At 70.1% G+C, this 55,150-nt stretch carries 54 protein-coding genes (2 of these 54 only partly in view); 38 read left to right on the top strand and 16 right to left on the bottom strand.

All coding sequences use genetic code 11. The features are described from left to right. A protein-coding gene (locus ACP56T_RS03320; protein ID WP_430910685.1) for an RNA polymerase subunit sigma-70 crosses the window boundary here: on the bottom strand, window positions 1-40 show its 5' portion. 413 nt of this gene lie to the left of the window's left edge; only the first 40 of its 453 coding nucleotides appear in the window; the start codon lies at window positions 38-40; its stop codon lies beyond the left edge, outside the window. 303 nt (window positions 41-343) lie between these two features. On the opposite strand from ACP56T_RS03320, the gene ACP56T_RS03315 reads away from it, so the two are divergent. Continuing rightward, on the top strand, window positions 344-1,213 hold the full coding sequence (locus ACP56T_RS03315) for a Kdo hydroxylase family protein (RefSeq protein ID WP_430910684.1): 870 nt from the start codon (window positions 344-346) through the stop codon (window positions 1,211-1,213). Between the two features lie 14 nt (window positions 1,214-1,227). Continuing rightward, window positions 1,228-1,527 (top strand): antibiotic biosynthesis monooxygenase family protein, encoded by a 300-nt coding sequence (locus ACP56T_RS03310; RefSeq protein ID WP_430910683.1) that lies wholly within the window; start codon window positions 1,228-1,230, stop codon window positions 1,525-1,527. A 7-nt stretch (window positions 1,528-1,534) separates the two neighbouring features. Here the strand turns inward: ACP56T_RS03310 and ACP56T_RS03305 are convergent, their stop codons facing one another. Further along, window positions 1,535-3,349, bottom strand: a complete 1,815-nt coding sequence (locus ACP56T_RS03305) for an alkaline phosphatase family protein (protein WP_430910682.1) — start codon at window positions 3,347-3,349, stop codon at window positions 1,535-1,537. 130 nt (window positions 3,350-3,479) lie between these two features. On the opposite strand from ACP56T_RS03305, the gene hemC reads away from it, so the two are divergent. Beyond that, window positions 3,480-4,403 (top strand): hydroxymethylbilane synthase, encoded by a 924-nt coding sequence (gene hemC / locus ACP56T_RS03300; RefSeq protein ID WP_430910681.1) that lies wholly within the window; start codon window positions 3,480-3,482, stop codon window positions 4,401-4,403. 43 nt (window positions 4,404-4,446) lie between these two features. On the opposite strand, the gene ACP56T_RS03295 is transcribed toward hemC, so the two are convergent. After that, a complete protein-coding gene (locus ACP56T_RS03295) occupies window positions 4,447-5,514 on the bottom strand; it encodes a GSCFA domain-containing protein (RefSeq protein WP_430910680.1) in 1,068 nt (355 codons plus the stop codon). Between the two features lie 138 nt (window positions 5,515-5,652). On the opposite strand from ACP56T_RS03295, the gene ACP56T_RS03290 reads away from it, so the two are divergent. Then, window positions 5,653-6,684, top strand: a complete 1,032-nt coding sequence (locus tag ACP56T_RS03290) for a WcbI family polysaccharide biosynthesis putative acetyltransferase (protein ID WP_430910904.1) — start codon at window positions 5,653-5,655, stop codon at window positions 6,682-6,684. 12 nt (window positions 6,685-6,696) lie between these two features. Here ACP56T_RS03290 and ACP56T_RS03285 read toward each other — a convergent pair whose 3' ends face one another. Then, entirely contained in the window at window positions 6,697-7,089 is a 393-nt protein-coding gene (locus ACP56T_RS03285) for a response regulator (protein WP_430910679.1), read from the bottom strand. Between the two features lie 103 nt (window positions 7,090-7,192). On the opposite strand from ACP56T_RS03285, the gene ACP56T_RS03280 reads away from it, so the two are divergent. The 9 genes from ACP56T_RS03280 (at window position 7,193) to ACP56T_RS03240 (ending at window position 16,884) form a co-directional block, all read left to right on the top strand. Then, entirely contained in the window at window positions 7,193-7,567 is a 375-nt protein-coding gene (locus ACP56T_RS03280) for an Hpt domain-containing protein (RefSeq protein WP_430910678.1), read from the top strand. A gap of 290 nt (window positions 7,568-7,857) precedes the next feature. Next, complete coding sequence (pal, locus tag ACP56T_RS03275) at window positions 7,858-8,358, top strand: peptidoglycan-associated lipoprotein Pal (RefSeq protein WP_430910677.1); 501 nt, start codon at window positions 7,858-7,860, stop codon at window positions 8,356-8,358. Between the two features lie 140 nt (window positions 8,359-8,498). After that, window positions 8,499-9,482 carry a tol-pal system protein YbgF gene (gene ybgF, locus ACP56T_RS03270; protein ID WP_430910676.1) on the top strand — a complete coding sequence of 328 codons (984 nt, stop codon included), beginning with the start codon at window positions 8,499-8,501 and terminating at the stop codon, window positions 9,480-9,482. After that, on the top strand, window positions 9,479-10,606 hold the full coding sequence (gene tilS, locus ACP56T_RS03265) for a tRNA lysidine(34) synthetase TilS (RefSeq protein ID WP_430910903.1): 1,128 nt from the start codon (window positions 9,479-9,481) through the stop codon (window positions 10,604-10,606). Before ybgF ends, tilS begins: the two co-directional genes overlap by 4 nt. 3 nt (window positions 10,607-10,609) lie before the next feature. Beyond that, the gene (gene ftsH / locus ACP56T_RS03260; protein WP_430910675.1) at window positions 10,610-12,532 is read left to right on the top strand and encodes an ATP-dependent zinc metalloprotease FtsH; all 1,923 of its coding nucleotides are present in this window, start codon (window positions 10,610-10,612) and stop codon (window positions 12,530-12,532) included. Window positions 12,533-12,883: 351 nt separating this feature from the next. After that, on the top strand, window positions 12,884-14,224 hold the full coding sequence (gene glmM, locus ACP56T_RS03255) for a phosphoglucosamine mutase (RefSeq protein WP_430910674.1): 1,341 nt from the start codon (window positions 12,884-12,886) through the stop codon (window positions 14,222-14,224). Window positions 14,225-14,408: 184 nt separating this feature from the next. Further along, window positions 14,409-15,326: an outer membrane protein gene (locus tag ACP56T_RS03250; protein ID WP_430910673.1), complete on the top strand. Its 918-nt coding sequence runs from the start codon at window positions 14,409-14,411 to the stop codon at window positions 15,324-15,326. Between the two features lie 302 nt (window positions 15,327-15,628). Further along, window positions 15,629-16,561: an outer membrane protein gene (locus ACP56T_RS03245; RefSeq protein ID WP_430910672.1), complete on the top strand. Its 933-nt coding sequence runs from the start codon at window positions 15,629-15,631 to the stop codon at window positions 16,559-16,561. A gap of 29 nt (window positions 16,562-16,590) precedes the next feature. Further along, on the top strand, window positions 16,591-16,884 hold the full coding sequence (locus tag ACP56T_RS03240) for a hypothetical protein (protein ID WP_430910671.1): 294 nt from the start codon (window positions 16,591-16,593) through the stop codon (window positions 16,882-16,884). A 19-nt stretch (window positions 16,885-16,903) separates the two neighbouring features. On the opposite strand, the gene ACP56T_RS03235 is transcribed toward ACP56T_RS03240, so the two are convergent. Next, entirely contained in the window at window positions 16,904-17,452 is a 549-nt protein-coding gene (locus ACP56T_RS03235; RefSeq protein WP_430910670.1) for an HNH endonuclease, read from the bottom strand. 455 nt (window positions 17,453-17,907) lie between these two features. Between ACP56T_RS03235 and ACP56T_RS03230 the strand changes: the two genes are divergently transcribed. Both ACP56T_RS03230 and ACP56T_RS03225 read left to right on the top strand, forming a co-directional pair. After that, entirely contained in the window at window positions 17,908-20,604 is a 2,697-nt protein-coding gene (locus tag ACP56T_RS03230; RefSeq protein WP_430910669.1) for a DUF3772 domain-containing protein, read from the top strand. A 69-nt stretch (window positions 20,605-20,673) separates the two neighbouring features. Next, window positions 20,674-21,150: a CAP domain-containing protein gene (locus tag ACP56T_RS03225; protein ID WP_430910668.1), complete on the top strand. Its 477-nt coding sequence runs from the start codon at window positions 20,674-20,676 to the stop codon at window positions 21,148-21,150. A 13-nt stretch (window positions 21,151-21,163) separates the two neighbouring features. On the opposite strand, the gene ACP56T_RS03220 is transcribed toward ACP56T_RS03225, so the two are convergent. Beyond that, the gene (locus tag ACP56T_RS03220; protein ID WP_430910667.1) at window positions 21,164-21,937 is read right to left on the bottom strand and encodes a motility protein A; all 774 of its coding nucleotides are present in this window, start codon (window positions 21,935-21,937) and stop codon (window positions 21,164-21,166) included. A 264-nt stretch (window positions 21,938-22,201) separates the two neighbouring features. Here ACP56T_RS03220 and ACP56T_RS03215 point away from each other — a divergent pair, with 264 nt between their 5' ends. Continuing rightward, window positions 22,202-23,977 carry a glucan ABC transporter ATP-binding protein/ permease gene (locus ACP56T_RS03215; protein ID WP_430910666.1) on the top strand — a complete coding sequence of 592 codons (1,776 nt, stop codon included), beginning with the start codon at window positions 22,202-22,204 and terminating at the stop codon, window positions 23,975-23,977. Window positions 23,978-24,476: 499 nt separating this feature from the next. Here the strand turns inward: ACP56T_RS03215 and ACP56T_RS03210 are convergent, their stop codons facing one another. Further along, a complete protein-coding gene (locus ACP56T_RS03210; RefSeq protein ID WP_430910665.1) occupies window positions 24,477-25,367 on the bottom strand; it encodes a YihY/virulence factor BrkB family protein in 891 nt (296 codons plus the stop codon). Between the two features lie 248 nt (window positions 25,368-25,615). Here ACP56T_RS03210 and ACP56T_RS03205 point away from each other — a divergent pair, with 248 nt between their 5' ends. Beyond that, entirely contained in the window at window positions 25,616-26,521 is a 906-nt protein-coding gene (locus ACP56T_RS03205; RefSeq protein ID WP_430910664.1) for a DMT family transporter, read from the top strand. 124 nt (window positions 26,522-26,645) lie between these two features. Then, window positions 26,646-28,328 (top strand): acyl-CoA dehydrogenase family protein, encoded by a 1,683-nt coding sequence (locus tag ACP56T_RS03200; RefSeq protein ID WP_430910663.1) that lies wholly within the window; start codon window positions 26,646-26,648, stop codon window positions 28,326-28,328. A gap of 74 nt (window positions 28,329-28,402) precedes the next feature. Here the strand turns inward: ACP56T_RS03200 and ACP56T_RS03195 are convergent, their stop codons facing one another. Next, window positions 28,403-28,573, bottom strand: coding sequence for a hypothetical protein (locus ACP56T_RS03195; RefSeq protein ID WP_430910662.1), 171 nt, complete (start codon window positions 28,571-28,573; stop codon window positions 28,403-28,405). 85 nt (window positions 28,574-28,658) lie between these two features. After that, window positions 28,659-29,933, bottom strand: a complete 1,275-nt coding sequence (locus ACP56T_RS03190) for a glycosyltransferase family 4 protein (RefSeq protein WP_430910661.1) — start codon at window positions 29,931-29,933, stop codon at window positions 28,659-28,661. A 120-nt stretch (window positions 29,934-30,053) separates the two neighbouring features. On the opposite strand from ACP56T_RS03190, the gene ACP56T_RS03185 reads away from it, so the two are divergent. The 12 genes from ACP56T_RS03185 (at window position 30,054) to ACP56T_RS03130 (ending at window position 43,042) form a co-directional block, all read left to right on the top strand. Beyond that, on the top strand, window positions 30,054-31,328 hold the full coding sequence (locus tag ACP56T_RS03185) for a glycosyltransferase family 4 protein (protein ID WP_430910660.1): 1,275 nt from the start codon (window positions 30,054-30,056) through the stop codon (window positions 31,326-31,328). A 322-nt stretch (window positions 31,329-31,650) separates the two neighbouring features. Further along, window positions 31,651-32,001 (top strand): phasin, encoded by a 351-nt coding sequence (locus ACP56T_RS03180; protein ID WP_430910659.1) that lies wholly within the window; start codon window positions 31,651-31,653, stop codon window positions 31,999-32,001. A 193-nt stretch (window positions 32,002-32,194) separates the two neighbouring features. Then, window positions 32,195-33,097 (top strand): phasin family protein, encoded by a 903-nt coding sequence (locus ACP56T_RS03175; protein WP_430910658.1) that lies wholly within the window; start codon window positions 32,195-32,197, stop codon window positions 33,095-33,097. A 156-nt stretch (window positions 33,098-33,253) separates the two neighbouring features. Then, window positions 33,254-34,717 (top strand): Do family serine endopeptidase, encoded by a 1,464-nt coding sequence (locus tag ACP56T_RS03170; RefSeq protein ID WP_430910657.1) that lies wholly within the window; start codon window positions 33,254-33,256, stop codon window positions 34,715-34,717. A gap of 48 nt (window positions 34,718-34,765) precedes the next feature. Further along, window positions 34,766-36,079 carry a replication-associated recombination protein A gene (locus tag ACP56T_RS03165; protein WP_430910656.1) on the top strand — a complete coding sequence of 438 codons (1,314 nt, stop codon included), beginning with the start codon at window positions 34,766-34,768 and terminating at the stop codon, window positions 36,077-36,079. A 661-nt stretch (window positions 36,080-36,740) separates the two neighbouring features. Continuing rightward, window positions 36,741-37,076: a GlpM family protein gene (locus ACP56T_RS03160; protein ID WP_430910655.1), complete on the top strand. Its 336-nt coding sequence runs from the start codon at window positions 36,741-36,743 to the stop codon at window positions 37,074-37,076. A 142-nt stretch (window positions 37,077-37,218) separates the two neighbouring features. Further along, window positions 37,219-38,619 (top strand): RluA family pseudouridine synthase, encoded by a 1,401-nt coding sequence (locus ACP56T_RS03155; RefSeq protein ID WP_430910654.1) that lies wholly within the window; start codon window positions 37,219-37,221, stop codon window positions 38,617-38,619. A 125-nt stretch (window positions 38,620-38,744) separates the two neighbouring features. Continuing rightward, on the top strand, window positions 38,745-39,176 hold the full coding sequence (locus ACP56T_RS03150; protein ID WP_430910653.1) for a hypothetical protein: 432 nt from the start codon (window positions 38,745-38,747) through the stop codon (window positions 39,174-39,176). A gap of 22 nt (window positions 39,177-39,198) precedes the next feature. Next, window positions 39,199-39,885, top strand: coding sequence for an HAD-IA family hydrolase (locus tag ACP56T_RS03145; protein ID WP_430910652.1), 687 nt, complete (start codon window positions 39,199-39,201; stop codon window positions 39,883-39,885). 78 nt (window positions 39,886-39,963) lie between these two features. Beyond that, on the top strand, window positions 39,964-40,779 hold the full coding sequence (locus tag ACP56T_RS03140) for an ATP12 family chaperone protein (protein ID WP_430910651.1): 816 nt from the start codon (window positions 39,964-39,966) through the stop codon (window positions 40,777-40,779). A 48-nt stretch (window positions 40,780-40,827) separates the two neighbouring features. Then, the gene (locus ACP56T_RS03135) at window positions 40,828-41,379 is read left to right on the top strand and encodes a chlorite dismutase family protein (protein WP_430910650.1); all 552 of its coding nucleotides are present in this window, start codon (window positions 40,828-40,830) and stop codon (window positions 41,377-41,379) included. A 130-nt stretch (window positions 41,380-41,509) separates the two neighbouring features. Further along, on the top strand, window positions 41,510-43,042 hold the full coding sequence (locus tag ACP56T_RS03130) for an acyl-CoA carboxylase subunit beta (RefSeq protein ID WP_430910649.1): 1,533 nt from the start codon (window positions 41,510-41,512) through the stop codon (window positions 43,040-43,042). A gap of 25 nt (window positions 43,043-43,067) precedes the next feature. Here the strand turns inward: ACP56T_RS03130 and ACP56T_RS03125 are convergent, their stop codons facing one another. From ACP56T_RS03125 to ACP56T_RS03110, 4 genes are all read right to left on the bottom strand, one after another. Beyond that, window positions 43,068-43,517, bottom strand: coding sequence for an ABC transporter ATPase (locus ACP56T_RS03125; RefSeq protein ID WP_430910648.1), 450 nt, complete (start codon window positions 43,515-43,517; stop codon window positions 43,068-43,070). Between the two features lie 72 nt (window positions 43,518-43,589). Then, a complete protein-coding gene (locus ACP56T_RS03120) occupies window positions 43,590-44,495 on the bottom strand; it encodes a metallophosphoesterase (protein WP_430910902.1) in 906 nt (301 codons plus the stop codon). A 177-nt stretch (window positions 44,496-44,672) separates the two neighbouring features. After that, window positions 44,673-44,891, bottom strand: a complete 219-nt coding sequence (locus ACP56T_RS03115; RefSeq protein ID WP_430910647.1) for a hypothetical protein — start codon at window positions 44,889-44,891, stop codon at window positions 44,673-44,675. A gap of 299 nt (window positions 44,892-45,190) precedes the next feature. Then, window positions 45,191-46,582 (bottom strand): aminotransferase, encoded by a 1,392-nt coding sequence (locus tag ACP56T_RS03110; protein WP_430910646.1) that lies wholly within the window; start codon window positions 46,580-46,582, stop codon window positions 45,191-45,193. A 107-nt stretch (window positions 46,583-46,689) separates the two neighbouring features. Between ACP56T_RS03110 and ACP56T_RS03105 the strand changes: the two genes are divergently transcribed. Next, entirely contained in the window at window positions 46,690-47,226 is a 537-nt protein-coding gene (locus ACP56T_RS03105; protein ID WP_430910645.1) for a hypothetical protein, read from the top strand. A 7-nt stretch (window positions 47,227-47,233) separates the two neighbouring features. Here ACP56T_RS03105 and ACP56T_RS03100 read toward each other — a convergent pair whose 3' ends face one another. Both ACP56T_RS03100 and ACP56T_RS03095 read right to left on the bottom strand, forming a co-directional pair. Continuing rightward, on the bottom strand, window positions 47,234-47,779 hold the full coding sequence (locus ACP56T_RS03100) for a hypothetical protein (protein ID WP_430910644.1): 546 nt from the start codon (window positions 47,777-47,779) through the stop codon (window positions 47,234-47,236). Window positions 47,780-47,843: 64 nt separating this feature from the next. After that, window positions 47,844-48,281 (bottom strand): MerR family transcriptional regulator, encoded by a 438-nt coding sequence (locus ACP56T_RS03095; RefSeq protein ID WP_430910643.1) that lies wholly within the window; start codon window positions 48,279-48,281, stop codon window positions 47,844-47,846. Window positions 48,282-48,348: 67 nt separating this feature from the next. Between ACP56T_RS03095 and ACP56T_RS03090 the strand changes: the two genes are divergently transcribed. From ACP56T_RS03090 to ACP56T_RS03065, 6 genes are all read left to right on the top strand, one after another. Continuing rightward, complete coding sequence (locus tag ACP56T_RS03090; RefSeq protein ID WP_430910642.1) at window positions 48,349-49,071, top strand: cation efflux transmembrane domain-containing protein; 723 nt, start codon at window positions 48,349-48,351, stop codon at window positions 49,069-49,071. A 199-nt stretch (window positions 49,072-49,270) separates the two neighbouring features. Then, a complete protein-coding gene (locus ACP56T_RS03085) occupies window positions 49,271-50,416 on the top strand; it encodes a cell wall hydrolase (RefSeq protein ID WP_430910901.1) in 1,146 nt (381 codons plus the stop codon). Window positions 50,417-50,603: 187 nt separating this feature from the next. After that, window positions 50,604-51,170 carry a hypothetical protein gene (locus ACP56T_RS03080; RefSeq protein WP_430910641.1) on the top strand — a complete coding sequence of 189 codons (567 nt, stop codon included), beginning with the start codon at window positions 50,604-50,606 and terminating at the stop codon, window positions 51,168-51,170. Between the two features lie 110 nt (window positions 51,171-51,280). Further along, window positions 51,281-52,267 (top strand): acrylyl-CoA reductase (NADPH), encoded by a 987-nt coding sequence (gene acuI, locus ACP56T_RS03075; protein WP_430910640.1) that lies wholly within the window; start codon window positions 51,281-51,283, stop codon window positions 52,265-52,267. A gap of 37 nt (window positions 52,268-52,304) precedes the next feature. Beyond that, a complete protein-coding gene (greA, locus tag ACP56T_RS03070; RefSeq protein WP_430910639.1) occupies window positions 52,305-52,793 on the top strand; it encodes a transcription elongation factor GreA in 489 nt (162 codons plus the stop codon). A 95-nt stretch (window positions 52,794-52,888) separates the two neighbouring features. After that, window positions 52,889-53,884, top strand: a complete 996-nt coding sequence (locus ACP56T_RS03065) for a matrixin family metalloprotease (protein WP_430910638.1) — start codon at window positions 52,889-52,891, stop codon at window positions 53,882-53,884. Window positions 53,885-53,910: 26 nt separating this feature from the next. Here the strand turns inward: ACP56T_RS03065 and ACP56T_RS03060 are convergent, their stop codons facing one another. Further along, window positions 53,911-54,786 carry a LysR family transcriptional regulator gene (locus ACP56T_RS03060; protein ID WP_430910637.1) on the bottom strand — a complete coding sequence of 292 codons (876 nt, stop codon included), beginning with the start codon at window positions 54,784-54,786 and terminating at the stop codon, window positions 53,911-53,913. 147 nt (window positions 54,787-54,933) lie between these two features. Here ACP56T_RS03060 and wrbA point away from each other — a divergent pair, with 147 nt between their 5' ends. Further along, window positions 54,934-55,150 carry the 5' end (the start) of an NAD(P)H:quinone oxidoreductase gene (wrbA, locus tag ACP56T_RS03055; protein WP_430910636.1) on the top strand. The gene runs 383 nt beyond the window's last position, so only the first 217 of its 600 coding nucleotides appear in the window; it begins with the start codon at window positions 54,934-54,936; its stop codon lies off the right edge, out of view.

The raw sequence follows: 55,150 nt of genomic DNA, 5'->3' as shown, positions 1-55,150 counted from the left end.
GCTCGCGCAGCGAATCCTCGAATTCCTTCAGCGTCGCCATGTCGGCACTCTCTGTCGGCATCCCGGCCGGCGGGCGAGGACGCTCCCGGCACCACCGAGGAAACGGCCGCCGGGCGCAGGCGTTGCGCCGCCGCGCGCCATGGTTGGGCGCGCGAGCCGCGTCTGGCAACCCGCAGCGGCGGCGGTCCACCTGAAAAACGTTGCCGCGCCAGCATGATGCGGTGCGGCAGGCCTGCGACGCCTCCGGCCCCTGGCACGGCGTGAGCGGCTCGGCTAAACCGCCCCATCGGCCGCGACGGGCGAGGATCGCCCCGCCGCCCCGGCCAGAGAGGACGCCCGCCGCATGATCAGCCCGATCGTCACCGTCCCGGCCTCCGGCGCGCAGGACACGGCCTCCCTGGTCGAGGCCCTGGAAGGCGGCGCGGTGCTGCTCTTCCCCGATCTCGACTTCCCGTTCTCGCCCTTCGAGGAGCGCTTCGTCGAAAGGCCCTTCGCGGACGGCAAGGCCAAGAACGTCAACATCCGGGGCGAGGCGGCCGAGCTGAAGGGCGCCGCAGGCACCCCGGAGGAGCAGGAGGCGCTGCGCCAGCTCCTCATCCGCTACCGCCGCTTCGCGCAAGGTCTGATCGACCGCCACCTGCCGGCCTATACGGGCAAGGTCACGCTGGCGGGCACGTCCTACCGCCCCTTCGACGTGGACCAGCGCAAGCTGAGCTGGCGGCGCGACGACACCCGCCTGCATGTCGACGCCTTCCCCTCGAATCCCATCGGGCAGAAGCGCATCCTGCGCATCTTCCGCAATATCAACCCGAGCGGCCAGCCGCGCCTGTGGCGGGTCGGCGAGGATTTCGGCGCGATGGCGGAGAAGTTCCTGCCGCGCCTGCCGGGATACTCGCCGCTCTCGGCGAGCCTGCTCGCGGCGCTGAGGATCACCAAGGCCAAGCGCTCGGAATACGACCACCTGATGCTGCACCTGCACGACGCGCTCAAGCAGGACATGGGCTACCAGGGCAGCGCCCCCCAGGCGGACGTGCGCTTCGAGCCCGGCCAGACCTGGGTGACGTTCTCGGACCTCGTGATGCACGGGGCGATGGGCGGCCGCTACATGCTGGAGCAGACCGCCTATCTGCCGGTCGCCGCGCAGGTGCGTCCCGAAACCAGCCCGCACGCCATCCTGGCGCAAAAGCTCGGCCGGCCGCTGCGGCAGGCTTGAAGGAAGCTCCGACGATGATCCTCGAAATCGCTCAGATCGACATCAAGCCCGGCAGCGAGGCCGCCTTCGAGGCCGGCATCGCCAGGGCGACCGAACTCTTCCGGGCGGCCAAGGGCTGCCGCAGCTTCGCGATGCGCCGCTCGGTGGAGAAGCCGCAGCGCTACCGCCTGCTGATCGAGTGGGACACGCTGGAGGCCCACACCAAGGACTTCACCGGGTCCCAGCCCTGGAAGGACTACCGCGCGATGGTCTCGCCCTATTTCGAGGCCCCGCCGCAGGTCGAGCACACGGAACTGACGCTCCAGGCGTTCTGAGCGCCCCTCACTTCTCCTCGGACAGGCCGAGGGTCCGTCCGGGGATGCCGGCGGCGTCGAAATAGGCGGCGGCGCCGAGGCTCTGCACGTCGAGCACGGTGCGAAGGCCCGTGGCGGACGGCTCGGAGGCGCGCCGCTCCCGGCGCCATTCCGGCATGGCGCCGCCGGGCAGGGCTTCGCCCATCACGCGGCCGACGAGGGTGCCGTGGGAGGCGGGCTTCAGGTCCATCAGATGCGCGATGGTCATGCCGATATCGGCGTTGCTCGTCGGCGCCGCGTCCGTGAAGCCCTTGCGGAAGCTCGGGCCGGCGGCGGCCATGAAGTTGTGGGTGTCGGCCCGGCTGAAGGCGCCGTGCATGCCCTGGCCCTGCTGGAGGCGTGTGTCGGACACCTCGACGGCGCAGAGCACCGGCACCGCGCAACCCGTCGCGAAGCTGCGGAAGCTGACGGCGATGGCCGGCATCGGGGTGATCGCGGAGCCTTTCAGGTTGATCGCCGAGAGCGGCAGGGCGCCGGGGATGGGCCCGAGCGCGTCGTCGACGAAGAGGCCGCCGACATAGTCCTGCGCCAGCAGCGCCTCGACCACGCGGGCCGCGAGCGCCTTGTCCCCCTTCGGCAGGTAGACGAGATCGGAGCCGCCATTGGCCGCGACCACGAGGTCGGGCGCCTTCGCGTCGGCGCCGATCAGGCCGTTGCCGAATTTCGGATGCGCGCCCGCCGCCACCGGCTTGTCGCCGTCGTCCGGGTCGGAGAGGGGCAGGCCGAGCGCCTTGGCGAGGTCCAGGGCGACGAAGCCCGGCGGCAGCAGGCCGGCCGGCGTGTCGCCGTAGGATGCCTTGGCGGCGGGGCTGGTGTCGCTCTGCTTCGAGATGGTGGAGAAGCCGTGGTCGGCCGAGACCACGATGTCGGTGGTCTCCGAGAGCCCGAGGTCGCGCAGCGCGGCCCGGATCCGGGCGAGGCCGTCGTCGGCGTTGCGGATGGAGGCCAGCGAGGTCGGGCCGTTGATGCCGGGCTCCAGCGTCAGGAAACTGTCGCCCTGGTTGTGCTGCGTGCCGTCCGGGTCCCGCGACCAGAACACCAGCAGGAACGGCTTGTCGTCGGCCTTGAACTTCGGCAGCACCGCGCGGGCCGTCACATCGGCGAAGTAGGTCTGCTGGACGACATTCGCGGCGAGCGTGCCCGGCGTCTTGGCGTCGCCCGCCTTGCCGTTGTCGCCCCGCGTCGGCGCGGCCGTGGGAAGCCCGGCGCCCTTGAGCGCGTCGGCGAGCCAGCCTGCGAGCGGGATGCCCTTCGGCGTGCCGGTCTGGTCGTCCACCGCGACGGTCAACTGGCCGGTGCGCTCGGTGTGATCGAAGACGAGCGACGGCCCGAGCTTGCCGATGGTCGCGGTGTTGTAGCCCTTGGCGCGGGCGGCCTTCAGCAGCGTCTCGGCGTCCATGTAGTCGCCCGCGAAATGCGCGTCGATGTCGCCGAGCACCGGATCGCTCTCGATGAAGGGCGTCACCGAATCGCCGGCGCCGGGCACCGGGAAGCCGGTATAGATGGTGTTCGAGTAGGTGCCGGTATCGCCGAGATAATGGCCCGTCGCCATCGCGGAGGCGTTCGGCATGGTGAAGGTCGGGAACAGCGCATGGCTGTTCTCGAAGAACACCCCCTCCTTGCGCAGGGCGTCGAGGGCGGGCGCGTGCTCGGGCGTCACCGCGCGGCTGCGAAGGCCGTCCGGCACGAACAGCACCACGTTGTGTGGGCGGGCCGGCTCCGCGCGGGCGGACAGCGACAGCACCGGAACGAGCAGGACGAGGGCAGGGAGGAGACGCGGCATCGGAAGCGGCCCTTCGGACAGGATGTCCCCGGCTTTGGCGCCCTCTCACGACATTGCCGTGACAGCCGGTCGGTGACAGTCCGGGCTCGACTGGCTAGGAACGGAGGAACAGGGAAACGCCGCGCCAGCCATGATCCAGCGTCCTCTCCGCATCGGAACCCGCGGCAGCCCCATGGCGCTCGCGCAGACGGGCATGGTCCGCGACCGGATCGTGGCCGCCAATCCGGGGCTGGAGACCGAGCTCGTCGTCGTCACCACGGTGGCGGACAAGATCCTCGACCGGCCGCTCTCGGAGATCGGCGGCAAGGGGCTCTTCACGAAGGAGCTGGAGCAGGCGCTCTTCGCCGGCGAGATCGATGTCGCCGTCCATTCCATGAAGGACGTGGAGACCTGGCTGCCGGAAGGGCTCGTCATCGCCTGCATCCTGGAGCGGGACGATCCGCGCGACGCCTTCCTCTCGACCACCGCCTCCGGTTTCGCGGAATTGCCGGCCGGGGCGCGGGTCGGGACCTCCTCCCTGCGCCGCGCGGCTCAGGTGCTGATGCGCCGGCCCGATCTCAGGATCGTGCCGTTCCGGGGCAACGCCAACACCCGCATGCGCAAGCTGGAAGCAGGGGAGTGCGAGGCGACGCTGCTCGCGCTCGCCGGTCTCCAGCGCCTCGGCATGGAGGGCGTGGCCAGGAGCGTGCTCTCCGTCGAGGAGATGCTGCCCGCCGTGGCCCAGGGCGCGCTCGGCATCGAGTGCCGCGAGGGCGATGCCGACATCCGGGCGCTGCTGGCGCCCATCGCCTGCCAAACGACCACGATCGCGGTCGGCGCCGAGCGGGCGCTGCTCGCCGAGCTCGACGGCTCCTGCCGCACGCCCATCGCGGCGCTGGCCCGCATCGACGGCGACGCCCTCCATCTCGACGGGCTGCTCTTCCTGCCGGACGGCAGCGCCCATTGGGCCGCCTCGCGCAGCGGCGCCGTGGCCGATGCCGAGCGGATCGGCCGGGAGGCGGGCGCGGAGTTGAAGGCGAAGGCCGGCGACACCTACGCCCGGCACCTGCAATAGGTCTTTCGCGCTTTCCTCCCCGCGAAGGGGAGGGGAAGGGCCCTCACGCCACGCTGCGCTCGATCTGCTCCTCGTCGCAGATGACCCCGGCGGTGTCCTCGAACTCCGCCGAGATGTCGGAGACGGCGCGGGCCGGCGCCGTCACGGCGCGGTCCTGGGCGAAGGTGGCGAGGAAGGAGCGCATGACGTGGCGCACGCCCGCGTCGTTGATGGTGCGCTGGTCGTCGTTGTAGTAGCGGCCGGCGTTCACGTTGCTGGTCACGATGTCGTAGGCGGGGAAATACACCGCGCGCGGATCGCCGGAGGCGCAGACCTCGCCCGCCGCCACCCGCAGCACCGACTTCGAGTAGCTGTTCGATTCCATGACGTGCCGGTCCATGTAGGTGGCGATCATCGGCACCGGCGAGACCGTGAAGATCACCCGCGCCGCCGGGTTCACGCTCCACAGGCGGGCGAGGAAGCCCTGGAGATCGCCGAGCACCTCGGCCGCGCCGGCATTGACGCATTCGTACAGGTCGGGATCGAAGGTGCCTCCGGCGACTCCCGGCGCCAGCGGCAGCGCCGCCCCGTCCGCGCGCCAGCGCCAACCCTCGGTGAGGCCGAGCGTCAGCACGAACACGTCGAGAGTCTCGAACAGGCGGCGCACCTCGGCGAGATGCGCGTCGCGGGCGGCGATCACCTCCGCCTCGCTGGCGAAGCCGTCCGGCTCGACGGTGGGGCGGAACGGATCGACATAGCGCCCGTCGTCGCGCAGCCACGCCGTCAGCTCGGGCTCGTAGGTGCCGTAGGCCCGGTCGAAGAGCTGCACGAACTGGCGCGTGTAATAGAGGTTGCCGTAGCGAGCCGAGAAGGTCCCGAACTGGCGCACATGCGCTTCCGGCGCCGGCATCCCCGCCGGGGCGGCCTCCGTGACGTAGTAGTTGAATCCGGCCTCGCGCAGGGCCTCGGCGACGCGCTGGGCGAAGCAGGAGCCGCCGGTGGCGACCTTGTCGCCGCGCGCGATGGCGAAGGTGCCCCTCGGGCGCGGATCGACCGCGAAGGGCGGCACGTTGGTGACGACCTTGCGCCAGAAACGCTCGGCCGGTAGACCGCTATAAGGGTTCAACGCCATCGTTGGTCCTCGTCAGCACCCGTTTCGTGCCACCACGCCCGTGCCCGCCGATCGATCGAGAGCCGGCATCGCGCGTCATTAGGCCCGCACCCCTTGGCGCTCAACAGCCCGGCCCGATACCCGACGGATCCGCAGCGACTGTCCTTCCAGGAACTCACCCGGCGCGCCAAGTCGGCCCTCGGCTTGTCGGCGCCATCCTGGGCGACACCGTGGCGCGCCCGCGCGGCGGACGACGAGGGCCGCACCGGCCCGAGGATCGCGGTGATCGGCAACTGCCAGGCGCGCGGCGTCGCCCAGGCGATGCGCCTGATGGCGCCGTCGAGCCCCGTCCGCTTCATCCAGATGGCTTGGATGAAGCGCGACCACGGGCATCTCGACGGCCTCGCCGCGACGCTCGCCGGCTACGACCACGTCTTCACGCAGCTCTTCCCGGCGGGGCTGATACCGGGCGGCGACTCGAGCGCGCTGCATGCGCGCGAACCGCGCCTCGTCTTCTTCCCGACCGTGGTCTTTCCGGCCTTCCACCCGGACATGGTCTATGTCGGCGACCTCGCCGACCTCGCCACGCAGAAGCTCGTTCCCTCGCCCATGGGGCAGTATCACTCGGCCATCGCGCTCGCCGGGTTCCGGGCCGGCTTGAGCCCCGAGCAGACGCGGACGCTGTTCCGCGAGGACGTCTTCGCCCGGCTCGGCTATCTCGATGCCTGGGATCCTTGCGTGCGGGAGCTGCTCTCGGCGGCCTCCGGCGTCGGGTTCGGGCTGGAGCGCGAGGTGACGCTCTGGGCCCGGCGCGGCAGCTTCATGCACGTCATCAACCACCCGAAGGGCTTCGTCATCGGCGACATCGCGCGGCGGCTGCTCGGCCAGAGCGGCCTCAAGGCGGAGCCGGTGGAGGTCGAGGACTATCTCGGCGACGAGCTCGCCCGCGACGTGGTGTGGCCGATCTATCCGCCGGTGGCGGATGTCTACGGGCTGACGGGCTCCTACCTGTTCAAGACCAAGCCCCGGCCCGGCGCGTTCCCACATCTCTACGATCTGCCGGAGTTCCTGGCGCGCAGCCATGCGATCTACGCCAAGCGCGATCCGGCGAGCCTCGGCTGCACCCGCGTCGAGGCGTGGCTGGCCACGCCCGAGATCGCCGCGCTGTTCGCCGACGCCCGCGCCGGCTGAGGCGGGGGCCGCCTAGGCCGCGATCCGGCGGCGCTCCGCGGCGGCCGCGTTCATGGCCGTGGCGATCCCGCGCATCTCGTGGATCTGGAAGGGCTTGCGCACGAACAGGCTCTTCGGCACCGGCCGTCCGCCCGCCGGCGGCGCCACCGACGCGTAGACGACGGGCCTGTCCGCATGAGCGGCACGGAAGGCTTCCGCCACGTCCCAGCCGTCGATGAGGCCCGGCAAGGCGATGTCGGTGAGCAGCCAGTCGATCTCGACGCCGGACTTGCGCAGGATCGTCAGCGCCGCTTCCCCGCTCGACGCCTCGAGGACGCGGATGCCGCTCTGGCCGCAGATCAACCGCAACATCTCGAGCACCACGTAGCTGTCTTCGACGATGAGGACGCAGGGCGGGGACAACATTCGCGCGACCCTATTGTACACGAATAGAGTCGAGGCTAGTAACGTTAAAAATCCGTCAATCCCGTCGTCACGATTCGGAGCGCCGGCCCGAAAAGGCATCCTCGTGAGCGACCGATCCTCCATCGATCCCCGCCCGTCCGACGGCGCCGCCGTGGGCCCGCTCGACATCGCCATGCTCGCCGAGATGGAGGCGCTCCTCGGCCGCCAGCGGCTCCTCGTGCTGCTGGCCGATTTCCGGGGCGAGATCGTCCGCCTGCTCCTGCCGGACGGGCTCCCGCCGGACGTTCTGGCGCGCAACGTCCATGCGCTCACCAGTGCCAGCGGCATGCTCGGCTTCACGGCCCTGTCGCATGCCTGCGCCTCGATCGAGGAGGGGTGCCGGGGGCAGGCCGACGCGGACGGCCTCCGCCGCAGCGCGCGGAACGCCGGGCAGTCCGCCCTCGACGCCCTGGCGGGCGTGACCGCGCGCCTCGCCTGAACCGGGCTGTCACCGCGACGCAACATCGTCGGCGGAACACGGTCCCGCGCAAGTCTTCGCCCAGGCGCGGCCTCATTCGGGGCGCGTTCAGCGCCTCGCGGCCCGTTCGCGCCGCCGGATGAGCGCCATGCAGGTGCGCAACGGCACATCGGCGACGCCCGCGCCATGCATCGTCAAGGTTGACGGAACCTTCGCTTAACCCGTCCGGCCTAGACGGAACCTAGTCAGATCAGCGGTTTGCCCTCGAAGACCCTCCGCCGGCCTTCCGCACCGCCCGAGGAGAACGAATGATGCTCAAGACCGCAGGGACCCGCGCGCTCCCGCTCGTCGCGGCGCTTTGCGTCGCGCTCAGCGTCGCGGCGTGCACCAACGACAAGGATCTCGCCGACGCCTCCGCCTTCGGGGCGGGCGCCTCGACGCCGGGCAGCGCCCAGGACTTCGTCGTCAACATCGGCGACCGCGTCTTCTTCGAATCGGATTCCACCGACCTGACCTCGACCGCCACCGCCACCCTCGACAAGCAGGCGGCGTGGCTCCAGCGCTACCCGCGCTACACCTTCATCATCGAGGGCCATGCCGACGAGCGCGGCACCCGCGAGTACAACTTCTCGCTGGGCGCCCGCCGCGCCCAGGCCGTGAACGACTACCTCGCCTCGCGCGGGATCGCCTCGGGCCGCATGCGCACCGTCTCCTACGGCAAGGAGCGCCCGGTGGCGGTCTGCAACGACATCTCGTGCTGGTCGCAGAACCGCCGCGCCGTCACCGTGCTCGACCGCGGCGCCGGCTCCTGACCGGAACGCGGCGCGCCACTGTCACCGATTCCCTCGCGAGGGATGTCCGCCGTACTTTTGCCGTGCGGCGGCGCGCCTTATACCGGCGGCTCGATGCCGCCGGTCCGCGGTGGCCCCGCCGTCAGCCCCGGTCCCGACCCATGCCCCGCCGTCTGATTCTCGCGACCTGCCTCGCCCTCGGATTCGCAGCGCCCGCATCGGCGCAGGACGCCTCCGAATTCGTGGTGCGGCTCGGCCGCATCGAGAACCAGTCCCGGATGATGGCCGGGCAGATCGAGACGCTGCAATACGAGAACCGGCAGCTCAAGGAGCAGCTCCGCAAGTTCCAGGAGGATGTCGAGTTCCGCCTGAACGAGAAGGGCGGCGGCGCGCGGCCCTCCGGCGGCGGTGGCGGCGGCCCGGTCAATGGCGGCAATCCCGGCGCCGGCACGAAGCCCCAGAAGCGCGGCGACGCCTTCGACCCGGAGGCCAATCCCGGCAAGCCCGGCGCCCCGATGCAGCTCGGCACCACCACCCCGGCCCGGCCGCTCACCGGAGAGTCGCCCCCGCCCGTGGCGGCGACCACCCCGAGCCCGCGCCTGCCCCCGGTCGCGATCGAGGACGGCGACGACCAGGGCGAAGGCGAGCTGCCGCCCCCTGGCACAGGCGCTCCCATCGACCTGACGCCGCCCGCCCGCACCGGCGCGCTGACGCCCGCCGCGCGGCCGACCGGCAGCGTCGCCGCCACCGGCACGGGCGACGCCAAGGCCGATTACGAGATGGCCTATGCCTATGTGCTCCAGCGCCAGTACGAGCAGGCCGAGATGAGCCTGCGCCAGTTCATCCAGTCGCATCCGCGCGACGGCCTGGTGCCTGCGGCGACCTACTGGCTCGGCGAGAGCTACCTCCAGCGCAACCGCAACCGCGAGGCGGCGGAGCAGTTCCTGAAGGTCTCCACCGACTACGCCCGCTCGCCCCAGGCGCCGGAGGCGATGCTGAAGCTCGGCACCTCGCTCGCCGCTCTCGGCGCCCGCGAGCAGGCCTGCGCAACCCTGGCCGAGCTGGAGCGCAAGTTCCCCTCGGCCGGCGCCGGCGTCCGCCAGGGCGTCGCCCGCGAGCAGAAGCGCGCCCGCTGCGCCGCCTGAGCGACACCGCCGACGAGGATCCGCTCCGACGGGCGCTCGCGCCCTGGCTGGAGCCGGGGAGGGCGGGGGGTACGATCCTGCTCGCGGTCTCCGGCGGGCCCGATTCCACCGCGCTGATGCAGGCCGCCGCGCAGGCCGGCGCGTCCGCTCCGATCCATGTCGCCACCGTCGATCACCGCCTGCGGCCGGGCTCCGCCGAGGAGGCGGCGACCGTGGCCGCCGAGGCCGGACGGCTCGGGATGCCGCATCACCTGCTGGTGCGGGACGGTGCGCCCTTCGAAAGCGGCATCCAGTCCGCCGCCCGAGACGCCCGCTACGCGCTTCTCGCGAGCTGCGCGCGAGGGATCGGCGCCGGCCTGGTGCTGACCGGCCATACCCGCGACGACCAGGCCGAGACGGTGCTGATGCGTCTCACGGCCGGGAGCGGGCCGGGCGGCCTCGCCGGCATGCGGCGGGAGCGGGTCTTGGCGCCGGGCATCCGCCTCGGCCGCCCCTTCCTCGATCTCGCCAAGGCCGATCTCGTCGCGTGGTGCGAGGCGCGCGGCATCGCCTATCTGAGCGACCCGTCGAACGCCAATCCGCGCTTCGCCCGTGCCCGCCTGCGCGGCCTTCTGCCGAGGCTGGCGAGGGACGGATTGACCCCGGCCCGGCTCGCGAGGCTCGCTGAACGCGCCGCCCGCGACGAGGACGCGCTCACGGCAACGGCCCGCACCGCCTTCGAGACCGCGCTACACGCCGAGTCTCCCACGCTTTGCCTCGACGGGCAGGCGGTCGCGGCTCTGCCCGACGCGGTGGCCCTGCGCGTCCTGGCCCTGGCGATGGAATCGGCCGGCGCCGCCGGGCCGGACCGGCTCGAACGTCTCGAACGGCTCGCCTTCGATGCGATCCTGCCGGCGCTGCGCGAGGGCAGGGCGGTCCGGCGGACCCTGCGCAGCCTCGTGGTCGAGGCGACGCGCGCCGGGAAGATCGTCCTGGCGCCCGCGCCGCCGCGCCGCACGCTAACCAGCGATGCCGCAGGAGCGCCCGAGTTACTTGGCAAGGGTGCGGCCTCAACATACATTGGCGCGGAGCGTCGGCTTGAACGCCCGAGCACGGGCAGGGCGCCGGTGCTCCCCAAGGATTGATCGATGAACCCGAATTTCCGCAACTTTGCCTTGTGGGTCGTCATCTTCCTCCTCGTCCTAGCGCTCGTGACCCTCTTCCAGAATCCGGGTCATCGCGGGGGCGGGAGCGAGATCGCCTACAGCCAGCTTCTCAACGATGCGGATGCGGGCAAGATCCAGTCCGTCGTGATCTCGGGGCAGGATGTCAGCGGCACCTATGTCGGCGGCGGCAACTTCACGAGCTACGCCCCCATGGACCCGAGCCTCGTCTCGAAGCTCCAGGGCAAGGGCGTGCAGATCACGGCGCGTCCGCCGTCCGACAACACCCCGTGGTTCATCCAGCTTCTCGTGAGCTGGCTGCCGATCCTCGTCTTCATCGGCGCCTGGATATTCCTCTCGCGGCAGATGCAGTCCGGCGCGGGCCGCGCCATGGGCTTCGGCAAGTCGAAGGCCAAGCTCCTCAATGAGGCGCATGGGCGCGTGTCGTTCGACGACGTGGCCGGCGTCGAGGAGGCCAAGGAGGACTTGCAGGAGATCGTGGAGTTCCTGCGCGATCCGCAGAAGTTCCAGCGCCTCGGCGGGCGCATCCCGCGCGGCGTGCTGCTCGTCGGCCCCCCCGGCACGGGCAAGACCTTGATCGCGCGTGCCGTCGCGGGCGAGGCGAACGTTCCGTTCTTCACCATCTCGGGCTCGGACTTCGTCGAGATGTTCGTCGGCGTCGGCGCGAGCCGCGTGCGCGACATGTTCGAGCAGGCCAAGAAGAACGCCCCCTGCATCATCTTCATCGATGAGATCGACGCGGTCGGCCGCCATCGCGGCGCGGGCTTGGGCGGCGGCAACGACGAGCGCGAGCAGACCCTCAACCAGCTCCTCGTGGAGATGGACGGGTTCGAGGCGAACGAGGGCGTCATCATCATCGCCGCCACCAACCGGCCCGACGTGCTCGATCCGGCGCTGCTGCGTCCCGGCCGCTTCGACCGCCAGATCATGGTGCCGAACCCGGACGTCACCGGCCGCGAGCGCATCCTGCGCGTGCATGTGCGCAAGGTGCCGCTGGCCCCCGACGTCGACCTCAAGACCATCGCGCGCGGCACCCCCGGATTCTCCGGCGCCGACCTGATGAACCTCGTCAACGAGTCGGCCCTGCTCGCCGCGCGGCGCGGCAAGCGCATCGTCACGATGCACGAGTTCGAGGACGCCAAGGACAAGGTGATGATGGGCGCCGAGCGGCGCACCCTGGTCATGACCGAGGACGAGAAGCGGCTCACCGCCTATCACGAGGGCGGCCACGCCATCGTCGCCCTTAACGTGCCGGCCACCGACCCCGTGCACAAGGCGACGATCATCCCGCGCGGCCGGGCGCTGGGCATGGTCATGCAGCTCCCTGAGCGCGACAAGCTGTCGATGTCCTTCGAGCAGATGACCTCGCGGCTCGCGATCATGATGGGCGGCCGCATCGCCGAGGAAATGACCTTCGGCAAGGACAAGGTCACGTCGGGCGCCCAGTCCGACATCGAGCAGGCCACGCGGCTCGCCAAGATGATGGTCACGCGCTGGGGCTTCTCGCCCGAGCTCGGCACCGTCGCCTATGGCGACAACAACGACGAGGTCTTCCTCGGCATGTCCATGGGCCGCCAGCAGACGGTCTCGGAGGCCACCGCCCAGAAGATCGACGCGGAGGTCCGCCGCCTCGTCGAGACCGGCCTCGAGGAGGCCCGCCGCATCCTCTCCGAGCATGCCGACGACCTCGAGGCTCTGGCGCAGGGGCTGCTCGAATACGAGACGCTCTCGGGCGACGAGATCAAGAACCTCCTCGCGGGCCGCCCCCCGGTCCGCGACGGCGGCGACGTGCCGCCGTCGCCCGCGCGGGGCTCTTCCGTGCCCTCCGCCGGCCGTGGCCGCCCGCGAGAGAGCGACGGCAGCCTGGAGCCGCAGCCCCAGGGCTGAGGCGCGAGACCATCGAAGGAGAGGGCGCCTCAGGCGCCCTTTTTCTTGGGCCGGCCCGGCCCTCCATGAAGAGCGCCAGCAAGACCGACCCGCCTTCCCCTCTTCCCTTAGCGGGAGAGGGTGGCCCTCGCGTCGGCGAGGGGCGGGAGAGGGGAGCGCGCTATCAGGAGAGGTCGCTTCCTCTCCCGCCCCGCTTCGCGGGCCATCCTCCCCCGCAGAGGGAGGAGGAGAAGGACGCCGTTTCGCCGCGAACAGCAGTGATTCACCGTGCCCGAGAACGGTTCGGCAGTCGGCGCGCGATCGATGATAAGGTAGCGGCTGTTTCGCGCTCCCGATCGGACGGAGAGAGACGTGAGAAAATATTTCGGGACCGACGGCATCCGTGGGCGCGCCAACGGGGTCATCACGCCGGAGCTGGCGCTGAAGGTGGGGCAGGCCGCCGGCCTCGTGTTCCAGCGCGGCGACCACCGCCACCGCGTCGTCATCGGCAAGGACACCCGGCTCTCCGGCTACATGATCGAGACGGCGCTCGTCGCCGGCTTCACCTCGGTGGGCATGGACGTGCTGCTGCTCGGGCCGATGCCGACGCCCGCCGTCGCCATGCTGACCCGCTCCATGCGCGCCGATCTCGGCGTGATGATCTCGGCCTCGCACAACCCGTTCGAGGACAACGGCATCAAGCTGTTCGGGCCGGACGGGTTCAAGCTCAACGACGATGTCGAGCGCGAGATCGAGGCGCTGATCGACGCGGAGCTGCACAAGAAGCTCGCCGGGGCGCACGATCTCGGCCGGGCCAAGCGCATCGAGAGCGTGCATGCCCGCTACATCGAGTTCGCCAAGCGCACGCTTCCCCGCCACGTCACCCTCGACGGTCTGCGCGTGGTGGTCGATTGCGCCAACGGCGCCGCCTACCGCGTCGCGCCCGAAACCCTGTGGGAGCTCGGCGCCGAGGTCATCGCCATCGGCACGGAGCCGGACGGCTTCAACATCAACCGCGACGTCGGCTCCACCGCCCCCACCGCCCTGGTGAACAAGGTGCGGGAGCTGCGCGCCGATATTGGCATCGCGCTGGACGGCGACGCCGACCGGGTGCTCATCGTTGACGAGAAGGGGCAGGTGGTCGACGGCGACCAGCTCATGGCCGTGGTCGCCCGCTCCTGGCAGGAGGACGAGCGCCTGACGCAGCCGGGGCTCGTCGCCACGATCATGTCCAATCTCGGCCTGGAACGCTTCCTGGGCGGCCTGGGGCTGAACCTCGCGCGCACGGCGGTCGGCGACCGCTACGTGCTCGAGCACATGCGCGAGCACGGCTACAATCTCGGCGGCGAGCAGTCGGGCCACATCATCATGTCGGACTACGCCACCACCGGCGACGGGCTGGTGGCGGCGTTGCAGGTGCTGAGCGTGGTCAAGCGCTCCGAGAAGCCGGTGAGCGAGGTCTGCCACTGCTTCGATCCGCTGCCGCAGATCCTCAAGAACGTCCGCTACCGCTCGGGCGAGCCGCTGAGCCAGCCCGGCGTCGTCACCGCCATCGAGCAGGCCCGCGGCCGCCTCGGCAATGCCGGCCGCCTCGTCATCCGCCCCTCCGGCACCGAGCCGGTGATCCGGGTGATGGCGGAGGGCGACGACCGCAGCCTCGTCAACGAGGTGGTCGACGAGGTGGTCGACGCGGTCTCGCGCGTCGCTGCCTGACAGGGGCCGAAGGGGGCCAAGAGGGGCGGGGAGTCCCGCCCCGCAAGCTCCCCCGGCGATGCGAGTCAGAATTTCGAAAGGCTCAATCTTAACGTTAAGCGGGATTTAAGGTCTTCGGGCGATCCTCACTCCATCGTCTAAGCCGGGCTAAGATTCCGGCGCGTAAGTGAGTGAAGGAATTCTTATGTCCCGCACCAAGCTGACCCTCTTGGCGCGCTCCCTGACGCTCATTGCGAGCCTCGGCGCGCCGGCGATCGCCCACGCCGCGGACCTGCTGCCCCCGCCGCCCCCGCCGCCGATGCCCCCCCCGGTCGAGGTCGGCGGCGGCTGGTACCTGCGCGGCGACGTGGGCGCGAGCGTCTACGACCGTCCCAAGTATTCCGTCTCCGATCCGGCGAACGTCGTCTATCACGGCGTCGCCGAAAGCGGCGGCTTCTTCGCGGGCGTCGGCGTCGGCTATCAGGTCAACGACTTCTTCCGCGCCGACGTCACCGGCGAGTTCCGCGCCACGGATCTGCGGCTGAGCAGCTATAACGATTTCAGCTACCAGACCTGCGATGCGAGCCGCGGCTACAACGAGTGCTTCAACCGCAGCGGCCGCAACTACAACTCGACCAACGGCTACTACTCGGCCGGCGTCGTGCTCGCCAACGCCTATTTCGATCTCGGCACCTGGTACGGCGTGACGCCCTTCGTCGGCGGCGGCGCCGGTGTCAGCTTCAACCGCCTGTCGGGCTTCAGCGACTATGGCAGCACCGGCTTCGTCGATGCCCGCGCCAGCGGCACCGAGCGTTACAACCAGCCGGGCTCGCCGGGCGCGTTCAAGGAGAAGACCACGCAGAGCTTCGCCTGGGCGCTCCATGCCGGTGTCGCCTATGACGTGACCCCGAACTTCAAGGTCGAGCTGGCCTATCGCTACCTGAACATGGGCCGCGCCGGGACCGGCGTCCTCAACTGCTTCTGCGGCGACACCCTGGTGCCGCTGAAGGTCAAGAACCTCGAAGCCCACGACGTGAAGATCGGCCTGCGCTATCTCCTCGGCGGATTCGCCCCGCCGCTGCCGCCGGTCTACGAGCCGGGCCCGATCGTTCGCAAGTACTGATCCGCTCTACATTTCACGCTCGAGGCGGCACGGACCGAGGTCCGTGCCGCCTTTTTTCATGCGCCCGCTCCCACGGCATGAGCAGCAGCCCGCCGACCAGCCAGGCAATATTTGCCGATCTCAGCCGATTTGGCCGACCGTCTTGCGTGTTTACGTGGAAGATGGAGCAGGGGACACCGTTCTACTGAGACGGGACAGGCGTCTTCTTGTGCAGGCAACGGACCATTAAGGTTACTACGCTACGAATGTCCCATGGGAGGAACGGCGTTGCCGAGCCCGCCCCCTTCGAGGACGATTCTCCGATGCGTACCGTCACCGTCGCCCTGCTGGCCGGCCTCGGCTCCGCCCTGGCGCCCCTGATGCTCCCCGTCACGCTGATCGAGGCCCGCGCGGCCGATCTCGACTACGGCGTCCTGCGCGGACCCGAATACGAGCCCGCGCCGCAGGTCATCAATTGGAGCGGCACCTATTTCGGCGCCCATGCCGGCTACAGCTCGGCGGCGCTCGGCTTCCGCAACGTCTACCAGGAGATGGTGGCGAACTCTCTCCACGATACGACGGCGGAGACGAATTTCCGCGCCTCGACCCTGTTGAGGGCCAATCCGACTCGCATCGACAAGACCACCTTCGGCGGTTTCGCGGGCTACAATGTCCAGTTCGACGACGTGGTCTTCGGTATCGAGGCCGATTACTCGCGCTTCGGCAAGACCGGCTTCTCGTCGGACTCCATCGGCCGCACCGACGTCAGCAGCAACGGCGTCCTCGAAACGGTCTCCCTGAACGGCACCTCGTCGACTCGCATCACCGACTACGGCACGATCCGGGGGAGGGCGGGCTACGCCTTGGGCAACTTCTTGCCCTACGTCACCGGCGGCCTCGCGATCGGCCGGGCCCTCGTCACCGACAAGGTGACGTACCAGGATTACGGATACAATCAGTCGACCTACAACGCCAATCAGGCGCTCACGGCCGGCGCGTTACCGGCCCATGTGTTCAATTTCGGCTATACCTACTTCAACTCTTCGGCCCCGGACCAATCGACACCCGCGACCACGACGCTGGTCCGTGCCAAGACCAAGGTCGTCGCCGGCATCGCGCTCGGAGCGGGCGTCGAATACGCGCTCACGCAGAACATCGTCCTGCGCGGCGAGTACCAATACGTGCTGTTCAACGATTTCGACGGGCACAAGGTCAACCTGAACACGGTTCGCGGCGGCGCGGCCGTCAAGTTCTGAGCCGCTGACCGCCACCGGAGACCCGCCTCATGCCCCGCGCTTTCGCGACATCCTCACGTCCGCCCGCGAGCGGCGGCTCCCGCATCGTCCCGATGCTGTCCGGCGCGGCCTTCCTGGCGGGGATCGTCCTGGTGCCGGGCGTCGGCTCGGCGGAAGGCGGATACGCCCGCTCGGTCCCGTCCGCGCATCGCTGCGCCGCGCCGCGTCCGGGTTGCCATGCGCGCGGCCCGTCCATGCCGCCTGCGGTGGTGCGCGCCTACCTGCCGCGCAACGACGCGGTGCCGATGTATAACGAGCCGCCGCCGCGCTTCCCCGAGCGCTGAGGCCGGAGCCCGCCGCGCGTCAGCTTTCCAGCTCGCTGTCCCAGTACAGGTAGTCGAGCCAGGTGTGGTGGTACTGCCGGTGGTCGAACTCCGGCTGGCGGTGATGCAGCTCGTAGCGCGTCGGCCGGCGCGGCGGCTGGGCCAGCGGCATCTCCGCCTCGTCCGGCGTGCGGTTGGCCTTGCGCAGGTTGCAGGGCGAACAGGCGGCGACGACGTTCTCCCAGCTCGACAGGCCGCCGCGCGAACGCGGCACCACATGGTCGAAGGTCAGGCCGCCCGAGGGCAGGCGCAGGCCGCAATACTGGCAGGCGAAGCCGTCGCGCAGATAGATGTTGTAGCGGGTGAAGGCGGGGCTGCGCGCCAGCGTCACGTAGCTCTTCAGCGCCACCACGCTCGGCACCCGGAGCACCCGGCTCGGCGAGCGCGCCTCGACATCGTAGCTCGCCACCAGCGTCACCCGCTCCAGGAACAGCGCCGTGAACGCGTCCTTCCAGGACCAGAGCGAGAGCGGGTTGTAGGAGAGCGGCCGATAGTCCGCGTTGAGGACGAGGGTTTGGAGATCCATCATCGCAGGCCCCCCGTCGGACAGGCGGCACGATGAAGACGATCGGCGCCGTGACCACGATCGGAAAAGCGGGTGGACCCCGGCGGCTCGCCGGACGTTCGTCCGGCTGAGATCACCGGCCCGTTCCGGCGCCCGGACCAGACCGTCCGGAGCGCCTCCTCGACATGTCGAGACGAAAAGGCCCTGTCCATTGAGGCTTAGTCTAATATCAGCGTGACACGCTTGTGAAGGTGCGCGGCGACGCACCCACATGGAAGCGCCGCCCGCGCCCCTTCGGCGCCCGGCGCGGGTGGGCATGGGGCGCCTTTCGCCTTATGGAACGCACGCCCGGCGCGGGACTTGCCCCATCGGCTTGCCCCGACGGCCGGACCGGAACCTCCCCATCGCCCGGCGCGCCTCGGGCTTGCGCTCCAGGCCGGCGTCGACCGGCGAGCGCGCGCAGCGGATCAAGGATGCCGATGACGCCACGTCCGTTCCCGACACGACGCCCCTTCCTGCGCGGCCTGCCCGTCGCGCTCGTCCTCTCGGCGATGATCGCCGCCTGCCTCGGCCCCGTCGCCGCGCTCGGCCAGACCGCGCCGCCGGCCGCCGCGAAACCCGCCGCCGCCGCGCCCGCGTCCCAGGACAAGGCCGCTCCGGCGCCGGCCGAGGCGAAGCCGGCGCCCCCGAAGCCCGACATCTCCGAGCCGCTGAAGGAGGTGCGCGCCAAGCTCGACGCCGCCAAGGGCGACCTCGCCCAGCGCGAGAAGGATCTCGGCCGCCCGGATCTCACGGGCGCAGACCTCACCCGCATCCGCGACGGCGTCACCCCGGTGGCCGACGAGATCCGCGGCATCATCGAGCGTCTCAACAGCCCGCTCGAATCGGCGCGCGAGCGCCTCACCCAGCTCGGCCCCAAGCCCAAGGAGGGCGAGGAGAGCGCCGAGATCGCCAAGGAGCGGGTCGAGCGCGAGGCTGCCGTCACGCAGATCGACGAGACCCAGAAGCTCGCCCGCTCGCTCCTCGTGCAGAGCGACCAGATCGTTGACCGCGTCTCGAACCGCCGGCGCGCGGCCTTCACCAAGGGCCTGTTCGAGCAGTCGCAGGCGCTGGCCGCGCCGGGCCTGTGGTCGCGGGTGGCGGAGGACCTGCCGCGCGACCTGCGGGCGCTCCAAAGCGCGGTGTCCGACATCGCGCTGCTTTTCAGCCGGAACGGCACCATCTGGAACCTGCTGCTGCTCGGGCTCGCCTTCGGCGTCTTCTCGGCCCTGTATTTCGGCCGGCGCAACATCGCGCCGCGCTACGGCCACCGCGACGATTCCGTCGCCGAGCCGGACCGGCGCAGCGTGCTGCTGGCCGCCTGGCGGGTGCTGCTGCTCGGCACCGTGCCGGCGGTGATCGGCAGCTACGCCATCTACTACGCCCTCGACGCCACCGATCTGCTGCCCTCGCGCCTCCTGCCGGTGGCGGCGGCGGTGACGGGCGGATTCGCTTTCGTCGCCGTCGTCGAGGCCCTGTGCGACGCGCTGGTGGCGCCCGACCATCCGAAATGGCGCCCGGCCCCCGTCACGGACGCGGCGGCCGGCAGGCTGACGACGCTGGCGGTCAGCATCGCCACGGTGATCGCGGTGGTGAAGGCCATCGAGGCGCTCAACTCCGGCATCTCGGCGGCGCTGCCGGTCTCCATCGCCACGCGCGGCATCGGCGCCGTCGTCACCGGGCTGATCCTGGCCATCGGCCTGCACCGCTTCGCCGATTCGGCCGAGCACGAGGAGGAGGAGAACTGCTTCGGCCCCTATGTCGCCCCGCAGGCGTCGAGCGCGCTCGGCGGCCCGGCGCGGCTCGTCGGCTGGGCGGCGGTGATCGCCGTCTGCGGTGCGCCCCTCATCGGTTTCGTCGCCTTCGCGGCCTTCCTCGTCGACCAGCTCGTCTGGAGCGCCAGCGTGCTGGTGCTGCTCTACCTGCTCGCCCAGAGCGTCGACACCTTCGTCGGCGGGGCGCTCAAGGAGAACACCCGCTTCGCCACCACGCTCCAGGCCAATACCGGCCTGCGCAAGCGTTCCCTGACCCAGATCGCCGTGCTCTCGACGGGCGCCCTGCGGGTGCTGCTCATCGCGACGGCGGCCCTGCTCGTGCTGGCGCCCTGGGGCCTCGATTCGACGGACATCTTCTCCTCGATCCGCACGGCCTTCTTCGGCTTCAAGGTCGGCGACGTCACCGTCTCGCCCTCGACCATCGTGTTCGGCATCGGGATCCTGATCCTCGGGATCTTCATCACGCGGGCGGTCCAGCGCTGGCTGGAGAACACCTACCTGCCGGCCACCGAGCTCGACGCGGGGCTTCGCAACTCGATCTCGACGATCAGCGGCTATTGCGGCTTCCTGCTCGCCCTGGCGATGGCCTTCTCCTATCTCGGCCTGAGCCTGGAGAAGCTGACCATCGTCGCCGGCGCGCTCTCCGTCGGTATCGGTTTCGGCCTCCAGTCGATCGTGAACAACTTCGTCTCCGGCCTGCTTCTGCTCTGGGAGCGGCCGATCCGCGTCGGCGACCAGGTGCTCATCGGCGACAGCGAGGGCATTGTGAAGCGCATCTCCGTTCGCTCCACCGAGATCCAGACCTTCGACCGCTCGGCGGTGATCGTGCCGAACTCGAACCTCATCTCGGGCGTCGTGAAGAATCGCGTGCGCGGCGACCGCGCCGGCCGCGTCTCGATCACCGTCAGCGTCCTCCGCAACCAGGACCCGGTGCGTGCGGCGGAGCTGATCGAGGGCTGCGCGCGGGCGCATCCCGACGTCATGAAGGAGCCGGCCCCGCGGGTCGTCTTCCGCAAGATCGGCGACCCCTATCTCGAGTTCGAGCTGCTCGCGACCATCGTCGATGTCGGTCTCGGCCTGAAGGTGCAGACGGACTTGAACTTCGCGGTCTTCAGGACCTTATCTCAGGCTGGGCTGATCCCGCCCATGGGCACGCCCACCAGCATCGTCACGGTGCAGGGGCTCGATTCCATGCAGAACGCCATCGGCGAGATGGCCGGCGTGTTCGGCAGGCAGGGCAGGGAGCAGACCGGCACGGAGGTGCCGGCGGATCGCGACGAGGATGCGGCCGAGGCCGAGCCGATGCGTTCGGCCGCGCCGCGCGAGATCGGCCGGCGCAGCGCCGGGGCGAAGAACGTCTGAGGCGGGAGCGGGGAGGTGAGGGTGGTATCGGGTCGCGGATCGGCATCGAGGCGGCGGGCTCTGGCCCTGATGGCGGCCTGTGCCGGCGCGGGGCTGCTGTCGGCCTGCGCGACCAGCGACACCATGACCACCTCGGCGCTGCCGAGTCTCTATTGGCCGCTCACCACCAGCACCGCGCAGCTCGACGCACCGGCCGCGCGCGACATGATCTCCGCCTACCGGAAGGGGCGCGGGGAGACGGCCCTCGTCATCGACCCGGAACTCCAGCGGCTCGCGGAAGCGGAGGCCGCCTCGATGGCGTTGGCCGACCGGCCGAGCAAGGCGCAGACCGTGCGCACGGCGGTGGAGCGGCTCGGCTACGGCTCCGCGCAGGCCAATCTCTCGGCCGGCTATCACACCCTGGCGGAAGCGTTCTCCGGCTGGCGCGACAGCCCGCCCAACAACGCGGTGATGCTGTCTCCGAACGCCACCCGCATGGGCATCGCCACCGCCTACGCGCCGAACTCCAAGTACAAGGTCTACTGGGCGCTGCTCGTCGCCCGGTAACCGAGGGACGGTCTCACGCCGCCTCCGCCGCGAGGTCTCCGCGGTGGGTGTGGGGTAGGTAGGCGATGAGCATCTCGCGCACCAGCGAGGAGCTCTTCTGGTCGCGGATGAGCAGGATGCCGTCGATGATGAGCGAGCGCGACACGTCTTCCTCCTCGCGCTTGACGTGCAGCTTGTCGGCGATGGGCAGCGCGACGAGGTTGGCGACCAGCGCGCCGTAGAGGGTGGCGAGCAGCGCGGTCGCCATGGCCGGCCCGAGCTTCGAGGGGTCGGACATGTTGGCGAACGCCGCCACCATGCCGAGGAGGGTGCCGATCACGCCCCAGGCCGGGGCGCAGTCGCCGAAGGCCCGGTAGATCTTCGAGCCCTCGTCGAGATGCATGAGGAAGGTGTCGCGGTCGCGCTCCATGGTGTCGCGAATGAAGGCGCGGTCGTAGCCGTCGGCGATGTAGCGCGCGCCCCGAGCCAGGAACGGGTCGGAAATCTCCATGCTTTCGAGCGCGATCGGGCCCGACTTGCGCACGGCGTCGGCGATCCTGGCGATCTCCTCGATCAGGTCGTGCGGCTTTCCCGCGCGCATGGTGAAGGCGTAGCGCAGGCCCATCGGCACGCCGTGGGCGATGGTCGAGAACGGGAAGCGGATGATCGTGGCCATCACCGAGCCGCCGAAGATGACGATCACCGCATGCTTGTCGAAATAGGCGGCGAGGTTGCCGCCGTCGATCATGATCAGCGTGAAGACCACGCCGATGCCCCCGACCAGACCGACACCGGTTGCGAGATCCATGACCGGACTGCCTGACGCTTTGAACTGACGCGACGCGAAGGCGCGTCCGCAAAGCGGGACGTCGCGGCTCGCAGCGTAAGCAATCACGCTGAAGCAAGCGTGAAGATCGGGCCGCCGGACACGGAGGCGTCATGCGCCGTTCAGGCACGCCGGGCCAGATTGCGTGGGCTGACAGGGGTTTCGCCGAATCGGGCGGGACCTCGCGACGGCGCGGCGAAGGCCCCGGACAGGAGGGCCGCGCCGGGGCGGGTTTCGGAGCGCGACATGTCCCTCGTTCGTCTCTACGCGCGCGTGCTCGGCCTGCTCGGGCCGGAGAAGCGCCTGGCGATCGGCCTCGCGGTGGCGAACGTGGCGCTGGCGGTCACGGCCTTCGCCGAGCCGCTGCTCATGGGCCGCATCATCGACGAATTGACCCATCTCGCGCGCGGCGCCAACGCCTTCGCGACCATGGTGCCGCTGATCGCGGCCTGGGTGGCCTTCGGCTTCTTCACCATCGCGGCCGGCGTCGCCATCGCCCTCCATTCCGACCGGCTCGCGCATCGCAGCCGGCTCGCGGCCATGGCCGGCTATTTCGAGCATGTGCTCGACCTGCCCGTGGCCTTCCACTCCGCCAACCATTCCGGCCGCGTGCTCAAGGCGATGCTGGAGGGCACCAACGGCATGTCCTGGCTCTGGCTCGGCTTCTTCCGCGACCATTTCGCGGCGCTGGTCTCGCTCGGCGTGCTGCTGCCGCTGACCCTGTTCGTGAACTGGCAGCTCGGCTCGATCCTCGTCGTCCTCGTCGTGGTGTTCACGGCGCTGACCACCTTCGTCCTGCGCCGCACCGAGACCCTCCAGGGCGAGGTCGAGGCCTATCATTCGGGCCTGGCTGCGCATGCCTCCGACGCGCTCGGCAACGTGGCCGTCATCCAGTCCTTCACCCGCGCCAAGGCGGAGAAGGAGGCGATGCACGACATGATCCACCGCCTGCTCGCGGCCCAGATCCCGGTGCTGTCCTGGTGGGCGCTCGCGGCCGTCGCCACCAAGGCCTCCGCGACCCTGACGATGACGGCGGTCTTCGTCACCGGCATCCTCCTCTACCAGAACGGCCAGACCAGCGTCGGCGAGGTGGTGGCCTTCATGAGCCTCGCGACCATGCTGGTCGCGCGCCTCGACCACGTCGTCTCCTTCGTGAACGGCCTGTTCCAGCAGGCGCCGAAGATGGCCGAGTTCTTCGAGGTGCTCGACACCGTCCCCGCCGTGCGCGACCGCCCGAACGCCAGGCCCGTCGCGCGGCTGACCGGCGACGTGAGCTTCGAGAACGTCGCCTTCTCCTATGACGGCCGCCGCCGGGCGCTCGACGGCGTGTCCTTCACAGCGCGGGCCGGGGAGACGGTGGCGCTCGTCGGCACCACGGGGTCGGGCAAGTCGACCACGCTCGGCCTCCTGCACCGCAGCTTCGACCCGGCCGAGGGCGCGATCCGCATCGACGGCACCGACATCCGCGACATCGGCCTGTCGTCCCTGCGCCACAACATCGGCGTCGTCTTCCAGGAGCCGATGCTCTTCGCCCGCTCGATCCGCGAGAACCTCCAGGTCGGGCGTCCCGACGCCACCGATGCCGAGATGATCGACGCCCTCGAGCGCGCCCAGGCCGGCGAGTTCCTGGCCCGCCAGTCCGACGGGCTCGATACGGTCATCGGCGAGCGCGGCCGCTCGCTCTCCGGCGGCGAGCGCCAGCGCCTGTCCATCGCCCGCGCGCTTCTCAAGAACCCGCCGGTGCTGATCCTCGACGAGGCCACCAGCGCCCTCGACGCCACCACCGAGCGCAAGCTCCAGGCGGCGCTCGAGGAGGTGATGCGCGACCGCACCACCTTCGTCATCGCCCACCGCCTCGCGACCATCCGCGACGCCGACCGCATCCTCGTCTTCCACGAGGGCCGGATCGTCGAGGAGGGCACCTTCGACGAGTTGGTGGCCGAGGACGGCCGCTTCGCCGAGCTGGCGCGGGCGCAGTTCATGGCGACGGCGAACGACGGCGCCGTCGCGCTGGCCGCCTGACGACCGGCCCGGAGTGGGCTCCGCAGACGTGGCTCCCGGTTCTCCGTCCGGGCAGACGGCACATAATGGCCGAGTAGCTGTCGGACGTGTCCGATACCAATTTCCGCCTGATGCGTTCGGCCACGCGCCTCTTCCCTCCCCCTTTGCGGGGGAGGGTGGCCCTCGCGTCAGCGAGGGTCGGGAGAGGGGAGCGCGCTGTCCGGAAACGGCGCTCCCCTCTCCCGACCCGCTTCGCGGGCCACCCTCTCCCGCGGAGGGGAGAGGGGGCGCAGGGCGCCGGAAGACGCCGAACGCAGCGACCGGACACCGTATGAAAGCGCCTGACAGACTCGGGACGCGGCAAAGGAGCGGCCCTCGCTTCCGTCGTCGCGCCTCCAGAAAACGGCCCGCGTCCCTCGCGGGAGGCAGGCCGGGGCAGGGGGAGTCGAAACCATGGGATGCGAGGGCCAAAGTCCGGGAAGCCCCATCGGGTTCCACGGAGGCGGCCGACGATCCCGCCTCACCCCTCCCGTGTGCCGGCCTGGGCCTTGCGCGCCTGCATCCTGGCCTGCTGACGGCGCCGGCGCGCGGCGATCACCGTGCCGTTGACCTCTCCGCCGAAGAGGAACATCGCGGCGAGCCAGTACAGGAACACGAGGAACACCATCGCCGTCGCCAGGCCGCCATAGGTGGAAGCATAGGCGTTGGAGAAGCGGTCGAGATAGAAGCCGAAGCCGAGCCCGGCGAGGAACCACAGCACCAGGGTGGCGCCGATCCCCGGCAGCACCGAGACGAAGGAACGGCGCCCGGCGGCCACGAACTTGTGGGCGATGACCAGGGTGAGCGCGATCAGCAGCGCCGTCACCCCGATCCGCCCGATGGCGACGGTCAGGCTCAGGGGCTCGAGCCCCGGCGCCACGGTGAGGAGATTGCGCCAGATCAGCGGGCCGAGCACCACAAGGAACGCGAAGGCGAGCATCGCGAAGGCGCCGCAGACCACGAATCCGATGGATTCGAGCCGCGTCAGCCACCAGGGCCGCATCTCGCGAAGCCCATAGGCGCGGTTGAGACCGACGCGCAGGCTCTCGACCCCCGAGGAGGAGAAGTAGAGCGCGAAGACGGCGCCGAGCGTCAGCACCCTGCCGCGCTGCTCGGTGAGCACCCGGTGGATCTCGCCGACGATGGGCTGCGCGACCTCCCGCGGCCAGGCGTCGAAGATCAGGCTGCCCGCCTCGTCGGCGAGCGACTTGGTGCCGAACAGGCCCGCCAGCGCCGCGAGCAGGATCAGGAACGGAAACAGCGAGGTCAGGATCGAGAGCGCGATATGGCTCGCGATCGCCCAGCCGTCATGGGCGACGAAGCGCTGCGCTGCGAGCGCGGTGATGTCGAGGACAGTCTTCAAGGGTCTCATGCTTCAAGGGTCTCTCGGACGCACGAACGTCATGGCCTCGGAGCGCTCATCCCGTCATCGCCCTAGCACCGCTTCCCCCGCGACAGGGGCGATCGGCGCCTCCGGCGTCAACGTCGCGAACGAGGCGCGGGCATGGTTCGCGCGGCACTGGGTGATCCTTGCAACGCTCGTCGATCCGGCCGCCGCATGGGCGCCACGCGGCGGAGGCGATTGCCAGCGGCGCCCCGCCGTGGTCGACAGCGCCGGCCATGCCCCCCGCGACACCGACGCAGCCTCCTTCCCGCCGGCCCGACCTCGCGGCGTTCTCCGCGCCGCTGTTCGTGTTCATATGGGCGACCGGCTTCATCGCCGCGCGGTTCGTCGTGCCCTATGCCGAGCCGCTGAGCTTCGTCGCGCTGCGCGTGGCGGCGGTCTCGGCGGTGCTCGCGCTCATCGCCGTCGTGGCCGGCGCGCGCTGGCCGCGCAGCCCGCAGGGCTGGCGGGACGCACTGATCGCGGGGGTGCTGATGCAGGGCCTCTACGTCGCCGGCGTGTTCTGGTCGATCAATCGCGGCCTGCCGGCCGGGATCGCGGCGCTCGTGGGCAGCCTCCAGCCGCTTCTGACGGCGATGCTGGCGCGTCCGCTGCTCGGCGAGTTCGTGAGCGGGCGGCGCTGGCTCGGCATCGCGGCGGGCTTTACAGGCACCGCGCTGGTGCTCGCCCCGAAGATCGGCGCCACCGGAGCCGCAGGCATCCCGCCGACGGCGCTCGCGGCCTGCCTCGGCGCGATGGTGGCGATGACCCTCGGAACCCTCTGGCAGAAGCGCACGGGGGGCGGGGCGGACCTCATCACCAATGCCTGCATCCAGTTCGCCGGGGCGACGCTGCTGACGGCGCCGCTGGCGCTCGCCACGGAATCGGGCCGCTTCGAGGTCGGCGCGCCGCTGCTTCTCGGCATGACATGGTCCGTGCTCGGGAATTCCGTCGCGGGCATCCTGCTGCTGCTCTGGCTGATCCGGCGCGGGGCGGTGGCCGGTGTCGCCTCGCTGCTGTTCCTGGTGCCGCCCGTGTCGGCCGCCATGGCCTATGTGCTGTTCGGTGAGTCGCTGGCGCCGATCCAGTTGCTCGGCATGGCGGTGGCCGCCGCCGGAGTGGCGCTGGCGAACCGCGCCTGAGGCCGCTCGAAGAATATTGAATGCACGGGTGAATTCGCCACTTCGCAGCGCAAAACCTCTACTGCGCCGGCGAAGCGGCCTATAAAGAGCGTTCCGAAAGCCGTCTTTCGAAGAGAGTCCGTTCATGTCCGCTTCCGCCGCCGTCGACGCCGCACCGCAGGACCTGCTCACGCTCGCCCGGCAGGCGGGCGAGGCCGCCAAGGCGCTTGTCGCCGAGGCGACGCGCCGGGTGCGGGCCAAGGTCCTGTCGCCGGACGGCAAGCTCTCCGCCGAGAAGCTCGAGATCGAGCAGCACGCCGCCCACGGCCTGTCCTGGCTCGCCACCTATGGCGAGGCGGTGCGCGAGCTCGGCGCCTACGCGGCGCGGCTCAGCGAGAACGGCAGCTTCGGCGAGACCGAGGCGCTGCTCGTGCGGATCGGCATCGGCGAGTATCTCGACCAGATGTTCGGCGGCATCCCGATGAGCCAGGGCGAGATCGTGCGCCCAACGACCTCCCTCGGCCTCACCGCCCGCGAGCTCGCCAAGTTCCGCACCGAGGCGGTGGAAGCGATGATCGCCTCCGGCAACACCCCGGAGAACCGCGCCGCCCTCGTCGCCAAGATCCGCGAGGGCGGCGGCTCGGCCACCATCGGCAATTCCGGCCTCGACGAGGACATGGAGGCGATCCGTTCCGAGATGCGCCGCTTCGCCAAGGCCGAGGTGGTCGAGCAGGCTCAAGGCTGGCACCGCGAGAACGCCTACATCCCGATGGAGATCATCGAGAAGATGGCCGAGCTCGGCGTCTTCGGCCTGACGATCCCCGAGGAATACGGCGGCATGGGCATGCCCAAGGCCGCCATGTGCGTGGTCTCGGAGGAATTGTCGCGCGCCTATATCGGCGTCGGCTCCCTCGGCACCCGCGCCGAGATCGCCGCAGAACTGATCCTCGGCGGCGGCACCGAGGAGCAGAAGCAGCGCTTCCTGCCGAAGCTCGCCTCGGGCGAGATCCTGCCCACCGCCGTCTTCACCGAGCCGAACACCGGCTCCGACCTCGCCTCGCTCCGCACCCGCGCGGTGAAGGAGGGCGACGTCTGGAAGATCACCGGCAACAAGACCTGGATTACCCATCCCGTGCGCGCCGACATCATGACAGTGCTGGTGCGGACGAAGCCCGAGGAGAAGGGCCATCGCGGCCTCTCCATGCTCATCGCCGAGAAGCCGCGCGGCGACGATTCCGACCCCTTCCCCGTGAACGGCCTGTCCGGCGGCGAGATCGAGGTGCTCGGCTATCGCGGCATGAAGGAATACGAGCTGGCCTTCGAGGGGTTCGAGGTGCCGGCGGCGAACCTGCTCGGCGAGGTCGAAGGCAAGGGCTTCGCCCAGCTCATGCAGACCTTCGAGTCGGCCCGCATCCAGACGGCGGCCCGCGCCATCGGCGTGGCGCAGTGCGCGCTCGATCTCGGCCTGCGCTACGCCGAGGAGCGCATCCAGTTCGGCAAGGCGCTGGTCAACTTCCCTCGCGTCGCCGACAAGATCGCGATGATGGCGGTGGAGATCAACATCGCCCGCCAGCTCACCTACTTCTCGGCCCGCGAGAAGGACGAGGGCAAGCGCTGCGATCTCGAGGCCGGCATGGCCAAGCTGCTCGGCGCCCGCGTCGCCTGGGCGGCGGCGGACAACGCTCTCCAGATCCACGGCGGCAACGGCTTCGCGCTGGAATACACCGTGAGCCGCGTGCTCTGCGACGCGCGCATCCTCTCGATCTTCGAGGGCGCCGCCGAGATCCAGGCCCAGGTCATCGCCCGGCGCCTGCTCGAAACGGTCTGAGGCTCACGAAAAAGCCCTCCCCGGCAACGGGGAGGGCTCTTTATACGGCGCGGGGATCGGCGCCTTATCGTGCATCACTTCGTGATCTTGACGTTCACCGGGTCGCTCGACGGAAACGTCTCCTCCAGCGCCTCATCGAGGCGCTTGCTCATCTTGTCCTGACGGTTCTCGGGATTGGCCTTGTCGCCCGTCCCGGCGGCGGGCTTGCGGTCGTGCGGGGGCACGGTCTTGCGGTCGTCGGCCATGTCGCGGCTCCTTGAAACGCGGGGAGCGCCCTGGGGCGCCTGTCGCAGATCAACGCGAGCCGGCGGCGGGTGTTTCCATCCGCGGTCAGGCGGGTGCGCCGGCCTTGGCCGCGATCATGCCGGCGGCCTCGCTCGGGGAGCGCGAGACCGCGTCGCGCATCACCGTCGCGTAGACCTCGGCGAGCCGGTCGAGATGCGCGTCGATGGAGAGGGGGGAGGCCCAGTAGCGGGCATGCGCGGCCCGGCCCATGCGCTCGGCGAGCCCGCCCTCGGACAGGCTGCGCAGATGGGCCGCCAGCGCATCCGGATCGCCAGAGCGGAACCAGAAACCTGTCTCGCCGTCCTCCACCGCCTCGCGGCCGGCGCAGGCGTCGCTGACGATCACCGGCGTGCCGCAGGCGAGCGCCTCGTAGACGGTGAGCGGCTGGCCCTCGTACCAGACGCTCGGGAAGACGAGGGCGCGGGCTTCCCGCATCAGGGCCTGCACGCCGGCCCCGTCGCGCCAGCCGAGCATCACCGCTTCCGGGTAGCGCGCGGAGAGTTCGGCCGCCTGCGGCCCGTCGCCCACGAAGACGGGGCGCACGCCGGCCCGGCGCGCGGCCTCGGCGAAGATCGGCGCGCCCTTCTCCGTGGAGACGCGGCCGACGAAGAGGAAGTCGCCGGGCTTGCCCGCCTTCGGCTCGCTCCTCGCGACGGAGATCGGGTTGTTGACCCGGTGGAACTGCGTGGTGCGCGGCAGGTAGGGAACGACGGCGCGCTCCTGCAACGCGCTGATGGTCACGACGTGCGAGAACAGCTCGCGCAGCCCCGCGACATGGTCGAGCCCGGCATGGCGCACCACGCGCAGGAGCTTTCGCGGATAGGAGCGCGCGTCGCAGTTCGTGGCGATGCAGGCGCCCGACATCGGCACGCGCCGGCAGATCTCGGCCTTCGGGTACTCGTAGAAGCCGCCGTTCGGGCAGACGAGGAAGAACTCGTGCATCGTGTAGAGCAGCGGCAGGCGCGAGCGGCGGAGCGCCGTACCGATAGAGGGCGAGAGCGCCTTGGCGAAGGCGTGGACATGCACCAGCGTCTCGCGCGGATCGCACCCCGCCAGCAACTCGGAGAGCCGGGCGGAGGCCGCGCGGTTCCAGATCGCCTGGACGGCGAAGGCGAGCTTGTTGCGGGTCGTGGCGATGTCGTCCTGCCCGAGGCAGACCACCCGGATGCCCGCCGCCTCGAGCCTGGGATCGGCGGGGCCCACGGCGGCGAAGAGCGTCACCCGGTGTCCGCGCCCGGCGAGCCCCAGGGCGGAGTCGATGGCGACCTTGGCCTGGCCGCCGTTGACGAAGGCGTGGTCGGCGACGAGGACGATATGCACGGCGCGAAAGACCTTCCGGGCTGAAAGCCCGTCGACGTTTACCGGAATGCAGTTGATCGCCCCTTAAGCCTCGGGCACGGGCCCGCTTCCGCGCGCGCCGCGAGGGAAGAGGCCGGCGCCATGCATGTCGTCATCCTGGCGGAGTTCGCCTCGGCCACGGGGGGAGCCGAGAAGGTCGCCGTCGAATCGGCGCGCGGCCTCGCCGAGATCGGCCTCGACGTCACCTTCATCCAGGCCGTCGAGGGCCCGGTCGACCCGCTGCTCGACCATCCCCGCATCCGCCGGATCGGCCTCGGGCTCGCCGACATCTGGACCCTGAAGCTGCTGCCGGCCGCCGCCGCCGGCATCTGGCACGGGGAGGCGGCGCGGCGGCTCGCCGTGGCGCTCTCCGAGTTCGAGGAACCGGCCGACTGCATCCATGTCCATCAATGGACGCGCAGCCTGTCGCCGAGCGTGTTTCCGCTGCTGATGGAGATCGGCGTGCCGGTGCTGCTCACCCTGCACGACTACTTCCTCGCCTGCCCCAACGGCGTCCATTACCGCTACGACAGGGCCGAGCCCTGCGCGCTGAAGCCGATGTCGGGCGCCTGCCTCGCGGCGGCTTGCGATTCGAAGAGCCGCGCGCACAAGCTCGTGCGCGTCGCCCGTAGCGCCGCGATGCGGATCGCGCTCGGAGCGCGCCGGCTCGACGTGGTGCATGTCTGCGACGCCAGCGTCGCGCGGGTCTCGGCCATGCTGCCCGGCTACGACCTGCGCCATCACCGCATCGACAACCCTGTCCGGGTCGGGCCGGACGCGCCGGCCGATCCGGGGGCAGGGGACGCCATCGCTTATGTCGGCCGTCTCACCCGCGAGAAGGGCGCCGACCTCGTCGCGGAGGCCGCGCGGCGGGCCGGGATGCCGGCCCTGTTCATCGGCACCGGCCCCCTGGAGGAGGAGCTCGCCGGCCGGCCCGGCGTCGAGATGCTCGGCTGGCGGAGCCCCGCGGAGGTCGAGACGATCCTGCGCGGGCGGGCGCGGGCGCTCGCGGCGCCGTCGCGCTGGTTCGAGACCGGGCCGCTCACCGTCTACGAGGCCCTTGCCGCCGGCATTCCAGTGGTCGCCTCGAACCGTTCCGGCGCGGCGGAGAAGGTCGTCGACGGCATCACCGGATTCGTCGCCGCCCCCGAGGTCGAGTCGCTGGCCGCCGCCTTCTCTCGGTTGCGCGATCCCGAGCTTGCCGCCGCCATGGGACGGGAGGCCCATGCCCGCTTCCGCGCCGCGCCGATGAGCCTCGCCCGGCACGCCGCCTCCCTGCGGGACCTCTATCGCAGCCTGATTCCCGGTCCGCTCGGTGCGGCGCAACATCGGGCAACGATCGCGTCGCAAAGCGGGCCCATTCCGAATTTCGGCTGATATTCCAAACAAGGCAATCGCGAAGCCGACTGGCAATCATCGCGCTTGTCCGCCGTGAAGACGATCGACTGCCGAAAGTGACCGGGCCTTTCCCGCAAGGAACGATCGCGGGCGTTTCGATTTGACCGGCTCCGACTGTTCGCCCTATTTTCCGAAGCCGGCAGTGGATTCAATGTCGCGTCGCCGTTTTCCGTTGCCGCCCCTTGCACGATAGTCGCCTGCGTCGCCTTGACATTCATGTTGCGTCGCAACATAACGCACCCGCAATCGCCGGGGCGGCCGTCGCGCCGGCAGGGTTGCTTCCTTCCAGGAGACGATGACGATGACGCAGGCCTTTCAGATCCCGACCGAGCTGCGCGACTTCGCCGAGAAGAGCGTCGATCAGGCGCGCGCCGCGGTGGATACCCTGATGGGCAACGCCGTGAAGGCTGCCGAGCAGGCTCAGTCGACCGGCCAGACCTTCCAGACCAGCCTCCAGACGGCCGTCGCCAAGGGCTTCGACTTCGCCCAGACCAACGCCAACGCGACCTTCGATTTCGCCCACAAGCTGGTGCGCACGAAGGATCTCAAGGAGGCGTTCGAGCTGCAGTCCGAGTTCGTCCGCAGCCAGGTCGCGGCCCTTCAGGCCCAGGCCAAGGATCTCGGAAGCATCGCCCAGTCGGCGGCGCGCTGATCCGACGGACACGGCGCGGCTCTCACCGCCGCGCCGCATCCCTCGTCTCCGGCTCACGAGCCGGGACTTCGACCCGACGCCTCGATGAAGTGTCCGCCCCGCGGTCGGACCGAGGTGTGAGCCCGCGACGGACGCATCCTCGACCGGACAGTGCCGCCGCCCACACCGCGCTTGCTTTGAGGAGACGGTTGCGATGGCGAAGCGGAGGATGACGGGCGGTGGAACCGGAGCGGGCGGCGGGACTCACACGCCGCAGGCCGTGAAGCCCGAGGCCGACACGGCCCCCGTCGCGAAGGCCGCTCCCGCGCCGAAGGCCGCCGCGCCCCGAGCCGCTGCGCCCAAGGCCACCGTTTCGAAGGCCGCCGTTGCGAAATCGCCCGTCGTGGAGACCGCCGCGAAGGACACGGGGAAGCCCGCCACGGTCCAGGCCGCATTGAACGAAAGCGTCTCGACCCCGGCGCTGAACGCCGCCCCCGCCAGCACGCCGGCGCCCGCCGCCCCCGCGAAGGCGCCCGAGACGAAGACCGCCGCCGCCAAGCCGGCGGCGCAGGAGCCGGTGAAGGCCGAGCCTGCCGTGACCGAGGCGCGCGAGCCCGCTGCCGCCAAGCCGGCAGCCGCCTCGACGGCGCCGGCTGCGGCTCCCGCTCCCGCCGAGCCCAAGGCCGCCGCCGAGTCAAAGCCCGCTGAACTCAAGTCTGCCGAGCTCAAGGCCGAAGAGCCCAAGGCTCCTGCTCCCAATGCTCCCGAGAAGGCCGCCGCACCCAAGGCCCCGGCGGTTGCCGCCTCGGTCGCCAAGCCGCCGGTCGCGGCCAATTCCGACCTTCCGGCGCCGAAGGCCAAACCCGCCGTGGCGCCCCTCCCGATGCCGGCTCATCCGCTCGCCCTCGGCGAGATCGGCGATACCGTGGTCGCCTATCTGCGCAGCGAGAGTGCCGCCGCCTTCGCCCATGTGAAGGCCCTCAGCGCCGCCAAGTCGCCGGCAGACCTGATCCGGCTCCAGGTCGGCGAGATGCAGCGGGCGGCCGACGCCTCGCTCGGCGTCTGGACCGATCTCGCCCGCAAGGCCGGCCGCGCGATCGACCTGCGCCGTCCCTGAGAGGGACGATCCGGCGGCGCGGCCCTCGAAGCGCGCCGCCGACTCTGGCCTGCCGCAATTGGCCGCTCTAGAAGGCTCGAACCGTCGAGGCACCGTCCCGGCACGCGCATGCGGCCGGTCGAGGCGTGCCTCTCCGTTGAGCTTGCGGAGCCTTCGATGACCCTTCCTTCCCGGACGCTCGCCCTTCTCGCGGCGGCGCTGCTGCTCTCGTCGGCGCCGGCCGGCGCGCAGATGATGAAGACCCCCGAGGTCTCCCCCGACAAGGCGCCGACCAAGGCCGCCCCCGCTTCCAAGGCCGAGGTCCAGCTCTCCTTCGCGCCCGTGGTGAAGAAGGCGGCGCCCTCCGTCGTCAACGTCTACGCCTCGCATGTCGACAAGCGCGCCAATCCCCGCGCCAGCGCCATGGAGGAGTTCATGCGGCGCTTCTTCGGCGAGGACGACCGGGGCGGCGGCGCGGCGCCGGGCGAACGGGCGAAGAAGTCCCTCGGCTCGGGGGTGCTGGTGGACGAATCGGGGCTCGTCATAACCAACAACCACGTCATCGAGAACATGAACGAGGTGCGCGTGGCGCTGGCCGACCGGCGCGAGTTCGAGGCCAGCATCGTGCTGCGCGATCCGCGCACCGACCTCGCAGTGGTCAAGATCAAGAACCCGGCGCCGGGCCTCGTCGCCATGCCCTTCGGCGATTCGGACGTGCTCGAGGTCGGCGACTTCGTGATGGCGATCGGCAACCCGTTCGGCGTCGGCCAGACGGTGACGCAGGGCATCGTCTCGGCGCTCGCCCGCACCCAGGTCGGCAGCACGGATTACCAGTACTTCATCCAGACGGACGCCGCGATCAATCCGGGCAATTCCGGCGGGGCGCTGGTCGATCTCCAGGGCCGGCTCGTGGGCATCAACACCGCGATCTATTCGCAATCCGGCGGCAGCCACGGCATCGGCTTCGCCATCCCTGCCGGGATGGTCAAGGCGGTGGTCGACTCGGCGAGGAACGGCGCCGCCACCGTGCGCCGCCCCTGGCTCGGCGCCCGCGTCCAGACCGTCACCCCCGACATCGCCGAGAGCATGGGGCTCGACCACCCCACCGGCGTGCTGGTCGCGAGCCTCCAGCCCAAGAGCCCGGCGGAGGAGGCCGGCTTGAAGCGCGGCGACGTCATCCTCTCCGTCGACGGCCTGAGCGTCGAGGACCCGGAAGCCTTCGGCTACCGCTTCGCCCTGCGCGGAACCTCCGGCCAGACCAGGTTCGGCGTGCTGCGCGGGACCGGCCGCCTGACCACGCAGGTGAAGCTCGCCCCCGCGCCGGAGACGCGCCCGCGCGACGTGCTGAAGGTGCGCACCCGCTCGCCCTTCCTCGGCGCCACGCTGGTCAACACCTCACCGGCGGTGGCCGAGGAGATGCAGGTGGACTTCCCGGCGGAGGGCGTCGCGGTCCAGTCCGTGGACGAGGGCTCCATCGCCAACCGGGCGGGCTTGCAGAAGGGCGACATCATCGTGGCCGTGAACGGCGTCGCGGTGCCGACCACCAAGGATCTCGACCGCGTCACCCGCAACACGCTCAACGCCTGGGAGGTCTCGATCAACCGCGGCGGCGAGGTGCTGACCTCCGTGTTCGGGGGATAGGCATCGCCGGGGCTTGCGCGGCGCGTCCGCCAGGGGCTCTTGGGCCTCATGTCCGATCTGTTCGCCTCGGCGGGGCTAGACGCCGATGTTCCCCGCCCTCTCGCCGACCGCCTGCGCCCGAAGACGCTCGCAGAGGTCGTCGGGCAGGAGCATCTCACCGGCCCGGACGGCTCGCTGACGCGCCTGCTGCGCGGAAAGTCCTTCGGCTCGCTGGTGTTCTGGGGGCCGCCGGGCACCGGCAAGACCACCGTCGCGCGGCTGCTGGCGCATCAGACGGACCTGCATTTCGAGCAGATCTCGGCGATCTTCTCCGGCATTCCCGACCTGCGGAAAGTCTTCGACGCCGCCCGCAAGCGTCGCGCGACGGGGCAGGGGACGCTGCTCTTCGTCGACGAGATCCACCGCTTCAACCGGGCGCAGCTCGATGCCTTCCTGCCCGTGATGGAGGACGGCACCGTCACGCTGGTCGGCGCCACCACCGAGAATCCGTCCTTCGAATTGAACCCGGCGCTGCTCTCGCGGGCCCGCGTGCTGCTGTTCCACGCGCTCGGCGACGAGGCGATCGCGCGGCTGATCGAGCGGGCCGAGACGCTGACCGGGCAGGCGCTCCCTCTCGATGCCGAGGCGCGCGGCGTCCTCGTGCGCATGGCGGACGGGGACGGACGCGCGGTGCTGACCCTGGCCGAGGAGGTCTGGCGCTCGGCCGCCCCCGGCGAGATTCTCGACGCCGAGACGCTCCAGGCCATCATCCAGCGCCGCGCGCCGATCTACGACAAGGCGCAGGAGGGCCATTACAACCTCATCAGCGCCCTGCATAAGACGGTGCGCGGCTCCGACCCCGACGCGGCCCTCTATTATCTCTGCCGCATGCTCGACGGGGGCGAGGATCGGCTGTTCATCGCCCGCCGGCTCGTGCGCATGGCGGTGGAGGATATCGGGCTCGCCGATCCTCAGGCCTTGGTCGTCACCACGGCCGCGAAGGACGCCTACGACTTCCTCGGCTCGCCCGAGGGCGAGCTGGCGCTGGCGCAGGCCACGATCTACCTCGCCTGCGCGCCCAAATCGAACGCGGCCTACACCGCCTACAAGGCGGCGACGCGGGCCGCCAAGGAGAACGGCTCGCTGCCGCCGCCGCGCACCATCCTCAACGCGCCGACGAAGCTGATGAAGCGCATGGGCTACGGCGAGGGCTACCGCTACGACCACGACGAGCCCGACGCCTTCTCGGGCCAGGATTACTGGCCGGAGAAGCTCGGCCGCCAGCATTTCTACGCGCCCACCGACCGGGGCATGGAAACCCGCTACGCCGACCGGCTCGCCCATTGGGAGCGCCTACGCCGGGAGCGGAAAACAGAGATTTAACATATATATACGCAAAAAATGAATTCTAATGGATAGTGTTCTCAATGAAAAGACACTTCTCTATTTTACATTTTAATAATATTGTAATTATATTTATAATAATATCCATTCTGCAATTATTTGCTTTTCATCTATGGATACATAGTTGCATCAGATCGAGAATATTTGGCTTTTAGTTTGATTATTGGATGTTTTATTGCAAATTTATCGATAATCATATCGCTGAGATCAGATATTTTTATAAAATTAGCAGCAATTATTCATGGAATAATTTATTCGTTAGGCATCCTTCTTCTAGCTTTCGCTATTGGCGATCCTGATGGATCCGTAATAATAGCTTATGCTATGGCAGTTTTATGTTTTCCGCTCTCCATGATAGCTCCACCAATCTTATCTTTATTCTCTGAAAAAATTTTCGATATCTCGAATGGCATATTATTTAACTGGATATTTTTCCTTATGATTGCGTTCTTGCAGTGGATTTTATTATTTTTAACGCAAGTCGTATTTAAACCGCGCAAAACTAGCTAATATTTCGCAAATAATTGATTGCGATCTTGGTGGATCACTTTACAACACTTCCGTCTGGGCCTACCGTCCACATCATCGCTGCTGACGCAGCATGGTGTCTGACCACCCAGCAAGCAAGTAACGCTCATCCATGCCCATCGACGTCCTCTGGAAGGGCCTCGTCGGCGGACTCGTGACCATGGCCATCGTGCTCGCCTCGAAGCGCGGCAACGTGCTGCCCGGAATCCTGCCCCTGGCGCCGACCTTCGCGATCATCGCGCTCCTGGCGGTCGGCGTGAAAGGGGAGGTCGGCGGGTTCCGCGAGGCATGCCTCGCCGGGGCGAAGACCATCCCCGCCTATCTCGTCTTCCTCGCCACCTGCTGGTGGCTCGGGGGCCAGACGGACTACCGCCTCGCCATCCTCGGCGGGGTCGCGGCGTGGCTCGTGGCGGCGCTGGCGATTTTTCTGGGGCCGCGCTGGCTCTGAGCCATGTCGCGTCGCGAATTGTCGCGGTGGCGGGGGGGTGCTAGCAGCGGGCGATGACTTCCACCATTCGTGATGCGGCAGCCCTCGGCGGGCGCCCGTCGCACCGGCTCAGCGCCGGCCTCTCCCACCGGGGTCTCGCCCGATGACCGGCAAGCCGCCCGGCCGCAGCGGCCCCCCGCGCGGGGGCAAGGGACCGTCACGCGGGTCCGGCGCCTCCGGTCCGAAGGGACCCGCGCGCTCCGGCGCCAAGCGCGCATGGCCCGAACGGGCCGGCACCGGCCCGCGCACCAGCGCCCTCGATGCCGCGCGCCGCGCCGCGCAGGTGCGGGGTGAGGATGCGGCCGAGCGCTCGCCCTGGGGCGAGTCGGGCGAGACCGAACGCGCCGCGCCCCGGCGGGAACGGCCCGAGCGGCCCCCTCGCGCCGGCCGTCCGGCGGCCCGGCCTCTTGCGGACGCCGGACCGAAACGCGCGCGCGCGGCCGAGCCGGCGGCGCCCGAGGGCCCGACGCGCCGCCAGCAGCGCGCGGCCGCCTCCGCCACCCTCGCCTCCGGCGTCCAAACGCTGACCGTCGAGGCGGACGAGGCGGGCATGCGCATCGACCGCTTCCTGACGACGCGGTTTCCGCAGCTTCCCTTCACCCGCGTGCAGAGCATCGTGCGCAAGGGCGAGCTGCGGGTCGACGGCAAGCGCGTGAAGCCCAACGACCGGCTGGAGCCGGGCATGAGCGTGCGCGTGCCGCCCCTCAAGCTCGCCGAGCCGGAAGAGCGCCCGCGCTCGGTGCAGAAGGAGGCGGGCGACGCCGCTTACCTCCGTTCGCTGATCCTCTACGAGGACGCGGACATGATGATCCTGAACAAGCCCTTCGGCCTCGCGGTGCAGGGCGGCTCGGGCACGGTGCGCCATGTCGACCAGCTCCTCGAATCGCTCGCCGGCCCGGACGGGCAGAAGCCGCGCCTCGTCCACCGCCTCGACAAGGACACCGCCGGCTGCCTGATCATCGCCAAGACCCGGCTCGCGGCCTCGACGCTCGCCAAGAGCTTCCGCTCGCGCGCGGCCCGCAAGGTCTATTGGGCGCTGACCGCCGGGGTGCCGCGGGTGCGCCAGGGCAGGATCTCGACCTATCTCGCCAAGGACGAGCCCACCGACGCCGATGCCCGCATGCGGGTCGCCAAGCACGGAGAGGAGGGCGCGAATCACGCGCTCACCTACTATGCCATGGTCGACAACGTGGCGCAGAAGCTCTCCTGGCTGTCCCTCAAGCCCGTGACCGGCCGCACCCACCAATTGCGCGCGCATGCCGCCCATATCGGCCATCCCATCGTCGGCGATCCGAAATACTTCAACGTCGAGAACTGGGAGCTGCCCGGCGGCATCCAGAACCGGCTGCACCTGCTCGCGCGCCGCATCGTGATCCCGCATCCGCGCACCGGCCAGCCGGTGGACGTGACCGCGCCGCTGCCGCCGCACATGGCGCAGAGCTGGAACCTGCTCGGTTTCGACGCGTCGCGCTACGATCCCATCGTGGAGGCGCCCGAAGCGTGAGCGGTGAACAGCCGCCCCCGTGTCTCTCCGCGCTCCCTTGGCAACCGCCCCGCGCGGCTTATTCTCCGGGCAGACCGCGCAGCACCGCGCGCGGCATCTTCCGGGTGCAGCGAGATCCGAACCTCATGAAGCCTGCGATGCTGGCCTTCCTCGCGATTCTGCTCGTCGCCCCGAGCACGGCGTATCCGCGCGCCGTCGAGGTGCGTCCGGCGGCGCCCGGCGGTGCGCCGGCTCCCGCTCAAGGGCAGCCGCAGAAGCCGGCCGCCGCCAAGCCGGCCCCCGCCGCCGACGCGCCGCAGGGGCAGCGGGCAGGCGAGCGCAAGCGGCGCGTGAGCTACGCGCGCTGCAACCGCCTCTCGCACGAGAAGAACCTGCGCGGAGGAGCGCGGCGGCGCTTCATGATCCGCTGCCGCCTCGGCTACGAGAAGCCGCGCCAGCCCCCCGCGCCGCCGGCTGCGCTCCCGGCCCAGCCGCCGCAGATCCCGCCACCGGCCCAGACCGCGCCGACCCCGCCACCCCAGGCACCGGCGGCTCCCGCTCCGGCGAAGCGCCCGTGAGCCGGACGCGGCGGCCCTCACCGTGAAGCTCGTCGTCTTCGACGTCGACGGGACCCTCGTCGACAGCCAGCATCTCATCGTCGCGGCGCAGGCCACGGCCTTCGCCGAGCACGGCATGACGGCTCCGAGCCGCTCGCAGGCGCTGTCCGTGGTCGGGCTGTCGCTGCCGCAGGCGTTCCGGCGGCTGGTGGGCGACGACGGCCCCATCGCGACCCTGGCCGAGAGCTACAAGCGCGCCTTCAACGCGCTGCGCCTCGACCCGGCCAACGAGGAGCCCCTGTTTCCCGGCATGGCGGACCTGCTCGCGCGCCTCCATGCCCGCGACGACGTTCTGCTCGGGATCGCCACCGGCAAGTCGCGCCGGGGCGTCGACCACCTCGTCGCGGCCAATGGCTGGGAGGGATGGTTCTCGACCACGCAGACCGCCGACGACGCCCCCTCGAAGCCCGATCCGGCGATGCTGCTCCAGGCCATGTCGGAGACCGGCATCGCGCCGGAGTCGACGGTGATGATCGGCGACACCACCTACGACATGGCCATGGCGGTGGGGGCCGGCGCGGCGGCCATCGGGGTCGCCTGGGGATACCACCCGCCCGGCGCGCTCTACGCGGCCGGCGCCGTGACGGTGGTCGAGACCGCCGAGCGGCTGAGCGACCTCTTTCCCGGCTCCCTCGATCCCGCCCTGCCGGGCCCCGTCGCGGGCCTCTGAAACGGGCTCGCGCCGCCGCCGGAGAGACCTTATATCCGCGCGATCCGACAGGTTCATCCGAAAGCACCGCCCCACCGCATGAGCAGCCGCCCTCCGAGCGACGACGTGACCGGCGACTGGCTGGGCGACCCCTCCGCCCCGACGGAACGCGACATTCCCCGCGCCGCCCGAGGCGACGGCCGTCCAGCCAAGCCGAAGCGGTTCTACGCGCAGGCTGGCCTTGGCGAGAGCGGGCACGGCTTCCGACTCACCCTCGACGGCCGCGCCGCCAACACCCCCGCCCGCAACCCGCTAACCGTGCGATCCCGGCCCCTGGCGGAGGCCGTCGCGGCCGAATGGCAGGCGCAAGGGGAGAGCATCGATGCCGCCACGATGCCGGTGACGCGCCTCGTCAACACGGCCATCGACGGGGTCGCGCCGCGCCGCGAGGCCGTGGCCGAGGATCTCTCCGCTTATGCCGGCACCGACCTGCTGGCCTACCGGGCCGGCTCGCCGGACCGGCTCGTCGCGGCGCAGGCGCAAGCCTGGGACCCCGTGCTCGACTGGGCCCACGAGACCTTCGGCGCACGGCTGATCCTCAGCGAGGGCGTCATGCACGTCACCCAGCCGGACAGCTCGGTGGCGGCGCTCCGGCAAGCCATCCTCGCCGTGGAGGACCCGTTCCGGCTCGCCGCGCTCCATACCCTGACGACGCTGACCGGATCGCTGCTGCTGGCGCTCGCGGTCCTCCACGGCCGCCTGAGCCCGCAGGCGGCCTGGGACGCTGCCCATGTCGACGAGACCTATCAGGCCGATGTCTGGGGCACGGACGCGGAGGCGGAGCAGCGGCTCGCCCTGCGCAGGGCCGAGTTCGAGGCGGCGGCCCTCGTGGCGCGGCTCGCCGGCGAGGGCTGACGGCACGCTTCCTGCCCGGCGGGACCGAGGGAATCGGAGTTCGCGGCCTTGGTCGACATCATCCGCTTCGACGGCGGCGCCACCGGCGGCTGGCGCGTCACGGATATCAGGACCCAGCGCGGCGAGGCGCTGCCGAAGATCGAGCGCGTCGCCATCCGCGAACCGGCCCACTCACCGCCCGATCCGGCGACGGCCTGGAGCCTGCGCGGCCTCGTCAGCAACCTGCGCTACACGACACGCGCCGAGGCGGACACCCTGCGCGGCGTCCAGGAGGGGCTCGGCCGCGCCGGATCGCTCCGCGCGGCGCTGATCCCGATCCGCAAGTCGGCGGCGTGGTGGGCCCTGGCGCAGGACGAGCGGCGCGCGCTGTTCGAGGAGGTCTCGCACCACACCAGCATCGGGCTCGACTACCTGCCGGCCGTGGCGCGCCGCCTCCATCACAGCCGCGACCTCGGCGAGCCCTTCGATTTCCTGACCTGGTTCGAGTTCGCGCCGGAGGACTCCCCCGCCTTCGACCGTCTGCTGGAGCGCCTGCGGGGGACGGCCGAATGGCATTATGTCGACCGCGAGATCGACATCCGGCTGGAGCGCGCCGGCTAAGGGGAGCGCTGTTTCCGACCGCAAACGACCATGCTAGAGCCCGGCCATATCCGACACCGCCAAGCCTCGACCGGGCTCGTCGCGTGCCGCTCGAACTCTCGTCGTTTTAGGCAATTGGGGCGCCCGTTTCATGAAGGACATCCTGGAAAAGCTCGAGCAGCGCCGCGCGCAGGCCCGCCTCGGCGGCGGCGAGAAGCGCGTCGAGGCCCAGCACAAGCGCGGCAAGCTGACGGCGCGCGAGCGCATCGAACTCCTCCTCGACCACGGGTCGTTCGAGGAGTTCGACATGTTCGTGCAGCACCGCTCGACCGATTTCGGGATGGAGAAGCAGAAGATCCCCGGCGACGGCGTCGTCACCGGCTGGGGCACCATCAACGGCCGCACGGTGTTCCTGTTCTCGAAGGACTTCACGGTGTTCGGCGGCTCGCTCTCGGAGTCGCATGCCGCCAAGATCGTCAAGGTGCAGGACATGGCGCTGAAGATGCGCGCCCCGATCATCGGCATTTTTGACGCCGGCGGAGCCCGCATCCAGGAGGGCGTCGCGGCGCTCGGCGGCTACGGCGAGGTCTTCCGCCGCAATGTCGCGGCCTCCGGCGTGATCCCGCAGATCTCCGTCATCATGGGGCCTTGCGCGGGCGGCGACGTCTACTCGCCGGCCATGACCGACTTTATCTTCATGGTCCGCGACACGAGCTACATGTTCGTCACCGGCCCGGACGTGGTGAAGACCGTCACCAACGAGGTGGTCACGGCCGAGGAGCTCGGCGGCGCCAAGGTCCACACCTCGAAGTCGTCCATCGCGGACGGCGCCTTCGAGAACGACGTCGAGGCCATTCTCCAGATCCGGCGGCTGCTCGACTTCCTGCCCGCCAACAACATCGACGGCGTGCCGGAGATCGAGAGCTTCGACAGCGTCGACCGCCTCGACAAGTCCCTCGACACGCTGATCCCGGACAACCCGAACAAGCCCTACGACATGGGCGAGCTGATCCGCCGCGTGGTCGACGAGGGCGACTTCTTCGAGATCCAGTCGGCCTATGCCCGCAACATCATCACCGGCTTCGGCCGCATCGAGGGCCGCACGGTCGGTTTCGTGGCGAACCAGCCGCTCGTTCTGGCGGGCGTGCTCGATTCGGACGCCTCGCGGAAGGCCGCGCGCTTCGTGCGCTACTGCAATGCCTTCTCGATCCCGATCGTGACCTTCGTCGACGTTCCCGGTTTCTTGCCGGGCACCGCCCAGGAATACGGCGGCCTCATCAAGCACGGCGCCAAGCTGCTCTTCGCCTACAGCCAGGCCACCGTGCCGCTCGTCACCATCATCACCCGCAAGGCCTTCGGCGGCGCCTACGACGTGATGGCCTCCAAGCATGTCGGCGCCGATCTCAACTACGCCTGGCCCACCGCGCAGATCGCGGTGATGGGCGCCAAGGGCGCCGTCGAGATCATCTTCCGGGCCGAGATGGGCGAGCCGGACAAGATCGCCGAGCGCACCGCCGAGTACGAGGACCGCTTCCTCTCGCCCTTCGTCGCGGCCGAGCGCGGCTATATCGACGAGGTCATCATGCCCCACTCCACCCGCAAGCGCATCGCGCGGGCGCTGGGCATGCTACGCACCAAGGAGATGGAGCAGCCCTGGAAGAAGCACGACAACATCCCGCTCTGAAGACCGGGGATGCGGCGATCGCGCCTCAGGTGCGGTCGTCGTGCTCGATGGCCGCGCAGAGGGTCAGGGGCCCTCGCGCGGCCGAGTTCGTCACCGAGCAGGTGACGCGCACGCCCGGCAGGTCGACATTGCTGTGGCGCAGCCGCGCGGCGACCTCGCGGGCCTGACGCGCGGCCGTCGCGAGCGAGGCGGCGGGCGCCTTGGTCACGACTTCGCCGGCCTTGCCGAAGACCTCGAAATAGCGCTCGGGCGGACTCTCGCCCTTGAACTGCGCGCCGACCGACGAGGGCGTTCCGCAGGCGAGGGTCAGGTTGGTATCGGCGCCGGCCGAAAAATTCGAGAAATCGACGCTGCGCTCGCCAGGAACGGCCTTCGTGGCCGCCGCGACCGCGGCGATCTGATCGCCGCAGGGATCGGCACGCGCCGGCCCCCACGGGCATGCGAGGAAGAGCGCGGCGGCGAGCAGGTGGCGCATCGGAATCGATCCAGAACCTGTCCAGGAGGAGCGGCGCTTGCAGGCCGGGCGCTTCGGACGGATCCGCGCGGCCTACGCCACCGCGGGCGGGCGGCCGATATCGAGCAGCACGATCTCCGGCGGCACCCCGAAGCGCACCGGCACGCGGCTGACGCCGAAGCCGCCGGAGACGATCAGGTTGCGCCCGTCGCGCAGGTAGTGGCCGTAGGCGAACTCGGTCCCGTGACGGCCGGCGAAGGCCGGGGAATAACCGAGCAGCCGCACCTGCCCGCCATGGGTATGGCCGGCAAGGGTCAGCGAGACCCGCGCCGGCACGTCGTAGAAGACGTCCGGCTCGTGGACCATCAGCAGCACCGGCGCGGCGTCGGTGATCTTGGCCAGCGTTCCCGGCAGGTCGTCGCGGCCGCGATGGTCGCCCTGGAGCACGAAGGGCTCTTGGTCGCCGAGCCCGGCCAGCCAGAAGGGCATGCCGTCCTTGGCGAGGCGGATGGCGTCGTTCTCGAAGACGGGGATGCCCTGCGCCTCCAGAGCGCGCTGCGCGTGGCAGGGCCCCTTGCGGGTGATCTGCGCGGTGCGGTCGTCCCACCAATCGTGGTTGCCGAGAATGGCGTAGGTGCCGAGCGGTGATTTCAGCCCGGCGGCGAGGCGGGCGAATTCCTCCAGCGGCACCTTCTTCCAGGTCACGCTCGGGCCGGCGGGATAATCGCCGAGCATCAGCACGATGTCGGGCTTCAGCGCGTTGGTGGTGTCGATGATCTCGGCGACGCGGTCGAGCGGCATGAAGGGCTCGCCGACATGGAAATCGGCCAGCACGGCGACGCGCAGGGAGAGTCCCGGCGTCCAGCCGGGGAGGGTGGGCGCGTAGCGCGTCACCACCAGCCGGTAGAGCGGCTCGATCCCGAACCCATAGGCCCCGGTGGAGACCATCGCCCCCCCGAGACCGGCCAGGAACTGCCGACGGCTCGGCAGGATCAGCATCGTCGTCATCCCCGCTCGGCGGCAGACCCGCGTGACCGCCCTGATGCCGGACTTCGGCGCTTTCGCGGCGCGGGCGGCCGATACGCCCCGAGGATGCGCTTTAGCGGAGAATCGTCCGCCAATCCTTAAGACGATCCCGCGACGCGGCGTCCCGGCGCCGCGCCGCAGGGAGCTCGTTCAGAGGATCGGAGCGTCCTCGTGCACCATCTCCAGAATGCCCCGGCGGCCGGCCGCCGGGCGATCCTCCACCCGCGCGGCGGGAACGGTGATGCGGCAGGCCGCCGCGAGCGCCGGCAGCGCCACCGGACGAAAACCTTCGCGCGACCCGTTCTCGGCGTCGATCGACCGGCGGCCTGTCTCGGTCGCTTCGGTCTGGCTCAGGATGGAGGGAGACATGGTGGAGGGCCCTTTGTCGTTGCTGCGCGCCGGATGGCGTCCGGCCGGATTCGAGGACAATTGTGGCGCCGCTCATGCGGCGATTGATCTTTCTTTGGGCTGCGCGAGATCACTGGAGAGGCAGCCCGAGCCTCATTCAGAGCCACTCAACCTGAATGCCGGCTTAAGAAAGGAAAAGCGGGAAGCCGGCTTTTCTCCGCTTCCAGGCACGGGCGCGACTACGCACGGCCCCACGAGGGACGCGGCGACACCCCGCGCGGAGACCGCGCGGACGCCTCGAACGGCGGCGATTCCTCGGGTCAGGCGGCGGGCATCGCCTCCAGCCCCTCCGACGCGATCCAGGCGGCGGTGCGGTCGAGCGCGCGGCCGAGGCGGTCGAACAACTCGTCGATCTCGTCGGGCTTGATGACGAGGGGCGGGCACACCGCCAGGCGGTCCCCGGCGAGGAAGCGCACGATCAGCCCCTCCGCTTGGGCGAAGCTCACGCAGCGCGCGGCGACGCCGGCCTTCGGATCGTATTGGCGGCGGCTCGTCTTGTCGGCGACGATCTCGATGCCGCCGATGAGGCCGATGCCCCGCGCCTCGCCGACGATGGGGTGCTCGGCCAGCGCCGAGAGCCGGGCCTGGAAATGCGGGGCCTTGGCCGCGACGCCCTCGATGATGCCGTCGCGCCGGTAGATGGCGATGGTCTTCAGCGCCACCGCGCAGGCGACGGGATGCCCGGAATAGGTGGTGCCGTGCCCGAAGGTGCCGATCTTGCGGCTCTCGGCGAGCATGGCGTTGTAGAGCGGCTCGTCGATGGAGATGCCGCCGAGCGGCATGTAGCCCGAGGTCACGGCCTTGGCGAAGGAGATGGTATCTGGCCGCATGCCGAGCGCCTGGGAGCCGAACCACGTCCCGAGCCGGCCGAACCCGCAGATCACCTCGTCGGCGATGAAGCGCACGTCGTAGCGGTCGAGCACCGCCTGGATCGCCTCGAAATAGCCCTCCGGCGGGGTGATTGCGCCGCCCGCGCCCATCACCGGCTCGGCGACGAAGGCGGCCACCGTCTCCGGGTCCTCGCGCTGGATCAGCGCGTCGAGCTCGGCGGCGAGGCGGGCGGAGAAGTCGCGCTCGCTCTCGCCCTCATGGGCGAAGCGGTAATGGTGCGGGCAGCCGGCGTGGAGGAAGCCCGGCAGCGGCAGGTCCCAGTCGGCATGGTTGGCGGGCAGGCCGGTCATCGAGGCGGTGGCGACGGTGACGCCGTGATAGCCGCGGATCTGCGAGATGATCTTCTTCTTCCTCGGCCGGCCGAGCGCGTTGTTGAGATACCACAGGAGCTTGACCTGGGTGTCGTTGGCCTCCGAGCCCGAGGAGGTGAAGAACACCTTCGAGGTCGGGCAGGGCATCAGCTCCTTCAGGGTCTCGGCGAGCTCGATCGCCGGGTCGTGGCTGCGGCCGGAGAAGAGATGCGTGAAGGGCAGGCGCGAGAGCTGCTCGCTGGCCGCCTCCACCAGCTCCTCGTTCGAGTAGCCGAGCGCCGTGCACCAGAGCCCGGCCATGCCCTCGATATAGGGCCGTCCGGCCTCGTCGTAGACCCAGACGCCGTGGCCGCGCTCGAGCACGAGCGGGCCGGTCTCGCGGAAGGTCGCGAGATTGGTGTAGGGGTGGACGAGGGTTTCGACGTCGCGGGCCGCGCGGTTGGACAGCATCGGGCCGGTCTCGCTTCTCTGAACCGATATGGGGCGCCACACTAACGGCCCGATGCGCCTCCAGTAACCCACCGATTCCCGAACCGCGCAGGGCGCAGGGTCACAGAGTGCTCGATCCATCGACCATCGTCGCCACCCCGGCGCCCGGCCGGGCCTGCGGCACCTGCACCCTGTGCTGCAAGGTCTACGACGTGCCGGACGTCCAGAGCGTCTCCGGCGAATGGTGCCGCCACACAAGGGCGGGCCGAGGCTGCGGCATCCACGAGACCCGGCCGAACCATTGCCGCGCCTTCTTCTGCCTGTGGATGACGGAGGGCTGGCTCGGCCCGGAATGGAAGCCGGAGAAGGCGAAGATGGTGCTCGCCATGGAGCCGGGCTCCTACCATCTCGCCGTGCAGGTCGATCCCGGACAGGCCAATGCCTGGAAGCGCGACCCGTATTACGGCCAGCTCAAGCGCTGGGCCGCCGCCTCCATCGAGAAGGGCCGGCACGTCCTCGTCCACGTCAACCGCAACACCACCGTGATCCTGCCCGACCGCGACGTGCCACTCGGCGAGTTCGCACCGGGCGACCGCCTCGTCGCGAACCCGCGCATGGGCCCCGCCGGCCTGACCGCCGACGTGGAGCGCGTGCGGGCGGCCTGAGGCGCCGTCAGCCGATCGTCCGGTTCTTGATGAAGCTGAAGGCGCCCGACACCGCCGAGCCGGCGGCCCCGGCCGCGTCGGTCACGGATGTGAGCGCACGCGTGCCGAGGCCGGCATTCTCGTCCTCCGGTGCGGACGCCTGCGGCTGGAAGCGTTTTTCGGCCAGCAGGATGACGCGGCGGTCGTTCTCCATCAGAGCCGCGATCCCGATATCGGTCATCGCGACGAAGGTCGCACCGTCAGTGAAGCGGACTTCGATCAACGCCTTCTGCTTGGGGCCCGTATCGAGGGCGCCGAGCCCCGCTCCCAACGCGGAGGCCGCCACGCTGACAGGCGCCGCCAGATCGAGTTGATGGGCGAGGCTCAAGCCTCCGCGCAGGCCCGTCAGAACCTGATCGATCGCCGATTGCTTCTCGGCGACGCCGCCGTGAACGACGACCTCGGCGATCGTCTCGGCTCCGCGCTCGGGCCGGCCGGGCAGCTTGAAGAGGCCGGTATCGTACTCACCTTCTCCCCGCCCGCACTCTCCGGCGACGATCGTCAGAACGGCCATGCTCCCCATCCCTCAGGTTGCCGGAGACTCACGTCGCGCACATGCCGGCCGATGGCAACTCGCTTCAATGCCCAGCGTGAGCGCAGCGGCCGTGGTCGGCCAGCGTCTCGATCACCCGGCATTCGCCGATGCTGCCATGGGCGCAGGCGCCGAGCATGCGGGCGAGCTCGTCGCGCAGCGCCGTGAGCTGCGCGATCCGCCGCTCGACGCCCTGCAACTGGCGGCGCGCGATGGCGTCGGCCTCCGAGCAGGATTGGTCGGGACGGGCGGCGAGGTCGAGCAGCTCGCGGATCGCCTCCACCTCGAAGCCGAGCTGGCGGGCGTGGCGGATGAAGTGCAGCCGCGACACCTCCGCCTGCGCGTATCGCCGCTGGCCGCCCTCCGTGCGGGAGGGGGCGGGCATCAGCCCGGCCTGCTCGTAATAGCGGATCGTCGGCACCTTCACGCCGGTCCGCCGGGACAGGTCGCCGATGCCGATGCCGGCGTTTGAGAGCGTGCTCATTTTTCGCTTGAACCTCTAGCCGCTAGAGGTTGTAGGCTTCCTCTCCATCGAAGGAAAGGAGCCCCCGATGTCCGAATCCTGCTGCGGCCACGCGGGCCACGCGCATGCTCCGGTCGCGAAGACCGCCGCCGAGCCGTCCTGCTGCTCGGGCGGCGTGCCGGTCTTCGACGGCATGGACCCGCGCTACACCCGCGTCCTCTGGACGGTGATCGCGATCAACGGGGCGATGTTCCTCACGGAGATGGTGGCGGGCCAGCTCGCCGGATCGCAGGCGCTGAAGGCCGACGCCCTCGACTTCCTGGCCGATACCGTCACCTACGGCCTCAGCCTCGCGGTGATCGGCGCGAGCCTGCGGACGCGCTCCATGGCGGCGCTGTTCAAGGGCGTCTCGCTCTTCGCGATGGCGCTGTGGGTGTTCGGCACCACGCTCTACCAGACCCTGGTGCTCGGCGTGCCGAAGGCGGAGGTGATGGGGATCATCGCCGTTCTAGCACTCGCCGCCAACGTCGCCTCGGTGCTGCTGCTGCGCCCCTACAAGGACGGCGACGCCAATGTCCGCTCCGTCTGGCTGTGCTCGCGCAACGACGCCATCGGCAACGTGGTGGTGATGGCCGCCGCGCTCGGGGTCTGGGGCACCACCAGCGCCTGGCCCGATCTGGCGGTCGCCGGGGTCATGGCCGGCCTGTTCCTGACCTCGTCGGTGCAGATCCTCCGGCAGGCGCTCGCCGAGTACCGCGAGGGCTCGGGACACACGCACGACGCGCATTCCCACGCCGCGCACGCGGAGTAGGGGAGCGCCCTTAACCCGGCGGCAACCATGACGGGCAATAAACGGGAACCGGCCATCCTCGCTCCGAAACCCGGCGCGAGGATCGGCCGGGCGTTTCGTCCCAGGCGGGTTGGTCGGCGTGAGCATCAGTGGCGTTCGTCGCAAGACACGGCAGTCGCGGTCGCGCCGGTCCTGGCTCAATGCCGCCGCGACCCCGTGGATCGCCGGCATCGGCCTGCTGGTCTCCTTCACCGCGACGGCCGGCACCGAAAGCTCCATCGGGTCGAGCCTGCTGCCGGCGCTGGACATGCGCATGGTCCCGGCCCTGCCGCCGGGCCTGTCCCTGATCGGTCCGAACGCGGCGGCGGAGGACGACGCCGCGACCCTCATCGCGGCGGCACGCGGCTCTCGCCCCCTCGCCGAGAGCCCGGTGCGCGCCGATCTCAAGCCGCAGGCGCGGACCTTTCCGGTGGTCCAGCGCCAGGGCAAGGGCGACGCCCTGGTGGCGCCGGGCCCGAGCTTCGAGCACAGTGCCAGGCGCCTGCGCGAGGGCGGCGCCTCGCTCGCCTTCGCCAACCTCACCGGCTCCGTGACCGGCGCGCTCAGCCCCGGCCCGGCCACCTGGAACCCGGATCTCGAACCGGAACCCGCCTTTCTGCCCGTGCCCGATCTCGGGCTGACCTCGGGAAGCGGCGCCCCCGCGACAGGCGAGGCCGCCGCCGACGTCGCGCCGGAGGAGCCGCATGACGGCGCGACCCCGGCGATCCCCCGCGCCGTGGCGCTCGGCTCGACGACGCCGGCCCCCGCCGACGCGATTCCCGTGGAGGTCGCCGCCGCCAGCCTTGCCCTGCCGGGCTTCTCCTTCCGCGACGGCGCCGCCAAGGACGGAGGGCCTTCGCAGACGGTGCTCCCGCAGAGCGCCGCGCATCGCTACGCCGACCTGATCGATCCCGAATCCATGGACAAGGAGCAGCGCTGCCTTGCCGAGGCCGTCTATTTCGAGGCCCGCAGCGAGCCCGAGGAAGGCCAGGCCGCCGTCGCCCAGGTGGTGCTGAACCGCGTGAAGAGCGGGCTCTATCCGGCCAATGTCTGCGGGGTCGTCTACCAGAACCGGCACCGCTACATGGGCTGCCAGTTCTCCTTCGCCTGCGAGGGCAAATCCTTGCGCATCACCGACGCCGCCTCCTGGCAGAGCGCCACCCGGATCGCGCGCTCCGTGATCGAGGGCAAGACCTATCTCGCCGAGGTCGGCGGCGCGACGCACTACCACGCAGATTACGTGAAGCCCAGCTGGTCGCGGCGTTTGATCAAAATGGACGCGATCGGGCGACACATCTTCTACCAGCTCAAGCGCGGACAGACGTGAATCGACAAGATTTCGATGCGGAAAAATACTTAAGCAGACCTGACTACGCAGTCCGTACCAAAGGTTAATTTTACCTTATCTCTCAAATCGGCTTGCCTGAACGGCAACTTGACGGCCTTTTGCTCGTCGAGATGTGCGCCCGCGTGCGCCTCATCCGTCGTAGCGTTCTTTCGTCGAGGATCCCGTCATGACCGCGCCGGTCGCCAGACCCGTCACCCTGCTCGCCGCGCTCGTCGGCATGTCCCTCTCAGCCGGCGCCGCCCAGGCCGGCTGCCACGGCAGCGCCTGCTACCGCTACGTGAACACCCCGCCGGTGTTCGACACGGTCTCCGAGCAGGTGCTGGTGCGCCCGCCGCGCACGATCTACCGCACCACGCCGCCGGTCTTCGACACGGTCTCCGAGCGCGTGATGGTGTCGCCGGGCGGCCGCGTCTGGCAGACCCGCCGCGGTCCTTACGGCGAGTTGATCGGCTGCTGGGTGAACACCCCGCCGCAATACACCGTGCGCAGCCGTCAGGTGATGGTGCAGCCGCCCCAGCAGATCCCGGAGACCATCCCGCCGGAATACGCCAGCGTGCAGCGCCGCGTCCTGGTGCAGCCGGCCCGCGCCGGCTGGGTCCCGGCCGGCGGCGGCTACGGTTACGGCGGTGGCATCGGCTCGATCCCCGACGCGATCGGCATCACCGGCGCCAGCTCGGCCGATATCGGCGTCGGCCTCGGCTTCTCGCGCGGCAGCGTCTACGACGGCTACTGAGCCCGACCGATACAAAGACATCCGGCCTCCCGCGTCGCCTCCGGCGCGGGGGGCCGTCTTGATTCGAGGGCCCTCCGCCACAGGTGCCGCCATCAGACGCGGAGGCGACCATGGCGACGTTCAAGGCTTGGGTGATCGAGAAGGGCGAGGGCGGCCAGAGCCTCGCCTTCAAGGATTTCGACGAGGCCGGCCTGATGGACGGCGACGTCACCGTCCGGGTCTCGCACTCGACCCTGAACTACAAGGACGGCCTCGCCATGACCGGCAAATCGCCGGTGGTGCGCCGCTTCCCGATGATCCCCGGCATCGATTTCGCCGGCACCGTCGAGACCTCCGAGCATCCCGAGTACAAGCCGGGGGATGCGGTGGTGCTCACAGGCTGGGGCGTCGGCGAGACCCATCTCGGCGCCTACGCCGAGAAGGCGCGGGTGAAGGGCGACTGGCTGGTGCCGCTCCCCGAGGGCCTCACCCCGGCCCAGGCCATGGCCATCGGCACGGCGGGCTATACGGCCATGCTCTGCCTGATGGCGCTCGACGCGCACGGCCTCACCCCGCAAGACGGCCCGGCGATTGTCACCGGCGCGTCGGGCGGCGTCGGCTCGGTGGCGGTGGCGCTGCTGGCGCAGGCCGGCTGGCACGTCGTCGCCTCGACGGGCCGCGACTGGGAGGCCGATTACCTACGTGACCTCGGCGCTTCGGAGATCATCGACCGTGCGGAATTGTCTTCGCCCGGAAAGCCCCTCGCCAAGGAGCGCTGGGCGGCCGGCGTCGACGTGGCGGGCTCGCAGACGCTCGCGAGCCTGCTCGCCATGACGAAATCCGACGGCGCCATCGCGGCCTGCGGGCTGGCGCAGGGCATGGACCTGCCGACCTCGGTGGCGCCCTTCATCCTGCGCGGCGTGTCGCTGCTCGGCATCAACAGCGTGACGACGCCGCAGAAGAAGCGCCGCGCCGCCTGGGCCCGCCTCGCGAAGGAACTCGACCTCGGCAAGCTCGCGGCGATGACGAAGACCGTGCCGCTGGAGGAGGTCGGCGGCCTCGCCGAGCCGATTCTCGCCGGCCATGTGCGCGGGCGGACGGTGGTCGAGATCGGTTAAGCGGAACCGGAACCGTTCGGCGCGCATTGCCGAGATCATGAGCATAGCATTCGTTCGCGAGAAGGAGGGCGGGGAAGCCTTCGAGGACCTCCCCGACCGCCCGATCTCCCCCCACACCAACTACGTGACGCCCGAGGGGCTGGCGCAGATCGAGGCCGAGGTGAAGCGCCTCCAGGCCGAGGCTGCGCGCACCAGCCACGACGACAAGGCGGACACCGCCCGCATCACCCGAGACCTGCGCTACTGGACGACGCGCCTGGGCTCGGCGGAACTCGTCGAGAAGGTCGAGGGCGAGGCCGTGCATTTCGGCTCGACGGTCACGGTCGAGCGCGAGGACGAGCACGGCAAGAGCGCGCGCCAGACTTTCCGCATCGTCGGCGAGGACGAGGCGGACCCGGCCAAGGGCTCGATCTCCTACGTGTCCCCTCTCGCCCGCGCGCTGACCGGCAAGGTCGTCGGCGACGTGGTCGAGGTGAACGGGCATGAGGTCGAGCTCGTCGCCATCGCGCAGCCGAGCCGCAGCTGACCAATCCTCCGCAGGCGGTTCGAGGGCGCAATGAGGTATTAAGCGTCCCTTAACGGACGCCGGGCACGCTCCGGCGCAACGGGGAGGTGGAACCGATGGCGAACTATGTCCTGGAGGGGCCCCACTGGGGCTCGGGCGCCGGAGCTGTCGTCACCTGGGCCGTCGACACGTCGGTGCCGACATCCTTCGTCAGCGAGATCGCGCGCGCCTTCGCCGACTGGACCTCCCACGCCGGCATCACCTTCCTGCAAGCCGCGTCGGTCTCGGCGGCGAACATCTCCTTCAGCGAAACCGCCATCGACGGTCTCGACAACACCCTCGCCCAGACGAGCTACTCCTATCGGGGCGCAAGCTTCACCTCGGCGCGTATCACCTTCGACAGCGGCGAGGGCTGGCATGCCGCGGCGAGCGGCGTCGTCAGCAACGACAGCATCGCCCTGTTCCCCGTCGCGCTGCACGAGATCGGCCACGCCATCGGGCTCGACCACTACAACGACGCTCCGGCGATCATGAACGCCTATCTCAACCGCTCCGTCACGGATCTCACCGGGTCGGATATCGGCGGGGTCCAGGCGCTCTACGGAGCGGGATCGCCCGGCGTCTCGCAGACGGCGGGGATGCACGACGTGTTCCGCTTCTACAACGCCGCGACCCACGACCATTTCTACACGACGGACGTCGCCGAGCGCGACAGCATCCTCCGCAACCTGCCGTCCTACAGCTACGAAGGCGCTCAGTGGTCCACGCCGGACGCCGGGGCGCATACGCTCGACGTGTTCCGGTTCTTCAATCCGACCACCGGCGACCATGTGTATACGACGGACCTCGTCGAGCGCGACGCCATCATCCGCAACCTGCCGTCCTACCGCTACGAGGGCATCGCCTTCGAAGCCTATGCGACCCCGGCCGACGCGGGCAGCGGCGGGGTGACGCTGGAGCGCTTCTACAACGCCGCCCTCGGCGTCCACCATTTCGCCGTCGGTCAGGCGGAGGCCGATGGGATCCGGCACGGGGCGGTGGGCAGCGGGTGGGTGGACGAAGGCCCCGGCCTGACGGTCCACCTTCCGAACGCCGCGACCCTGCTGGCCTGAACGGCACCGGATCGGGAGGCGCTTCCCTACCTCGTCCGCCCCTCGATGAGCGGGCGCAGCGCCACCAGCCGGTCGGCGGCGTAATCCATGAAGGCGCGCACGCGGGGAGCCTGACGCAGCTCGGGATGGGTCAGCAGCCACAGGCTGCTGGCGATCTCGGGCTCGATGCCGCCGAGCCGCATCAGGCCGGACCTCGTGTCCCCTTGGATGCAAGGCAGGGGGCCGATCCCGATGCCGGCCTCGACCGCCTCTGCGAGCCCCTGCACGGTGTTGATCCGCAGCACGATGCGCTCGGGGGCGGCGCGCGCCCGCACGAAGCGGGCGATCATGTCGCCGGCCACGGATTCGTCGGGGGAGACCCAGTCGCGCCCCGCGAGATCGGGCCCGTCCTCGGCGCGCCCGTAGACGGCCCAGGCGATCTCCGCGATCCGCCTGCCGACGAGATTGGGGGGCGCCGAGGCGCTCGCCCGGATCGCCACGTCCGCGTCGCGCCGGGACAGGTTCAGCGCTGTCTCGGCCGCGACGATCTCGATGCGGACCTGCGGGTAGCGCGCGCGAAAGCCCGCGAAGAGCGGCATCAGCATGGTGGACACGAAGCTCGCCGCCGCCGTCACGCGCAGCTCCCCCGCCGGGGCCTGCGCCCGCCCGGCCACCTCGCGGGTGACGCGGGCGACGTCCTCCTCCATCCGCGCGGCGACGGAGGCGACGGCCTCCCCCGCGAGGGTCGGCACGTAGCCGGAGCGGTGGCGCTCGAACAGGCGTGCGTCCAGCGCCGCCTCGATCGCCGCCAGCCGGCGGAAGGCGGTGGAGTGGTTGATGCCGAGCGCCACGGCGGCCGGCGTCAGGCCGCCGCGATCGGCGATGGCCCGCACGAGGCGGAAATCGTCCCAGGACAGGCCCATCCGGCATTCTCGCGCGGCAAACCTTGCATCGTTGCAAAGATGGTTTTGCAGACGAGGGCATTTTCGCAAAGGCCGGGGCGCGCGATATCAGGGGGACGACGACCCGGCCCGCCGGCCGGCGACGACACGCGCCGAAGGAGACATGCGATGGCGAAGGTTCTGGTGCTGTACTACTCGTCCTGGGGCCATGTGGAGCAGCTCGCCCACGCCGCCGCCGAAGGCGCCCGCGAGGCGGGGGCCGAGGTGAGCGTGAAGCGGGTGCCCGAGCTGGTGCCCGAGGAGGTCGCCAAGCAGTTCCACTACAAGCTCGACCAGCAGGCGCCGATCGCCTCGCCGAACGAGCTCGCCGATTACGACGCGATCA

It is taken from the genome of Methylobacterium endophyticum, from assembly GCF_050591105.1.
Lineage (GTDB): Bacteria > Pseudomonadota > Alphaproteobacteria > Rhizobiales > Beijerinckiaceae > Methylobacterium.
Note: the sequence above shows the minus strand (reverse complement) of the source record. Positions and strands in the feature narration are given on the sequence as shown.

Bases quoted from the DNA above. Each gene is read 5' to 3' on its own strand.
- ACP56T_RS03240 (WP_430910671.1), top strand. From the start codon at position 16,591: ATGCCCCGCGCTTTCGCGACATCCTCACGTCCGCCCGCGAGCGGCGGC.
- ACP56T_RS03220 (WP_430910667.1), bottom strand. From the start codon at position 21,937: ATGGATCTCGCAACCGGTGTCGGTCTGGTCGGGGGCATCGGCGTGGTC.
- ACP56T_RS03080 (WP_430910641.1), top strand. From the start codon at position 50,604: ATGACCGCGCCGGTCGCCAGACCCGTCACCCTGCTCGCCGCGCTCGTC.
- ACP56T_RS03215 (WP_430910666.1), top strand. From the start codon at position 22,202: ATGTCCCTCGTTCGTCTCTACGCGCGCGTGCTCGGCCTGCTCGGGCCG.
- ACP56T_RS03110 (WP_430910646.1), bottom strand. From the start codon at position 46,582: ATGCTGTCCAACCGCGCGGCCCGCGACGTCGAAACCCTCGTCCACCCC.
- ACP56T_RS03315 (WP_430910684.1), top strand. From the start codon at position 344: ATGATCAGCCCGATCGTCACCGTCCCGGCCTCCGGCGCGCAGGACACG.
- ACP56T_RS03140 (WP_430910651.1), top strand. From the start codon at position 39,964: ATGAGCAGCCGCCCTCCGAGCGACGACGTGACCGGCGACTGGCTGGGC.
- ACP56T_RS03150 (WP_430910653.1), top strand. From the start codon at position 38,745: ATGAAGCCTGCGATGCTGGCCTTCCTCGCGATTCTGCTCGTCGCCCCG.
- ACP56T_RS03160 (WP_430910655.1), top strand. From the start codon at position 36,741: ATGCCCATCGACGTCCTCTGGAAGGGCCTCGTCGGCGGACTCGTGACC.
- ACP56T_RS03310 (WP_430910683.1), top strand. From the start codon at position 1,228: ATGATCCTCGAAATCGCTCAGATCGACATCAAGCCCGGCAGCGAGGCC.
- ACP56T_RS03155 (WP_430910654.1), top strand. From the start codon at position 37,219: ATGACCGGCAAGCCGCCCGGCCGCAGCGGCCCCCCGCGCGGGGGCAAG.
- ACP56T_RS03165 (WP_430910656.1), top strand. From the start codon at position 34,766: ATGTCCGATCTGTTCGCCTCGGCGGGGCTAGACGCCGATGTTCCCCGC.
- ACP56T_RS03235 (WP_430910670.1), bottom strand. From the start codon at position 17,452: ATGATGGATCTCCAAACCCTCGTCCTCAACGCGGACTATCGGCCGCTC.
- ACP56T_RS03180 (WP_430910659.1), top strand. From the start codon at position 31,651: ATGACGCAGGCCTTTCAGATCCCGACCGAGCTGCGCGACTTCGCCGAG.
- ACP56T_RS03185 (WP_430910660.1), top strand. From the start codon at position 30,054: ATGCATGTCGTCATCCTGGCGGAGTTCGCCTCGGCCACGGGGGGAGCC.
- ACP56T_RS03230 (WP_430910669.1), top strand. From the start codon at position 17,908: ATGACGCCACGTCCGTTCCCGACACGACGCCCCTTCCTGCGCGGCCTG.
- ACP56T_RS03205 (WP_430910664.1), top strand. From the start codon at position 25,616: ATGCCCCCCGCGACACCGACGCAGCCTCCTTCCCGCCGGCCCGACCTC.
- ACP56T_RS03195 (WP_430910662.1), bottom strand. From the start codon at position 28,573: ATGGCCGACGACCGCAAGACCGTGCCCCCGCACGACCGCAAGCCCGCC.
- ACP56T_RS03060 (WP_430910637.1), bottom strand. From the start codon at position 54,786: ATGGGCCTGTCCTGGGACGATTTCCGCCTCGTGCGGGCCATCGCCGAT.
- hemC (WP_430910681.1), top strand. From the start codon at position 3,480: ATGATCCAGCGTCCTCTCCGCATCGGAACCCGCGGCAGCCCCATGGCG.
- ACP56T_RS03130 (WP_430910649.1), top strand. From the start codon at position 41,510: ATGAAGGACATCCTGGAAAAGCTCGAGCAGCGCCGCGCGCAGGCCCGC.
- acuI (WP_430910640.1), top strand. From the start codon at position 51,281: ATGGCGACGTTCAAGGCTTGGGTGATCGAGAAGGGCGAGGGCGGCCAG.
- ACP56T_RS03120 (WP_430910902.1), bottom strand. From the start codon at position 44,495: ATGCTGATCCTGCCGAGCCGTCGGCAGTTCCTGGCCGGTCTCGGGGGG.
- ybgF (WP_430910676.1), top strand. From the start codon at position 8,499: ATGCCCCGCCGTCTGATTCTCGCGACCTGCCTCGCCCTCGGATTCGCA.
- ACP56T_RS03125 (WP_430910648.1), bottom strand. From the start codon at position 43,517: ATGCGCCACCTGCTCGCCGCCGCGCTCTTCCTCGCATGCCCGTGGGGG.
- ACP56T_RS03115 (WP_430910647.1), bottom strand. From the start codon at position 44,891: ATGTCTCCCTCCATCCTGAGCCAGACCGAAGCGACCGAGACAGGCCGC.
- pal (WP_430910677.1), top strand. From the start codon at position 7,858: ATGCTCAAGACCGCAGGGACCCGCGCGCTCCCGCTCGTCGCGGCGCTT.
- ACP56T_RS03250 (WP_430910673.1), top strand. From the start codon at position 14,409: ATGTCCCGCACCAAGCTGACCCTCTTGGCGCGCTCCCTGACGCTCATT.
- greA (WP_430910639.1), top strand. From the start codon at position 52,305: ATGAGCATAGCATTCGTTCGCGAGAAGGAGGGCGGGGAAGCCTTCGAG.
- ACP56T_RS03295 (WP_430910680.1), bottom strand. From the start codon at position 5,514: ATGGCGTTGAACCCTTATAGCGGTCTACCGGCCGAGCGTTTCTGGCGC.
- ACP56T_RS03170 (WP_430910657.1), top strand. From the start codon at position 33,254: ATGACCCTTCCTTCCCGGACGCTCGCCCTTCTCGCGGCGGCGCTGCTG.
- ACP56T_RS03095 (WP_430910643.1), bottom strand. From the start codon at position 48,281: ATGAGCACGCTCTCAAACGCCGGCATCGGCATCGGCGACCTGTCCCGG.
- ACP56T_RS03175 (WP_430910658.1), top strand. From the start codon at position 32,195: ATGGCGAAGCGGAGGATGACGGGCGGTGGAACCGGAGCGGGCGGCGGG.
- ACP56T_RS03090 (WP_430910642.1), top strand. From the start codon at position 48,349: ATGTCCGAATCCTGCTGCGGCCACGCGGGCCACGCGCATGCTCCGGTC.
- ACP56T_RS03285 (WP_430910679.1), bottom strand. From the start codon at position 7,089: ATGTTGTCCCCGCCCTGCGTCCTCATCGTCGAAGACAGCTACGTGGTG.
- ACP56T_RS03200 (WP_430910663.1), top strand. From the start codon at position 26,646: ATGTCCGCTTCCGCCGCCGTCGACGCCGCACCGCAGGACCTGCTCACG.
- ftsH (WP_430910675.1), top strand. From the start codon at position 10,610: ATGAACCCGAATTTCCGCAACTTTGCCTTGTGGGTCGTCATCTTCCTC.
- ACP56T_RS03225 (WP_430910668.1), top strand. From the start codon at position 20,674: ATGGCGGCCTGTGCCGGCGCGGGGCTGCTGTCGGCCTGCGCGACCAGC.
- ACP56T_RS03065 (WP_430910638.1), top strand. From the start codon at position 52,889: ATGGCGAACTATGTCCTGGAGGGGCCCCACTGGGGCTCGGGCGCCGGA.
- ACP56T_RS03210 (WP_430910665.1), bottom strand. From the start codon at position 25,367: ATGAGACCCTTGAAGACTGTCCTCGACATCACCGCGCTCGCAGCGCAG.
- ACP56T_RS03100 (WP_430910644.1), bottom strand. From the start codon at position 47,779: ATGGCCGTTCTGACGATCGTCGCCGGAGAGTGCGGGCGGGGAGAAGGT.
- ACP56T_RS03245 (WP_430910672.1), top strand. From the start codon at position 15,629: ATGCGTACCGTCACCGTCGCCCTGCTGGCCGGCCTCGGCTCCGCCCTG.
- ACP56T_RS03305 (WP_430910682.1), bottom strand. From the start codon at position 3,349: ATGCCGCGTCTCCTCCCTGCCCTCGTCCTGCTCGTTCCGGTGCTGTCG.